The organism is Tenacibaculum sp. ZH5_bin.1, from assembly GCF_042865525.1.
Classification (GTDB): domain Bacteria; phylum Bacteroidota; class Bacteroidia; order Flavobacteriales; family Flavobacteriaceae; genus Polaribacter; species Polaribacter mesophilus.
The window spans coordinates 230,213-270,699 of record NZ_JBEGIO010000003.1 but is presented as its reverse complement, the minus strand read 5'-3'; the positions used below and the strand labels follow the sequence as shown (position 1 = coordinate 270,699).

35 protein-coding genes and 2 tRNA genes (1 of these 37 cut by a window edge) are annotated in these 40,487 nt (G+C 30.5%); 31 read left to right on the top strand and 6 right to left on the bottom strand.

The window, feature by feature from the left end:
• The first annotated feature begins 97 nt into the window (after positions 1–97).
• From pta to ABHQ57_RS11525, 3 genes are read left to right on the top strand one after another with little or no spacing between them, the layout of a single operon-like run.
• Entirely contained in the window at positions 98–2,191 is a 2,094-nt protein-coding gene (gene pta, locus ABHQ57_RS11535; protein WP_167714276.1) for a phosphate acetyltransferase, read from the top strand.
• A 22-nt stretch (positions 2,192–2,213) separates the two neighbouring features.
• A complete protein-coding gene (locus tag ABHQ57_RS11530) occupies positions 2,214–3,395 on the top strand; it encodes an acetate/propionate family kinase (RefSeq protein ID WP_167714275.1) in 1,182 nt (393 codons plus the stop codon).
• A 1-nt stretch (position 3,396) separates the two neighbouring features.
• Complete coding sequence (locus tag ABHQ57_RS11525) at positions 3,397–4,185, top strand: tRNA pseudouridine(38-40) synthase TruA (protein ID WP_073184746.1); 789 nt, start codon at positions 3,397–3,399, stop codon at positions 4,183–4,185.
• Positions 4,186–4,234: 49 nt separating this feature from the next.
• Here ABHQ57_RS11525 and ABHQ57_RS11520 read toward each other — a convergent pair whose 3' ends face one another.
• Complete coding sequence (locus tag ABHQ57_RS11520) at positions 4,235–5,377, bottom strand: acyl-CoA dehydrogenase (RefSeq protein ID WP_047790258.1); 1,143 nt, start codon at positions 5,375–5,377, stop codon at positions 4,235–4,237.
• Between the two features lie 92 nt (positions 5,378–5,469).
• Between ABHQ57_RS11520 and ABHQ57_RS11515 the strand changes: the two genes are divergently transcribed.
• From ABHQ57_RS11515 to rfbB, 28 genes are all read left to right on the top strand, one after another.
• Complete coding sequence (locus ABHQ57_RS11515) at positions 5,470–6,534, top strand: anhydro-N-acetylmuramic acid kinase (protein ID WP_167714274.1); 1,065 nt, start codon at positions 5,470–5,472, stop codon at positions 6,532–6,534.
• 180 nt (positions 6,535–6,714) lie between these two features.
• Positions 6,715–7,941 carry a Glu/Leu/Phe/Val dehydrogenase dimerization domain-containing protein gene (locus ABHQ57_RS11510; protein WP_159616332.1) on the top strand — a complete coding sequence of 409 codons (1,227 nt, stop codon included), beginning with the start codon at positions 6,715–6,717 and terminating at the stop codon, positions 7,939–7,941.
• A 172-nt stretch (positions 7,942–8,113) separates the two neighbouring features.
• Positions 8,114–8,797: a MotA/TolQ/ExbB proton channel family protein gene (locus ABHQ57_RS11505; protein ID WP_047790255.1), complete on the top strand. Its 684-nt coding sequence runs from the start codon at positions 8,114–8,116 to the stop codon at positions 8,795–8,797.
• Positions 8,797–9,189, top strand: coding sequence for a biopolymer transporter ExbD (locus tag ABHQ57_RS11500; protein ID WP_047790254.1), 393 nt, complete (start codon positions 8,797–8,799; stop codon positions 9,187–9,189). The genes ABHQ57_RS11505 and ABHQ57_RS11500 overlap by 1 nt, the downstream gene beginning before the upstream one ends.
• On the top strand, positions 9,190–9,996 hold the full coding sequence (locus tag ABHQ57_RS11495) for an energy transducer TonB (protein ID WP_167714273.1): 807 nt from the start codon (positions 9,190–9,192) through the stop codon (positions 9,994–9,996).
• A gap of 31 nt (positions 9,997–10,027) precedes the next feature.
• Positions 10,028–11,236 carry a folylpolyglutamate synthase/dihydrofolate synthase family protein gene (locus tag ABHQ57_RS11490; RefSeq protein ID WP_167714272.1) on the top strand — a complete coding sequence of 403 codons (1,209 nt, stop codon included), beginning with the start codon at positions 10,028–10,030 and terminating at the stop codon, positions 11,234–11,236.
• Between the two features lie 70 nt (positions 11,237–11,306).
• Positions 11,307–11,381, top strand: a tRNA-Val gene (locus ABHQ57_RS11485).
• A gap of 28 nt (positions 11,382–11,409) precedes the next feature.
• Positions 11,410–11,484: transfer RNA gene (locus ABHQ57_RS11480), tRNA-Val, on the top strand.
• Between the two features lie 95 nt (positions 11,485–11,579).
• Positions 11,580–12,863, top strand: a complete 1,284-nt coding sequence (locus tag ABHQ57_RS11475) for a nucleotide sugar dehydrogenase (protein WP_159494519.1) — start codon at positions 11,580–11,582, stop codon at positions 12,861–12,863.
• A gap of 79 nt (positions 12,864–12,942) precedes the next feature.
• Entirely contained in the window at positions 12,943–14,268 is a 1,326-nt protein-coding gene (locus ABHQ57_RS11470) for a UDP-glucose/GDP-mannose dehydrogenase family protein (protein ID WP_167714271.1), read from the top strand.
• Positions 14,268–15,284, top strand: coding sequence for an NAD-dependent epimerase (locus ABHQ57_RS11465; RefSeq protein WP_159494521.1), 1,017 nt, complete (start codon positions 14,268–14,270; stop codon positions 15,282–15,284). The genes ABHQ57_RS11470 and ABHQ57_RS11465 overlap by 1 nt, the downstream gene beginning before the upstream one ends.
• Position 15,285: 1 nt before the next feature.
• Positions 15,286–17,736 (top strand): SLBB domain-containing protein, encoded by a 2,451-nt coding sequence (locus ABHQ57_RS11460; RefSeq protein ID WP_253680838.1) that lies wholly within the window; start codon positions 15,286–15,288, stop codon positions 17,734–17,736.
• 5 nt (positions 17,737–17,741) lie between these two features.
• Positions 17,742–18,812: a hypothetical protein gene (locus ABHQ57_RS11455; RefSeq protein ID WP_159494523.1), complete on the top strand. Its 1,071-nt coding sequence runs from the start codon at positions 17,742–17,744 to the stop codon at positions 18,810–18,812.
• A gap of 23 nt (positions 18,813–18,835) precedes the next feature.
• Entirely contained in the window at positions 18,836–19,411 is a 576-nt protein-coding gene (locus ABHQ57_RS11450) for an acyltransferase (protein WP_159494524.1), read from the top strand.
• A gap of 1 nt (position 19,412) precedes the next feature.
• Complete coding sequence (locus ABHQ57_RS11445) at positions 19,413–20,381, top strand: Gfo/Idh/MocA family protein (RefSeq protein WP_159494525.1); 969 nt, start codon at positions 19,413–19,415, stop codon at positions 20,379–20,381.
• Positions 20,382–20,399: 18 nt separating this feature from the next.
• A complete protein-coding gene (locus ABHQ57_RS11440) occupies positions 20,400–21,665 on the top strand; it encodes an oligosaccharide flippase family protein (protein ID WP_167714269.1) in 1,266 nt (421 codons plus the stop codon).
• Positions 21,662–22,777, top strand: coding sequence for a CapA family protein (locus ABHQ57_RS11435; RefSeq protein ID WP_167714268.1), 1,116 nt, complete (start codon positions 21,662–21,664; stop codon positions 22,775–22,777). The genes ABHQ57_RS11440 and ABHQ57_RS11435 overlap by 4 nt, the downstream gene beginning before the upstream one ends.
• Entirely contained in the window at positions 22,774–23,955 is a 1,182-nt protein-coding gene (locus ABHQ57_RS11430) for a hypothetical protein (protein ID WP_167714267.1), read from the top strand. The genes ABHQ57_RS11435 and ABHQ57_RS11430 overlap by 4 nt, the downstream gene beginning before the upstream one ends.
• Positions 23,928–24,416, top strand: a complete 489-nt coding sequence (locus ABHQ57_RS11425; RefSeq protein ID WP_159494529.1) for a DapH/DapD/GlmU-related protein — start codon at positions 23,928–23,930, stop codon at positions 24,414–24,416. Before ABHQ57_RS11430 ends, ABHQ57_RS11425 begins: the two co-directional genes overlap by 28 nt.
• Before the next feature lie 11 nt (positions 24,417–24,427).
• Entirely contained in the window at positions 24,428–25,738 is a 1,311-nt protein-coding gene (locus tag ABHQ57_RS11420) for a DUF7033 domain-containing protein (RefSeq protein ID WP_167714266.1), read from the top strand.
• 779 nt (positions 25,739–26,517) lie between these two features.
• Positions 26,518–26,934, top strand: coding sequence for a hypothetical protein (locus tag ABHQ57_RS11415; protein ID WP_167714265.1), 417 nt, complete (start codon positions 26,518–26,520; stop codon positions 26,932–26,934).
• Positions 26,924–27,811, top strand: a complete 888-nt coding sequence (locus ABHQ57_RS11410) for a glycosyltransferase (protein WP_167714264.1) — start codon at positions 26,924–26,926, stop codon at positions 27,809–27,811. The genes ABHQ57_RS11415 and ABHQ57_RS11410 overlap by 11 nt, the downstream gene beginning before the upstream one ends.
• Positions 27,812–27,853: 42 nt before the next feature.
• Positions 27,854–29,119 carry a hypothetical protein gene (locus ABHQ57_RS11405; RefSeq protein WP_389863732.1) on the top strand — a complete coding sequence of 422 codons (1,266 nt, stop codon included), beginning with the start codon at positions 27,854–27,856 and terminating at the stop codon, positions 29,117–29,119.
• A 19-nt stretch (positions 29,120–29,138) separates the two neighbouring features.
• Positions 29,139–29,969: a glycosyltransferase gene (locus tag ABHQ57_RS11400; protein WP_167714262.1), complete on the top strand. Its 831-nt coding sequence runs from the start codon at positions 29,139–29,141 to the stop codon at positions 29,967–29,969.
• A gap of 620 nt (positions 29,970–30,589) precedes the next feature.
• A complete protein-coding gene (locus ABHQ57_RS11395) occupies positions 30,590–31,666 on the top strand; it encodes a glycosyltransferase family 4 protein (protein ID WP_047790239.1) in 1,077 nt (358 codons plus the stop codon).
• Positions 31,667–32,244: 578 nt separating this feature from the next.
• On the top strand, positions 32,245–33,123 hold the full coding sequence (rfbA, locus tag ABHQ57_RS11390) for a glucose-1-phosphate thymidylyltransferase RfbA (protein ID WP_159494535.1): 879 nt from the start codon (positions 32,245–32,247) through the stop codon (positions 33,121–33,123).
• Positions 33,123–33,677 (top strand): dTDP-4-dehydrorhamnose 3,5-epimerase, encoded by a 555-nt coding sequence (rfbC, locus tag ABHQ57_RS11385; RefSeq protein WP_047790237.1) that lies wholly within the window; start codon positions 33,123–33,125, stop codon positions 33,675–33,677. Before rfbA ends, rfbC begins: the two co-directional genes overlap by 1 nt.
• 28 nt (positions 33,678–33,705) lie before the next feature.
• Positions 33,706–34,752 carry a dTDP-glucose 4,6-dehydratase gene (gene rfbB, locus ABHQ57_RS11380; protein WP_167714261.1) on the top strand — a complete coding sequence of 349 codons (1,047 nt, stop codon included), beginning with the start codon at positions 33,706–33,708 and terminating at the stop codon, positions 34,750–34,752.
• 57 nt (positions 34,753–34,809) lie between these two features.
• Here rfbB and ABHQ57_RS11375 read toward each other — a convergent pair whose 3' ends face one another.
• From ABHQ57_RS11375 to porV, 5 genes are all read right to left on the bottom strand, one after another.
• A complete protein-coding gene (locus tag ABHQ57_RS11375) occupies positions 34,810–36,639 on the bottom strand; it encodes a LysM peptidoglycan-binding domain-containing protein (protein WP_167714260.1) in 1,830 nt (609 codons plus the stop codon).
• 30 nt (positions 36,640–36,669) lie between these two features.
• On the bottom strand, positions 36,670–38,205 hold the full coding sequence (guaA, locus tag ABHQ57_RS11370; RefSeq protein WP_167714259.1) for a glutamine-hydrolyzing GMP synthase: 1,536 nt from the start codon (positions 38,203–38,205) through the stop codon (positions 36,670–36,672).
• Between the two features lie 71 nt (positions 38,206–38,276).
• Positions 38,277–39,341: a 3-oxoacyl-ACP synthase III family protein gene (locus tag ABHQ57_RS11365; RefSeq protein ID WP_047790234.1), complete on the bottom strand. Its 1,065-nt coding sequence runs from the start codon at positions 39,339–39,341 to the stop codon at positions 38,277–38,279.
• 176 nt (positions 39,342–39,517) lie between these two features.
• Entirely contained in the window at positions 39,518–40,000 is a 483-nt protein-coding gene (gene cdd, locus ABHQ57_RS11360; RefSeq protein ID WP_047790233.1) for a cytidine deaminase, read from the bottom strand.
• A gap of 81 nt (positions 40,001–40,081) precedes the next feature.
• On the bottom strand, positions 40,082–40,487 hold the final stretch of the coding sequence (porV, locus tag ABHQ57_RS11355; protein WP_047790232.1) for a type IX secretion system outer membrane channel protein PorV. Its footprint extends 689 nt past the window's final position; 406 of the gene's 1,095 nt are visible here — the last part of the coding sequence; its start codon lies off the right edge, out of view; its stop codon occupies positions 40,082–40,084.

The window sequence follows — 40,487 nt, the reverse complement described above, 5'->3', positions numbered from 1 at the left end:
ATCTTATTTTTAGGATTGCTGTATCTCGTAGTTTTTAATCCTTTGCCCGTTATTTTTATAATTATAAAAGAAGTAATTTTGCTTTAAAAGCAAGAATATGAATAAAGCAATTTATATCGCAGCGAGTGATGCAAACTCTGGAAAATCTATGCTAAGTTTGGGTTTGATGCAGCTGTTACTTCGTAAAAAACCTAAAGTAGGATACTTTAGACCTATAATTGATAATCCGATAGGTAATAAGAGAGATAATCACATAAACACAGTTCTTAATTATTTCAATTTAAAAAGTGAGTATGAAGATTGTTATGCTTTTACACGCTCAGAGCTTATTAGAAAATTGAATGATGACAGAGAGGATGAAATAATTAATATAATCATTGAAAAGTATAAGAAACTAGAAGAAGAAAATGATTTTGTAATTATTGAAGGAACTGATTTTTCTGATCATGGAGCTGTAATAGAAATGGATTTAAATGTACTTATTGCCAAAAATATTGGAGCGCCTGTAATTATAGTTTCAGGAGGAGTGAATAAATCACTTGAGGACTTTATTCAGAGCTTACGATTAACTTATGATTCTTTTGTAAACAAAGATGTACAAGTTATTGCGGTTGTGGCAAACAAAGTACAAGAAAAGAATATTCCAACGATAGTACAAGAAGTAGGTGTAAATTTACCAAAGTCAGTTTCAATAAATGCCATTCCGATAGATCAAAAATTAAATAACCCAACAATTAAGGAGTTCTTAATGGAAATTGAAGGAAAAGTTCTATTTGGAGAAGGATTGCTAAATAATACTACAGGTGATATTAAAGTTGGAGCTATGCAACTATCTCATTTTTTGCATCATTTGACAGATGATAGCGTTGTGGTAACACCAGCAGATAGATCTGATATATTATTAGGTACCTTACAAGCCAATATTTCTAGTAATTATCCATCTATAGCTGGGATTATTCTTACAGGAGGAATAGAGTTAAATTCTTCAATCATTAAACTTATTGAAGGTCTAGAAAAAGTGGTGCCTATTCTTTGGGTTAAAGATGGAACATTTAGTATTGCTTCTAGATTAGGAGCTGTTCGTTCTCATATTTATGCCGAGAATATTGATAAAATAAAAATGTCTATCAATATGTTTGAAAAATATGTTGATGTTGCAAGCTTGAATGAAAAGTTAGTTAGTTATAAAGGATCAGAAGTGTTAACTCCAAGAATGTTTCAATATAACTTATTAAAAAAAGCTAAAGAAGTGCGTAAACACATTGTATTACCTGAAGGAAACGATGATAGGATTTTGATAGCCGCTTCTCAACTACAAAAAACAGATGTTGTTAAGTTAACAATATTAGGTAAAAAAGTAAATATAGAAGCTTCAGTTAAACGATTAAATATTCCTTTTGATTTCGATAAAACTGTAATTATTAATCCAATAGAATCTGAATACTTTTCAGATTTTTCCAATACGTTATATGAATTAAGGAAACACAAAGGATTAAGTCCTGCTATGGCAGAAGATTTGATGGCTGATGTTTCTTATTTCGGAACTATGATGGTATATAAAGGGTTAGCTGACGGAATGGTTTCTGGAGCAGCACATACTACTCAACATACTATAAAACCAGCTTTACAGTTTGTAAAAACGAAACCAGGATTTTCAGTAGTTTCATCAATTTTCTTTATGTGTTTGGAGGATAGAGTTTCAGTGTTTGGCGATTGTGCTATTAACCCTAATCCAACAGCAGAAGAATTAGCAGAAATAGCAATTTCTTCAGCAGATTCAAGTATTGCTTTTGGTATAGACCCTAAAATAGCGATGTTATCATATTCATCAGGTGCTTCAGGTAAAGGTGAAGATGTAGATACTGTAAGAAGAGCTACAGAAATTGTGAAGGAAAAACGTCCAGACTTAAAAGTAGAAGGACCAATTCAGTATGACGCAGCAGTTGATCCTTCCGTAGGAAAAAAGAAATTACCAAATTCGGAAGTAGCGGGGCAAGCCAATGTGTTAATCTTTCCTGATTTGAATACAGGAAATAATACTTATAAGGCAGTACAGCGAGAAACAGGAGCTTTAGCTATTGGACCAATGTTGCAAGGGCTAAATAAGCCTGTAAATGATTTAAGTAGAGGTTGTACCGTTGATGATATTTTTAATACCGTAATTTTAACTGCAATTCAAGCACAGGGATAGCTTGTTTATTAATAAAAAATAGATGAAAGTTTTAGTCATAAATTCAGGAAGTTCCTCAATAAAATATCAATTATTTCAAATGCCTCAGCAAGAAGTGCTTTGTTCAGGGTTGATAGAAAGAATTGGTTTAGAACTTGGAAAAGTTCACTATAAATCTAACAATATTAAAGTAGAAAAAGAAGTAATTATCGCAAACCATAAATCTGGTTTAGAAAAGGTTGTTGATTTATTATTGGATAAAAAAGTAGGAGTAATTTCTTCTACAGATGAAATTAAAGTTGTTGGGCACAGAGTAGTGCATGGTGGAAGTACTTTTACAAAAACGGCTATAGTAACTGAAGAGGTTAAAAAGAAAATAGAATCGTTATTTTCATTAGCACCTTTACACAATCCTGCAAACTTGGAAGGGATTAAGGTTTCTGAGTCTATTTTTAAAGATGCACAACAAGTAGCGGTTTTTGATACAGCATTTCACCAAACCATACCGGTTGAGGCGTATAAATACGCAATACCTACTAAATTATTAGAAGAGCATGGAATACGTTTGTATGGTTTTCATGGAACAAGTCATAAATATGTGTCAGAAAAAGCAAATGAGTATCTTCAAAAAAAACAGTCAAAAATTATTACGATTCATTTAGGAAACGGATGTAGTATTACTGCGGTTGAAAATGGAAAAAGTATTGACCATAGTTTAGGTTTTAGTCCTGTAACAGGTTTAATTATGGGAACAAGATCTGGTGATATTGACCATTCTTTAATTTTTTATCTAACAAATAATTTGGGATATGATATTAATGATGTTAATAACATGTTGCAAAAAGAAAGTGGAATGTTGGGTTTAACAGGGTTTAGTGATTTACGAGATATTGAAGCTGCTGCTGCCAAGGGTAATAAAAACTGTCAATTAGCCTTGGAAATTAATGCTTATAGAATTAAAAAATATATAGGTTCGTATGTTGCGGTAATGAACGGTTTAGATGCAGTTGTTTTCACAGCAGGTATTGGAGAAAATTCTTATGTAATTAGAAAGTTAGCCTGTACTAATATGGAATATTTCGGAATTGAATTAGATGATGAAAAAAATGTTATTAGATCTAAACAAATAAGAGAGATAAATAAAGAAGCTTCAAAAGTAAAAGTGCTAGTAATTCCAACTAATGAAGAGTTAGAAATAGCAAAGCAAGCGTACGAATTATTATAATATGAATTATAACTACTCTTATTTAGTACGGTTTCAATATTTAGGGTTTCGTTTACACGGTTGGCAAAAACAACCTAATTTAAAAACAGTTCATTTTTTTGTTGACAAGACATTAAAGTTTGTGTGTAAAGGAATTCGTTGCAAGTCAGTAGGAGTTGGGAGAACGGATGCAAAAGTTTCATCGACTGACTATTGTTTTCAGTTGTTTATTGATGAAAAATTAGACGAATCTTTTTTTATTGAAGATTTTAATCGCAATTCACCTTCTGATATTCGAGTGTTAGCTGTAGAGCAACTTCACGATGAAGAGTTTAATATCATTCAGCATCCTAAAGTAAAAGAGTATCGTTATTATTTTTCCTTTGGAGAGAAAAATCATCCCTACTGCGCTCCTTTTTTAACGGGGTATTTAGATGAATTAGATGTTGAATTGATGAAAGAAGGTGCACAGTTGTTTGAAGGTTTTCATAATTTTAAACATTATTGCACCAAACCATCAGCAGAAACCAAAGTAGCGCGTAGTATTGATGTATGTAAAATAGAAGAAAATACGGAATTATCCGCTTCTTTTTTTCCGGAGAAAAGTTTTGTGTTGGTTATTAGAGGGAGTGGGTTTTTACGGAATCAAATTCGTTTGATTATGGGAGCTTTAGCTGAATTAGGAAAAGGAAATTATGATTTAGAGTTCATCAAAAAAAGTTTGAGTCCTGAAAATAGTGATATAGACTTTATGAAAACCATCGCACCAGCTTCTGGACTACATTTACATAAAGTAGAATTTAAAAAATAAAGCTTGTCAATTGACAAGCTTTATTTTTACAAAATATGTTTAATTAGAGTTAATCTCTAATTAAACTTCTTGAGATTACAATTTTCTGAATTTCTGAAGTTCCTTCATAAATTTGAGTAATTTTAGCATCACGCATTAAACGCTCTACATGGTATTCTTTTACGAAACCATTACCTCCATGAATTTGAACAGCTTCAACAGTTTGTTCCATTGCTACTTTAGAAGCATATAATTTTGCCATAGCACCTTCACGATCATAGTTTTCACCAGCATCTTTTTTGCATGCAGCAGCCATTACTAAGTGACGAGCCGCAGCAATTTCTGTATACATATCAGCTAATTTGAATGCAATAGCTTGGTGGTTACAAATTTCAGTACCAAAAGCTTTACGTTCTTTAGAGTATTTTAACGCTAATTCGTAAGCTCCTGACGCAATACCTAATGCTTGAGCAGCAATACCAATACGTCCACCAGATAACGTTTTCATGGCAAATTTGAATCCGAATCCGTCTTCGCCAATACGATTTTCTTTAGGAACTTTTACATCGTTAAATTGTAACGTGTGTGTGTCAGAACCACGAATACCTAATTTATCTTCTTTAGGACCAATGTGGAAACCTTCCATACCTTTTTCAATAATAAAAGCATTGATTCCTCTATGGCCTTTAGCTCTATCTGTTTGAGCGATTACTAAATAAGTATCAGCACGTCCACCATTAGTAATCCAGTTTTTAGTACCATTTAATAAATAGTAATCTCCTTTGTCTTCAGCAGTAGTTGCTTGCGAAGTAGCATCAGAACCAGCTTCTGGCTCACTTAAACAAAACGCACCAATTTGCTCACCAGTAGCTAATTTTGTTAAATATTTTTGTTTTTGTTCTTCAGTACCATAAGCTTCTAAACCATAACATACTAATGAATTGTTTACAGAAACCATTACTGAAGCTGAAGCATCAATTTTTGATAATTCTTCCATAATTAATACGTAAGAAACAGCATCCATTCCACTTCCTCCATATTTAGGATCTACCATTACTCCCATAAATCCTAACTCACCCATTTTGCGAACTAGTTCATTAGGAAACTCTTGTTTTTCATCTCTTTCTATAACTCCTGGCAATAATTCGGTTTGAGCAAAATCACGTGCAGCATCACGAATCATTAAATGCTCTTCTGTAAGGTTAAAATCCATTATCTATTTTATATTTTGTTAAATTCGTAAAAAATGTGTTCAAAGATACTTTTTTAATAGCAATTTTTCAATAGACTTGTTATTTTTACTTTATGCAAGACAACTATATTTATTGTATTGGATTAATGTCAGGAACTTCTTTAGATGGAATAGATTTGGCATATATGAAAATGCATGAAAATTTATACGAAGATTTTAGAATTATACAGGCAGAGACAGTATCATATTCTAATGAATGGAAGAAAAAACTGCAAGAAGCTATAAATTACGATGAGAAAGATTTACAAATTTTAGATGTTAATTATGGTGAATTTTTGGGGAGTATATTGAATAACTTTATAAGAGAACACCGTATTTCTAAATTAGATTTTATAGCATCTCACGGGCATACAGTTTTGCATCAACCAGAAAAAGGAATTACCCTACAAATAGGAAATGGGCAAGTCATAGCAAATGTTACTCAGCAAAAAGTAGTATGTGATTTTAGAACTCAAGATGTAGCGTTAGGTGGACAAGGAGCTCCTTTAGTGCCTATTGGAGATAGACTATTATTTACTGATTATGATTACTGTTTAAACTTAGGAGGTTTTGCTAATATCTCTTATGAAGAAAATAAACAAAGAATAGCTTTTGATATTTGTCCTGTGAATATTGTACTGAACCATTACACACGTAAAATAGACTTAGAGTATGATAATGAAGGGGAAATAGCCTCAGAAGGGAAAATTAATATGGGATTATTAAGACGATTGAACGAGCTTTCCTTTTATCAAGAGCTTCCTCCAAAATCTCTAGGATTAGAATGGGTACAGTCAACTATTTTTCCTTTAATAGATAAAGAGGAAGCAGATATATCAACTATTCTAAGAACTTTTGTAGAACATGTAGCGATGCAAATAGGTAATGTTGTTAAAAATGATGCTACTATTTTAGTAACAGGAGGAGGAGCGTTCAATACGTTTTTAATGAAGAGAATAGAGTTTTTTGCACAGACAAAAATAAAACAAGTAAGTAAAGAACTCATTGATTACAAAGAAGCTTTGATTTTTGCGTTGTTAGGAGTGCTAAAGACCCAAAACAAAGTAAACTGTTTACAGTCAGTTACTGGGGCAAAGAAGGATCATTCTTCAGGTAATATTTTTTATCCGCAGAAATAATTTAAAGTATTTGAGTAATGTTGTTTTTTATGATAAATTTGTTCGGTAACAACTACACACTAAAACCTATAGTATAATGAATCAACTTTAGCTTCCCCACAGGGGAATAATTACAACGAATTTTTTGAACATGAAAAAGAAACAAGTAAAGTTGAAAATTATCTATTATAACATTAAACAATGAAAGAATTATTAAAGCAATACGAAGAAAAGCAACCAGAAATAGTATTTAATTGGAAAGACCCTGAAACAGAAGCAGAAGGTTGGACAGTTATTAATTCATTAAGAGGAGGTGCTGCTGGTGGTGGTACACGTATGCGTAAAGGATTAGATAAATACGAAGTAATGTCACTTGCTAAAACTATGGAAGTGAAATTTACGGTATCGGGTCCAGCAATTGGAGGAGCAAAATCAGGGATTAATTTCGATCCGCACGATCCTCGTAAAAAAGGAGTTTTAGAGCGTTGGTATAAAGCTGTTGCTCCATTATTAAAAAACTATTATGGAACAGGAGGAGACTTAAATGTTGATGAAATTCATGAAGTAATTCCGATTACAGAAGATAGTGGAGTTTGGCACCCGCAAGAGGGAGTTTTTAATGGACATTTCAAGCCTACCGAAGCAGATAAAATTAACCGTATTGGTCAGTTACGCCATGGAGTTATTAAAGTGTTAGAAGATGAAAGTTTATCACCAAGCGTAGCCAGAAAATATACCGTAGCTGATATGATTACTGGATACGGAGTTGCTGAAGCAGTTCGTCATTACTACGATATTTATGGAGGAACAGTAGAAGGAAAGCGTGCTGTAGTACAAGGTTTTGGTAATGTAGGTTCAGCCGCAGCGTATTATTTAGCACAAATGGGAGCTAAAGTAGTAGGAATTATTGATCGTGTTGGAGGAGTTATTAAAGAAGAAGGATTCTCTTTTGAAGAAATTCAAGAAATGTTTTTAAATAAAGATGGGAATACGTTAGTATCTGAAAACATGATTCCTTTTGAAGAGATGAATGAGCGTGTTTGGAATCTTCCTTGTGAAGTTTTCGCACCGTGTGCAGCTTCAAGGTTAGTTACTCAAGAGCAAATTAACCAGATGATAAATTCAGGATTAGAAGTTATTTCTTGTGGAGCAAATGTTCCATTTGCAGATAAAGAAATTTTCTTTGGATCTATTATGGAAGATACTGATAAAAAAGTGAGTTTGATTCCAGACTTTATTTCAAATTGTGGTATGGCAAGAGTATTTGCTTACTTTATGGAACGTAGAGTAGAAATGACAGATCAAGCTATTTTTGAAGATACTTCAAATACTATTAAAAAAGCGTTACAAAGAACACATGCTAAGAGTGCTGCAAAAACACAAATAAGTGAAACAGCTTTTGAAATTGCATTAAAAGAACTAGTATAAAGTTCTTTTTTATGACTTCAGAAATACTGTTATTAAGTAATTAAGCATAATAAAAGTAAAAGTCTTCCTTCATTGTTAAAAGTAAGGAAGACTTTTTACATCAAACAATTTTAAATAAAAGAAATCGTTAGTTAAATAGCGAAAACATAATATAAATTCTAATTTAGTATTCATGCTATTATTTCAAGAAACTCAGGAGTTGGTAGAGGAAGTACCTCAAGAAAAAACGTTATCAATCTATAATTTAATTATGGACGGAGGTGTAGGCGGTCAAATTATTATCGCTTTGTTATTCGTGTTGTTAGCCGTGGCTCTTTACATTTATTTTGAACGTTTTTTTGCTATTAAAGAAGCATCAAAAGTAGATGTTAATTTCATGGACCAAATTAGAGATCATGTAACGAACGGAAGAATAGATAGTGCTAAATCACTTTGTGATAATACAGTTACGCCAACAGCTAGATTAATAGGAAAAGGAATTTCTAGAATAGGAAAACCTCTTGAAGATATTAATACAGCAATAGAAAATGCAGGAAAACTAGAGGTTTATAAGCTAGAAAGAAATGTGTCAGTATTAGCAACAATAGCAGGAGCTGCTCCAATGATAGGTTTTTTAGGAACTGTAATTGGAATGATTGTTGCGATTCATGAAATAGCAAATTCAGGAGGACAAATAGATATTAAAATGTTATCGGATGGCTTGTATACAGCAATGACAACGACAGTTGCTGGGTTAATTGTAGGGATTATAGCATATATAGCTTATAACCATTTAGTAGTTCGTACCGATAAGGTTGTTTATCAAATGGAAGCAAAATCTGTTGAGTTTTTAGATTTATTAAACGAACCGGTATAATGAATTTACGAGGAAGAAATAAAGTCAATCCAAACTTCAATATGTCATCAATGACTGATATTGTTTTTTTGTTGTTGATATTTTTTATGTTAACATCAACATTGGTTACAGTAAGTGCCATTGATGTCTTGTTGCCTAAAGCTGGAGGTAAAACAGAGAATAATACATCAGTAGCGGTAACTATAACTAATGATGCGTTGTTTTACATAGATAAAACAAAAGTTAGTAACGTAAATTTAGAAAGAGAGTTGTTAACTAAGGTAGGCGTAGATAAAAAGAAAACAGTGGTTATTCGTGGTGATCAAAATGTGCAGTATAAAAATGTAATGCAGGTGATTGATATTGCGAATAGAAACAAGTTAAAAATGATTTTAGCTGTTAAAGGTAAATAAATGACAGTTTTAGATACTCAACATAAACGTAAATCAGCTATTATTACAGCAATTATTCTGATATTATTTGTTATTGGAATACTCAATTACGGAATGAAATATCTCGATCCACCTATTGAATATGGTCTAGCGATTAATTTTGGTACCTCTGAAGTAGGAAGTGGAGAGCCTGTTGAAAAAACTAAAGCACAAGCAACATCACAACAAGAAGAGGTTGTTGAAGAGCAAGTAGAAGAAACCCCAGAGGAAACAATAAAAGAAGAAATTATTACAAATGATACTGCTGAAGAAGTTCCAGTGGTTGAAAAAAAAGAAGCTGTAAAAGAAACTTCCAAAGAAGAAAAGCCTAAAGAAAAAAAGAAGCCTAAGCCATCAAAAGAAACAACTGATGCTTTAAATAGTTTGTTAAACGGAACGTCAAAAGATGGAGCTAATTCTGGCGAAGGAGATGATAAAAAATCTGGTGTAAAAGGAAATGAAAATGGAGACCCAAATTCAGATAAATATTACGGCAATTCCGGAAGTGGCTCAGGAGGTAATTATAACCTAGCAGGAAGAAAAGCTTTGTCAAAACCTATTCAAAAACCAGACTGTCAAGAAGAAGGTACGGTAGTGGTAAGTATTGAGGTTGATCAAAATGGAAAAGTAATTAAAGCAACTCCAGGAGCTAAAGGGACTACAAATTCAGCATCATGTTTATACGATGCAGCAAAAAAAGCAGCATTAAAAACAAAATGGAATGCAGATGGAAATGCACCATCAAAACAACGAGGAACAATTATCTATAAGTTTTCTCTTTCAAAATAAATACATCTATTTTTTACACTAAAATATTAAGATGACTTATCAACAAGTATTAGATTGGATGTTTGCTCAGTTACCAATGTATCAACGTAAGGGACAAACAGCATTAAAAAAAGATTTAACTAATATCATAGCATTGTGTGATGAGTTAGATAATCCACAAAAAAAGTTTAAAACCATTCATGTAGGAGGAACGAATGGCAAGGGATCTACTAGTCACATGGTAGCTTCTATATTACAAGAAGCAGGTTATAAAGTAGGATTGTATACTTCACCTCATTTAAAAAACTTTACTGAACGAATTCGAATCAATGGAAAAGAAATTTCAAGAGATTCTGTGGTTAAGTTTATAGAAAAGAATAAGATCTTTTTAGAAAAACAAGGGTTATCTTTTTTTGAAATGACGGTAGGAATGGCATTTGAAGAATTTGCGAATCAGAAAGTAGATGTTGCTGTTATAGAAGTAGGTTTGGGAGGAAGGTTAGATTCTACTAATATTATTATACCAGAAGTTTCGGTAATAACCAATATAGGACTGGATCATACTCAGTTTTTAGGAGAAACATTACCAGAAATAGCGTTTGAAAAAGCAGGGATTATAAAAGAAAATGTTCCAGTAGTTATTGGTGAGCGTCAAAAAGAAACGGAAAATGTTTTTAACACTAAAGCGGAAGAATGCGAAGCACCAATATTTTTTGCTTCAGATAAAAAGCAAAATTATACGACTGATTTACTAGGTGAATACCAAAAACATAATGTAACAACGGCGGTAATAGCTACTCAGCAATTGAAAGAATTTAGAATTACAGAAGAAAATATTAAAAAAGGATTGTTAAATGTGGTAAAAAACACCAATTTAAAAGGACGTTGGCAGGTGTTGCAAGAAAAACCAAAAGTGATTTGTGATACAGCACATAATAAAGAAGGATTGTTTTATACATTGGAGCAATTAAAAAAAGAAAATTATAAGCAATTACATATTGTTTTAGGTGTTGTTTCAGACAAGGATTTGAGTGAAATTTTACCAATGTTTCCTGAAAAAGCAAAATATTATTTCTGTAAACCGAATATTCCTCGCGGGTTGCCAGTAGATAAATTAAAAGAGCAAGCAAGTGAGTTTGGATTGATGGGGGAGGTGTTTTGTTCTGTAAGTCAGTCACTTGCAAAAGCAAAAGTAAATGCATCTAAAGAAGATATGATTTACGTTGGAGGGAGCACATTTGTGGTAGCAGAAATTTTATAGAAAAAAATGTAAAAAAGTTATTGTTAATCTCTAAAACTGTTATATATTTGCACCCGCAATTGACAAGTAAGGGCGCGTAGCTCAGTTGGTTCAGAGCACTTGGTTTACACCCAAGGGGTCAGGGGTTCGAATCCCTTCGCGCCCACAACTCTTACAAAGATTTAATTGCAAACGGGCGCGTAGCTCAGTTGGTTCAGAGCACTTGGTTTACACCCAAGGGGTCAGGGGTTCGAATCCCTTCGCGCCCACTGTAAGGTCTCATCATTCTTGATGAGACTTTTTTGTTTTATATCTTCTCATTCATGCATTTTTTTGTAGTTTTGCATATTTAGGAAATAGAGATATGAATGATAAAAAAATTGCCGTAATAGGGTTAGGTTATGTTGGACTGCCGTTAGCAAGGTTGTTTGCAACAAAATATCCTGTAATAGGTTTCGATATCAATAAAGATAGAGTTGAAGAGTTAATGTCTGGAGTAGATTCTACTTTAGAGGTGGAGAATAGGGTATTGCAGTCAGTATTAGTAAAAAATCCTTCAGGTATGAATGGGCTTTTTTGTTCAGCATCATTGGAAGATATTAAAGAATGTAACTATTATATAATAACAGTACCAACACCTGTAGACAAGAATAATCACCCTGTGCTTACTCCATTAATTAAAGCAAGTGAAACAGTAGGAAAGGTGTTAAAAAAAGGGGATATTGTTATTTATGAATCGACAGTGTATCCAGGAGTTACAGAGGAAGAATGTATTCCGGTATTAGAACAAGTTTCTGGCTTGAAGTTCAATGACGATTTTTATGGAGGATATTCTCCAGAACGTATCAATCCAGGAGATAAAGAACACACAGTTGAAAAGATTTTAAAAGTGACTTCTGGTTCTACACCTGAAATAGGGAGAAAAGTAGATGATTTATATAAATCAGTAATTACAGCGGGAACACATTTAGCGCCAACTATTAAAGTAGCAGAAGCATCAAAAGTAATTGAAAACTCTCAACGAGATATCAATATTGCTTTTATAAATGAATTAGCAAAGATTTTTGGGTTAATGAATATCGATACAAACGATGTATTGGAAGCAGCTGGGACAAAATGGAATTTTCTACGATTCAAGCCAGGTTTGGTTGGAGGGCATTGTATAGGGGTAGATCCGTATTATTTAGCACAAAAAGCACAGGAGTTTGGATACCATCCAGGTATCATTTTAGCTGGAAGAAGGATGAATGACGGAATGGGAGAGTATGTGGCTTCTCAGGTTATAAAACTAATGATTGATAAAGATATCAAGATAAAAAAGGCGGAAGTATTACTTTTAGGAATTACATTTAAAGAAAATTGTCCAGATGTGCGTAATACAAAGGTTGTAGATGTGGTAAAGGGGTTAAAAGAGTATAATACGGATGTAACAATCTATGATCCTTGGGCTGATGTAGAAGAAGTTCAAAAAGAATACAATTTGTATTCAGTAAAAGAATTACCGAAGGGTAAATATGATGCGGTAGTATTAGCAGTGGCTCATGATGAATATAAAGACTTAGATTTAAAGTCAATTTTGAAAGATGGAGGAGTGGTGTATGATGTTAAAGGAGTGTTGCCTAAAGGTATAGCAGATAAGACTTTGTAAGGTGGAGATGTTTTTTTTACTATATAGTTAAGAGACAGAAGAGTTATCATCAACTCTTTTAATTTAAAAAAAGGAAAAGATGAATATAACTGTTATTGGAACAGGATATGTGGGGTTAGTATCGGGAACATGTTTTTCAGAGATGGGAAATAATGTGATTTGTGTTGATATTGATCAAGGAAAAATAAATAAGCTTCATCAAGGGATTATTCCCATTTATGAACCAGGCTTAGAAAAAATGGTGTTGAAAAATGTAGAAAAGAAGAATTTATTCTTTACTATCGAATTAGAAGAAGCGATTAATGAATCTGAAATTGTTTTTATAGCAGTTGGAACTCCAATGGGAGAAGATGGATCGGCGGACTTACAATATGTATTAGCTGTTGCTAAAGAGATAGGTCAGAAGATGAATAACAGATTGATTGTTGTTGATAAATCTACTGTGCCAATAGGAACAGCAGATAAAGTAAAAGCTACGATTCAAGCAGAATTAGATAAAAGAAACGAAACGCTTGAATTCGATGTAGTGTCTAATCCTGAGTTTTTAAAAGAGGGGGATGCTATCAATGATTTTATGAAACCTGATAGAGTGGTAATAGGAGCAGAGTCTGATTATGCTTTTGATAAAATGCGTCAACTGTATACACCTTTTACTATGTCGCATGAACGTTTTATTACTATGGATGTTCGCTCAGCAGAAATGACCAAGTATGCAGCAAATGCAATGCTGGCAACAAAGATATCCTTCATGAACGAAATGGCAAATATCTGCGAGCGAGTTGGAGCTGACGTAAATAATGTTCGAGTAGGAATTGGTTCAGACTCAAGAATTGGATATAGTTTTATTTACCCAGGCGCAGGGTATGGAGGTTCTTGCTTTCCAAAAGATGTAAAGGCCTTAAAAAAGATAGCTGAAGAGAATGGATATGAAGCAAAATTGATTACGTCTGTTGAGGAAGTAAATAATCGTCAGAAATTTGTGATAGCTGATAAAATCATCAATAAATTTGGAGAAGATTTATCAGGAAAAACTTTTGGTCTCTGGGGGTTGGCATTTAAGCCAGGAACGGATGATATGCGTGAAGCGCCTGCAATTTATGTGGTAAAAGAACTAGTAAAGAGAGGAGCTAAAGTACAAGCATATGATCCTAAGGCTATGGAAGAAGCACAACACTTTTATTTAAAAGATGTAGAGAATGTTGACTATAAAAATGCAAAGTACGAGGTGCTAGATAATGCAGATGCGTTGATTTTATTGACAGAATGGAAAGAGTTCCGTTCACCAGATTTCTCTGAGATTGAAAAACAACTGAAAGCTCCAGTTATTTTTGATGGAAGAAATCAATATACTACCTATGGATTGGAAGAAAAAGGATTTGAATACTATCAAATAGGAAAAAACTAATGAAAATTTTAGTTACAGGAGCAGCAGGCTTTATTGGATTTCATCTAAGTCAAAAACTATTAGAGTTAGGGCACACAGTTGTAGGAATAGATAATATCAATGATTATTATGATGTCAATTTAAAGTATGCTCGATTAAAAGAGTTAGGAGTTGAAAGAAAAAGTGCTGAGGTATACTACAAAGAAATAACTAGCAGTACTAGTGAAAAATTTAAGTTTATCAGACTAAACTTAGAAGATAAAAAAGAATTATTTCAGTTATTCACTACAGAAAGCTTTGATGTTGTATGTAATTTAGCAGCACAAGCAGGTGTTCGTTATAGTATTGAAAATCCTAATGCTTATATTCAAAGTAACATTGTTGGTTTCCTAAATATTTTAGAATCTTGTAGGCATCATGAGATTAAACATTTAGTGTATGCAAGTAGTTCAAGTGTTTATGGAATGAATAAAAAGGTGCCTTTTTCAGAAGAAGATATAGTTGATAATCCTGTGAGTTTGTATGCTGCAACAAAAAAAAGTAACGAATTGATGGCACATACCTACAGTCATTTATATAAAATACCAACAACAGGATTACGTTTTTTTACTGTATACGGGCCTTGGGGAAGACCTGATATGGCACCGATACTATTTGCCGATGCCATTTCAAATGATCGTCCAATCAAAGTGTTCAACAATGGTGATATGGAGCGAGATTTTACTTATATAGATGATATAGTAGAAGGAGTGAAAAGAGTAATAGAGAAGCCTGTTGAAGAAAGAGACTTGTATAAAGTTTATAACATAGGAAATAATGATTCTGTAAAATTGTTAGAATTTATTACTCAGATTGAAACGAGTATAGGAAAAGAAGCTACTAAAGAAATGTTACCTATGCAAATGGGGGATGTGAAAAAAACTTGGGCAAATGTTGATGGATTAATTAAAGATTATAATTACAGTCCTAATACAAGTTTAAGTAAAGGAATAAAAGAGTTTATTAATTGGTTTAAAGTTTTTTACATTGGAAGTTAAAATGTTATTTAAGAGAATTCTGTTACAAATATTTCTAGCTACTTTTTTGGTGTTAGCTAGTGCTGAGGGACAAGCCCAAAATATTCAGAATCAAATGAGTCAAATAGAAGTTGATGATTTATCTGATGAACAAGTAGCTAAGTACTGGGAAAAAATAAAAGAAGAAGGATATACTCTAGATCAGGCTTTAGCAATAGCAAAAACAAGAGGAATGTCCGAATTACAAGCTCAAAAGCTTAGAGCAAGAATAGAGACGCTTAAAAGTAAACCACTAAATAAAAAAGAGGAAAATGAAGAAGAACTACAAGAAGAAGTAGATAGTACTCAACTTCTTTTTGGGTTAACAGGAGAAGAAGAAAAAAAGGAAGAAAAAAAAGAAGAACTCTTCGGATATGACTTTTTTAATAATCCAAATATTTCGTTTACACCAAATTTAAATATAGCTACACCAGAGAATTATATAATAGGAGCGGGAGATGTAGTTTCAATTGATCTTTGGGGTGCTGCAGAGGTAAATTATGAGAAAAAAGTAAACAAACAAGGAGCAATAAATGTAGAAGGTGTTGGTTATATTCAATTAATAGGATTACCAGTTAGTGCTGCAAAATCTAAAATAAAAAATTACCTAAAAAGAATCTATGCAGGAATAGGAGCTTCTTCTAGTAGTTATAATAAAGTAAATATAGCTGTTTCTATAAAAGAAGTAAGAAATGTTCAAGTGAATATCGTAGGAGAAGTGAAGGTCCCAGGGTCATATTCAATTAGTGCTTTATCCACAGTATTAAATGCTTTATATGCAGCAGGAGGGCCAACAAAGAATGGTACTTTCAGAAGGATCCAGCTTTTTAGGAGAGGAGTGAAGGAAGCTGATTTTGATTTTTATCAGTTTTTAGTAAATGGTTCAGAAGAAGGAAACATAACGGTTCAAGATCAAGATGTTATAATAGTAAAACCTTATGAAAGTAAAATTACTATTGAAGGAGCCGTTAAAAGACCAGGTATTTTTGAGATGAAAACTGAAGAAAGTGTAAAAGACTTATTAAATTATTGTAGTGGTTTTACCTCAAATGCATATAGACAAAAAGTTGTTATAGAGAGAATTAAAGGGGTTCAAAAAGAGATTGTAGAGGTTTCAAAAGATAATTTTGATTTAGTTAAAATAAAAGACGGAGATTATATCAAAGTAAATGAAATAGTAGACGAGTTTTTGAATAGAGTTAGTATTGGTGGGGCTGTTTTTCAGCCTGGTAACTACGAATATAAAGAAGGAATGACTGCTTCTAACTTGTTACTAAAAGCTGAAGGGGTAACCAAAGAAGCCTTTTTAGATAGAGGTATTATTGTAAGAACACATGATAAGAGTGATAAGGAAACGCTATCTTTCTCTCCAAGAAAGGCAATGGAAAATAAAGAACATATACTCTTAAAAGAAAGTGATAGTATTTACATTTTCACGAAAGAAGAATTGAAAGAAAAAGAGTTCATCACAATTAATGGAGCAGTGAATAAAGAAGGGGAATTTGATTACATGAAAGGAATGCGTGTTGAGGATTTAATAGTATTAGCGGGAGGATTGAAAGATGGAGCGGATGCAAGCATGATTGATGTATCTAGAAGACTGAAAGATGGAAGTTTTGAAACGGTTAGTGAAAATTTTGATTTAAGTGCAAGTAAAAATCTAGGTACTGATCATTTAGATAATTTTGTACTAAAACCGTTTGATATTGTTTCTGTAAGATATTTAAAAGGATATACTGAACAAAAAAGAGTAACTATCACAGGAGAAGTTAATTTTGAAGGGGAATATTCAATTGGTCAAAAAAATCAAAGAATTTCTGATTTAATAGAACAAGCTGGAGGTTTAACAAAATACGCTTATGTAGAAGGTGCTTTTTTAACAAGAAAGAACAATGAAGAGGAAGATGAAAAGCAATCAGACTTTATAGCTGACTTTGCCCAAAGAGATTCATTATCTAGTAATGTTGAACAGCGTATAAAAAAGAAGAAAGATTTTAAGATTGGAATAGAGTTACAAAAAATATTAGCCTCAGGAGGAAAAAAGTCAAAATATGATATAATTTTAGAAGAAGGAGATGAGTTATTTATTCCTTCTGAAAGACAAACCGTAAAGGTTGAAGGAGAGGTATTGTCACCATCATTGGTGAGATATGAAAAAGGGAAATCATTTAAACATTATATAGAAAACTCTGGAGGTTTTTCTGAAAATGCGAAAAAGAGTAGAGCATATATAGTGTATGCAAATGGAGATATTAGAACAACAAAGAGGTTTTTATTCTTTAAATCATATCCAGATGTAAAACCAGGAGCAGTTATTTTAGTACCTAAAAAGCCTGAGGTAACAAATAAAGTTACAACCCAACAAGTAATAGCTATAACTACAGGGTTAGCAACATTAGGAGTATTGGTAAAAACGTTAACGGAGAAAAAATAGAATAGATGAATAAAGAATTGATAGATTTCTTTTTTAAAGTTAATAAACATAAAAAGAAGCTTTTAAAGAATACGTTCATGCTTTTTATAGTTGTTGTGGTCTACACATTTTTTATTTATACAAAGAATTATCAGTCTAAAATTGTTTTTGTACCACAAGTTACACAGTCTAGTAATTTAGCTTCAAAGCTAGGAAGTCTAGCTTCATTCGCTGGTTTAGGTGCTGCTAATAAATCTGGAGGAGAAGAAATTACTCCTATTTTATATTCTGAAATAATAAAAAGCAAACCTTTTCTTAATGAATTATCTAAACAGTCGATTACTTTAGAGGTAGAAGGAAAGGTTAAAAAAATAATATATAGAGATTATTTTTTAAAATATAAATCAAAATCAATTACTAATAAAGTTAAATCGTTTTTAGTCTCATTGTTTAAGAAGGAAGAAAGAGAAGAACATAATTATACTGATGAGCTTGGAATTGTACAATATTCAAAAAATGAGATGGTAATGTTTAAAAGTTTATTAAAATCAATTTATTTGAAGTATAATGAAGATGAAAACATTATTACTTTAGGAGCAACTTCTGAAGTTCCTGAAACAGCATCAGAGCTAGTTTATTACTCTACACAAATACTGAAAAAGGAAATAATAAAGCTAAAAATAGCTAAAGCAAAAAAAGAACTAGAATTCATAGAAGAGAGATATAAAGAAAAAGAAAAAGAGTTTAAAAAAGATCAACTCCAGTTAGCTAGTTTTGAAGATAGAAACTCCTTCTTAGGGACATCTAAATCTAAAATAAAGTTGCTTGATTTACGCTCAAAGTATAATCTTTCATTTGAAATTTATTCTCAATTAGAAAAAGAATTAGAGTCCGCTAAACTAGAGATTAACCAACAAACACCTACCTTTATTGTAATAGAACCTATCTTTACACCTACTTTTAAAACAGGTATGAGTAGATTGATAATCTTAATCATAGGATTTGTTTTATGTACTATATTTTCTGTAGGTTATTTTTTTGTGAAAATAGAGTATAAAAAAATTAAAGAGAGCCTAATAAGTAGTCAATTAGTGTAATTTTAAATTAGTACTGTAAAATTATGGAACATTTTTTTGCTCACCAAACAGCTGTGATAAGTAGTTTAAGTGAAATAGGGGTAGATACAAAAATTTGGCATTTTTCTCATATCATGGATTATTGCGAAATAGGAAATCATTGTAATATTGGTCAAAATGTAGTAGTGTCACCAAAAGTTATTTTAGGAAATAATGTTAAAGTACAAAACAATGTTTCTATTTATACAGGAGTTATTTGCGAGGATGATGTTTTTTTAGGACCATCAATGGTGTTTACTAACGTTATTAACCCGAGAAGTGCTATAAATAGAAGATCACAGTATATGAGAACTACGGTAAAAAAAGGAGCAAGTATTGGAGCAAATGCAACCATAGTATGTGGTAATGATATTGGAGAATATGCTTTTATAGGTGCAGGATCTGTAGTTACTAAGGAAGTACCAGATTTTGCATTAGTTGTTGGAAATCCTTCTAGACAAATTGGTTGGGTTAGTGAATACGGCCACCGATTAATTTTTAATGAAAAAGGTATAGCTACTTGTAAAGAAAGCTTACAAGAATACAAATTAATAAATAGTACAGTAACAAGAATTAAATAAAATGAAGAACTTTTCACTAATTGGGGCGTCTGGATATATCGCACCAAGACATTTAAAAGCTATTAAAGATACTAATAACAACCTTTTGGCAGCACTTGATAAATTTGATAGTGTAGGTATAATGGATAGCTATTTTCCAGATGCGGCGTTTTTTGTTGAGACAGAACGGTTTGATCGACATTTAGAAAAGTTAAAATATGATGAAGGAATTAACTTAGATTATGTAAGTATTTGTACACCAAACTACCTTCACGATTCTCATATTAGAATGGCTCTCCGAAGAGGAGCAGATGCTATTTGTGAAAAACCTTTAGTGTTAAATCCATGGAATTTAGATGCGCTCCAGAAAATGGAACAAGAAACAGGTCAAAGAGTATATAATATATTACAATTAAGGGTACATCAAAGCATTATAGATTTAAAGAAAAAAATAGAAGCAGCTCCTAAAGACAAAATTTTTGATGTAGATTTAACCTACCTTACTTCAAGAGGAAATTGGTACTATACTTCATGGAAGGGAGATATTACAAAATCAGGAGGGATAGCAACCAATATTGGAGTACATTTTTACGACATGCTTTCGTATATATTTGGTGAAGTTAAAACTAATGTAGTTAACATTCATACTCATGATAGAGCGGCAGGTTATTTAGAATTTGAAAGAGCAAGAGTTCGTTGGTTTTTATCAATAAATTATGATGTTCTACCAGAAGAAATAAAAGCAAAAGGACAAAGAACATATAGATCAATTACAATTGAAGGAGAAGAACTAGAGTTTTCTGGAGGGTTTACTGATTTACATACAAGAGTTTATGAAGGAATATTAAACGGAAATGGATATGGACTAGAAGATGCAAGGCAAGCAATTGAGATAGTACATAAAATTAGAAATTCAGAACCTATTGGATTAAAAGGAGAATACCATCCTTTTGCACAAAAGAACTTGGCGAAGCATCCTTTTAAGCTTTAGGTTTAATATCAAAAAAAATTGAAAAACATTTTACCAAAATCAGAGTTTGCAAAAAATGTACTAACCTTGATGACGGGAACTACTATTGCACAAGCAATTCCTGTAGCAATTAGTCCAATACTTACAAGAATTTACACCCCTGAAGATTTTGGCGTATTAACCTTATTTTTAGCAATAACGACTATTTTTGGTTCTATTGCCAACGGAAGATATGAGTTGGCAGTTATGTTACCTGAAGATGATGAAGAAGCTATTAATATTTTTGCGCTAGGTGTACTTATTGTAACTTTTTTATCCGTTGCTTTATTTGGAGTCGTAATTTTTTTTAAAGACTATTTTGTTAGTTTATTAGATAATAAAGAAATAGGTTTTTGGCTTTATTTTGTTCCGTTAACAGTCTTTTTTATAGGGCTTTTTAATATGCTAAATTACTATAATAATAGAATAAAAAAATATAAAGATTTAGCGAAAGCTAAAGTTATAAAATCGGTTATTCTATCAGTATTACAAGTTTGTCTTGGACTGGTGAAGAAAGGAGCTCTTGGGCTAATTACTGGGCAAATAGCATCACAATTATTTGCCAATATAAAATTGATTAGTAATATTTCAGATAATAAAAAATTATTAGCAAGCATACATAAAGACAAAATTAAGCGAGTAGCTAAGCGTTATGAAAGGTTCCCTAAGTTTTCAATGTGGGCAGTTTTATGTAATACATTGTCTTTCAAATTAACAGAAATACTCATTTCAACCCTTTATTCTATCACCACTTTAGGGTTTTACTCATTAGTAGGTAGGGTACTTGCGATGCCCTCTACACTTATTGGGGGTGCTATAGGACAAGTGTTTTTTCAAGAAGCGACCAAAGAAAAACACACTACAGGAAAAGCTGAAAAGGTGTTTAAAAGAACATTAAAAAAGTTATTACTGATTGGTACTCCTTTCTTTTTAATATTATTTTTTATTGTAGAAGAATTATTTGCATTTGTTTTTGGTGAAGAGTGGCGTATTGCAGGATACTATGCAAAGATATTAATACCAATGTTTTATATTAGGTTTATAGTAGGAACTTTAAGTAACATAGTAAATGTTTTTGAACAGCAAATATTTTCATTATTATGGCAATTTGTTTTATTAGTTATATTTATATCTATACTATCTCTTTCCAGTTACTTGAATTTTTCATTTGAAAAATCTTTAATTTGGATAGCATTTATAACTTTTTTACATTATCTATTATTACTTTATTGTGTCAGAAGAATATCAATAAAAGGGAAATTATGAAAATAAGTTTTACTGGTGACGTTTTTTTGGGGGGAGATTTACAAAAAAAATCTGCAAAAAAAATTATTAAGGTATCATCATTTAATAATGCAGATTTTAGGGTTGTGAATTTAGAACACCCTATTAGTGATAACGATATTGAATTAGATAAGTGTACACTGTTCACAAATTCAAGTGCAACTATGAAACTTAGAGAAATGGGAGTTAATATGGTTAATTTATCAAATAACCATATTCAAGATAAGGGAAACGAAGGCATTGTTGATACATTAGAAAATTTAAAGAAATTTAATATTAAATATTTTGGTGCTGGTTTAAATATTAATGAAGCAAAACTAAATCAAAAACTAGATAAAGATTATTGTATTTTAGGATATTGTGATTATGGAAAAAAATACCTTAATCAAATACAAATAGCAGATAAAAATACTCCAGGGATTAATCCTCTAAATTATCAAAACATTATTGATGACTTATCAAATTTGGAGGAAGGAAAGAAAGCAATACTTTTTTTTCATTGGGGAAGAGAGCATGTTTCATTACCAAAGTATGAAGACATTCTATTAGCTAAAGATTTGTTAAGGAATGAAAAAGTAGCAATGATAATAGGGATGCATTCTCACAGGTTCCAAGGAGTAGTTGAATTTAATGGAAAAAAAGCATATATGTCTTTAGGTAATTTTATTTTTCCTAACTTTCATATAAAGCCACCGACAAAAATATATTATCCACATAAAGATTTTAAGTGTGATTATCAAACAAGACAATATCACAGTGTTTTTAAACCTACTTATAAAAAATGGAAGAATGTTAATAGAAAATCCATCATAGTGTCTTTTGATACAGAGGTTAAAGAACTTAGTCATGTTTTTGTATATCAAGAAGATAATGAAGTGTGTATTAAAGAGCAAAAAGGAGTCCCTCAATTATTGAGTAAGTTTAAATTTAAATTTTTAACTTTTTTGTATAAATTACCTAAAGGAATTTATATTTTTTTAGAAAAGAATAACACTTTATTAAGTATTATTTTATGGCGCACTCAAATTATGTTTTTTTATTTAAGGCAATTAGGAATTAAGGCTTTTTTGAAAAAGGTTAAAAAAAGATTATGACAAGTAAAAAAACATACAATTTAATATTAGGAGGTTATGTAAATGGCTATTCTATAGTGTCTGAGTTATATGAAAAAAAGGTAGAAAATATAGCCTTATTTTCTTATTCTAATTCATTAGCAACTAAAAGTAAAAAATTAGAGTGTTTTAAAATAATTAGCAAGGAAGCTAATAGCCTTAAAGAAGCTATTTTTGAGTTAAAAGAACAATGTGATTATATTGTTATTTATCCTACCGATGATATTCAAATAGAAAATTTACACGAAATTTATGAAGATATAAAAAGCTTTTGCTTTATACCTTTTAATAAAGAAAATATAATTTCATGCTTAGACAAAAATTATCAATATAAATTTTGTAAAGATTATAATATACCCTATCCTAAAAGTATAGTTGTAAATAAAAAAGAAAATTTAAAAGAACTACAATATATAATGTTCCCATTATTGGTGAAACCTGCTAAGAGATATTCGGATACAAAAAAAATATTTAGAAACTTATATTTAGCAAGCAAGCAAGATTTTGATAATAGTTTAGAGTTAATTACCAGCTTATTGAACGACAATGTTAGTTTGATTTTTTCTGAATTTATACCAGGTGATGATACTAATATATATGCGTATACAGCTTATAGAAGTAAAGAAGGAAAAATATTAAATGAATGGGTTGGTAAAAAACTAACACAATACCCAGATGAATTTGGTGTTTTTTCTAGTGCTGTAAATTCAGCTCCAGAAATTGTAAGAAAACAAGGTCGTGAATTGTTAAAAGTTTTAAATCTATATGGTATAGCACAACCTGAGTTTAAATATGATGAAAGAGACGGTCAATATAAATTAATGGAAATTAATCTTCGATCAATGATGTGGCATAGGTTAGGTAACCTTACAGGTGTGTATTTGCAATATACACAATACCTAGATGCAACTAATAATAAGGTAGAAAGCTATACTCAAAATTTAAATGGAAGCATTCATTTCATTTATTTGAAACATGAAATAACCAACTTACTTTTTAGAAAAAAATATTTCAAGCATTTTAAGAATAATGTGTTTAAAGGAAAGGTAAACTCTTTGGCTCTTTATGACGTTAAAGATTTAAGCCCCTTTATATTTGACCAATTTGCAACCGTAAAATTTATTTTGTCAAGATGCCTAAAAGCTTTAAAAATAAAATAGCACTCCTAGTTAAAAGAATTCTTTTAAGAAGAAAAAAAGTAATCATACATAATAATACAGTGTTTTATTCAGTGGTTTTTAAGGGAAAAGCGACGATAGAACCGTATTGTAGATTAAATGGTACACCTAAGATTACCATAGGAGATAATTTTTACTGTAATGCCTTTTGTCATTTTTTAGGAGATATTACCATAGGAGATGATGTAATGATTGGTCCTAAAACTATAATTTGGGGAAGAGACCATGGAATGGATAGAGGAGAAAAAATGAACGCACAAAAGCACACTTCTAAGCCAGTTATTATAGGTAATGATGTTTGGATTGGAGCAAGAGCAACGATTCTAAAAGGAGTAACTATTGGTAATGGAGCAGTAATAGGAGCAGGAAGTGTAGTAACTAAAGATGTAGCTGAAAATGCTGTAGTAGTAGGTAATCCTGCAAGAGTAGTAAAGAATAGATAAACCATAGTAATATGAAAGTTTTTGTTCCTAATAATAATTTAGAAGAAAGAATGTATATCATTGATGTTTTTTTTACTACTTTTTTAGGTGTCGATTATACGGTAGAGAAGCATCAAAATAATGATTGGTTGCTTCAAGTTGAAGATAAATTAATAGTTATTAAAGATACTTTTTTTAGTAACTTTCATCAAGAGTTATCTTATTTAGACAAAAATAATATTCCTATAACTATACAATTTGCTACTAATGAATATACCCCAGAAGATAATTTACCAGTTATTTATGGAGGAACAACCATAGCTAAGAATTCTAACTCGATAACTTGTGATATTGATATTTTTGCGAGTGCTTTTTTTATGCTTACAAGATGGGAAGAATATGTAGTTGAGGAGCTAGATAATCACGGGCGTTTTCCTGGGAGTTCATCATTAGCATACAAACAGAACTTTTTAGATAGGCCAATAGTAAATGAGTATGTAGAGCTCTTATGGAATATGTTGACTAGTATAGGCTATAATAAGGAACGTAAAAAAAGAAACTACAATCTAATAGTAACACATGATTTAGATTACCCCTTTGCTTGGACAACTCCTAAAAAAGCTATTAGAAAACTTGGTGGTAGAATACTAAAACTGGATTTTGTCAATTTTTTTAAATTATTGCTGAATTTCATTAAAACAAAGATTAATTATAAAAATGATAATTTCTATACGTTTGATTTTTTATTTAATTTTTACGACCAAAAAAAATTGAGCACCTATTTTTTTTTAATGACAGGATCTAATAAAAAACTAGACGGATGCTACAACCTATCTAACAAAAAGATAAAAAAAATAATAGCTGCTATCCTTAATAAAGGGCATAAAATTGGTTTTCATCCTGGGTATGATTCGCATATCAATGAAAAAATATGGCAGCAAGAGTTACATACTTTGCAAGAGAATGTAATGGTTCCTATTAATGTAGGGAGGCAGCATTACTTAAGGTATCAAGTGCCTAAAACAGCTGCTCTTTGGGATAAGAACGATATGAAGTGGGACTCTAGCTTGTATTACTCTAAAGAAGGAGGTTTCAGAACAGGATGTTGTTATGAATATCCACTATTTGATTTTTTAACTCGAAGAAAGTTAAAAGTTAAAGAAAAAACATTGTGTTTTATGGACACAACCATTATTGATAATAATATAAATATTGATTTAAAAAAGATATCTGAAACTGTAAAAAAATATTCGGGTGATTTTGTGTTCTTATGGCACAATTCGAATTTATATAATAAAAAATTAATGCAATTATTTAAAAAATCAATAGAGCAGGTGATATAATGTTTTTAGATAAAATAATAAACAAATTACTTATACTCTTTTTAGTGTATACCTTTTTTATACTCCCAACCTTAAAGTATTTTGAATACGTACATGGAGGTGTTAGGGTTAATGGGGCATTAATTTCTTTTGCTTTAGGAGTATTGATAGCATTCTTAATGTTTTTTACATTAAAAAAAATTAACACCTTAAAACAGGATATATCATTATATTTTTTAATAGCTTTATTTATTTATATAACCTTCTATCAGTTAGTATTATACTTTCATGTAAAAAATTACTCTGATCAGGGAAACATTATCTTTCTCAAAACAATATCAAATACTATTATAAAGCCTTTGGCTTTGTTTTTTATAGGAGTAAAACTTCAAAACCTTTATAAAACTAAAATATTTAACTTAAGTATTAAGTTCTCTTGGTTTTTGTCTACATTTATTTTGTCATTTTATACAATAACAAATCCTCGAGGATTTTATTTGTTTTTAGATAATGCAAAAATTTATTTACAAATAGCAGATGCTTATGCCATTTTAGCATTTATGTTTTTAAGCCTGATAAAAAAAGAAAACATAAGGTTTATAGCTTTTCTTTTTAGCTCAGTTATGTTATTTGCGTTATTATCTAGAACAAGCTTTTATCTATTTGTTTTTTCTTATATGTGCTATATGTTTTTGCTTAGAAGAAAAAGCTTTTTTTTACTCGTAGCATCATTGTTTTTTTTAACAAGCTTGTATATCATAAAAAATGATATCGATCTAGAAGAGTTAAAAAATAATAGAATGATAGGGTTTATTATTACAGGTTCAGATAAGTCATTATCATCTAGAGATGAAATGTTGGATAATGGAATGATTGCATTGTCTGAAAACTGGTTTTTTGGAGATTTTCTAGGAGAAGTGAGAGATAATTATGGAAATACAGGAGCTTATATGCACAACATGTTGTCTTTTTGGCGTCAATTTGGTTTTATTCCTTTTATTACACTTGTTGTTTTATTACTAAAAACATTATTAAAAATATATAAAGAATCGATAAAGGGACCTAACCAATATTTAATATTACTTTTGACAGGTTTTATATTTATTTTTGGTGAAATGATTTCAGCGAGAGGATATACATTTACATCATATTGGCTATTCATTAGTGCAATTTTAAGTTATAATAAGCAAAAAGATATTAGTGAAAATGAACAATAAAAAAGCAGTTGTATTAATGGCTGTATACAATGAACAAGAATATATTGATGAAGCCATTCAGAGTTTTTTATTACAAAAAAACGTAAATGCTACACTGGTTGTAATAGATGATTTGTCAGAAGATAACACTTTCCAAATAGCTAAAAAATATGAATCGGAAAAAGTAGTTGTACTTAAAAATACAAAGAAAGGAAAAAACAATGCCTATAATTTAGGATTTGAAATGGTTAAGGGTGATTATTACTGTTTTTTTGGAGGGGATGATATATTAACAGAAAACTCTATAAATAGTAGGGTAGCTGCAATTAGTCAATCAAAAAATAAGAAAGTAGCTTTAAAATCTAGAATTGTTACTTTTTCAAAAAACAAAAAATTTGATGGAGTTATTATTCCTAAAAACAATAGAAAAGGGAATAATAGCGGAGGAGCAGTGATGATTTCAAATGAATTAGCCAATGGAGTTTTTCCAATACCGATTTCGTTACCAAACGAAGATGCGTGGACAGGGCTTCATATAGATAATTTTGCTAAAGAAATTATTGTAATAGATGATATAGTACTAAAATATCGAATTCATGCTGGTAATTCTGTAGGGATAAGTTCAAATTTTGAAACAAGAACAAAAAAAATAAATAGTAGAAGGAAAGTTTTTCGTCTTTTTTTAGACAGTTATAGTGATGTGCTTAATACCTCAGAGATACAAAGGTTATCCAGTATTATTAAGCTTGAGAACTATAGGTTTCATGGAGATTTTTTTTCAGTTTTGTTTAAAAATAAAGCTAGCATGAAAGATAAAATAGCTGCTATTTTTCACATGAATGCTACACTATATAAAATAAAAAACTTAATGTACAAGATTATTACTGGATTACGATAACAAAACTTATTACCTGAAGAAAATAAATATAAAAATTAAATAATGATTACAGAGCATAAAATTGTATCCACTTTTGCAAAGTATATGATATGCCCTGATTCCTTTTATAATTTAAAAGAAGGAGTCAGTATTAAGGATGAAGGTAAAACTGAATTTCAAAAATATAAATATAATTTATCAAATTATGAAGGAAGTACTAATTATAATGTCGATTTTTTTTTAGATAAGATATCAAAATCAATTAATAAAGTTATTGATAATTCTAAAGAGCCAATCATATTATTAAGTGATGGTAAAGATTCTTTATCTTTAGCATTAGGCTTTTCTAATTTAGGAATAAAATGTAAAACATTAACGCTACTACGAAAAGAAGATGTAGCTTTGAAACATTACTTAGAGTTAGTATGTGAAAAGTTAGGACATGAGCCTTATTTTGTTAATGTAGATGAAATAATAACTAATTTTAATGCTGAGTTTTTTAAGGAGTCATTTAGCACAATGGAAACTCCTGTGATGGATCAAGGGTATCTTTTTTTTCTATTTGCTATAAAAATATTTTTTGATAAGACAGGGTTGAGTCCTGAAAACTGTCAGTTTATTGATGGTTTAGGAAATGATGAATATTTCGGCTACTTTTTTTCAGATCACCAGTACTTATCATATAAATTATCGATGTTAGGGATATGGAAATTTTTGCCAGAAAAGATGTATAAGTTGAAATGGTATTTTAGGTCACCAGCAGAATCTAATGGTGACTTATCATCATTGGCAACATTTTTTAAAATTCCTGAAGCACATAACATTAATATTTTTTTTAAAAAAATAAAAAAAGGTGTAGAAGAGAATAACTACCTTAACTTTAGGGCATTTTCAAGAGGGAAATTTCATGATCATCAATGTATGATGGGAAAAACTAATAATGCCACTAGATTTCAAAAATCTATTTGCTTGTTTCCTTGGTTAGAAGAAGACCTAGCAAATTATTGTTTTAACCTACCCGTTAATAAAAAATATAATTTTAAAAAAAGATTAAATAAAATAGCACTTAGAGAGTTATTGGAGGAAAAATTAAAGTGGGGGCAATCTAAGAGAGGAGTAGATTTATATTTTGACTTAGATATAGTAAAGTTTAAAAGAGATATTGTTGGTAAAATTGTTCCAGATAGATTGATCATGAGTGTTTTAGATAATAATTGTGTTAAGGATTATGTAAAGGTAAGAGGATTACTTGAGTTAATGAATTTTTACCAATTTTGTATTTCTAAAGGTTTGTCTGATAGTGAAATAAATAAAATTTTAAACGGTTAATTTAAATATTAATAATTTAATGAAGAAAAGCACAATAGCATTTATTATAACTGTTTATAAAAAAGATAAACTTAAATATTTTAAAGAAGCAATAGAAACTATAGTAAATCAAGATTATGGATTTCAAAATATAAATATATACCTAGGAGTTGATGGTGAATTATCAAACGAAGTCGATGATTATATAAACGAAAATATTAAATTTTTTTATAAGATTATAAAAAACAAAGAAAATAAAGGACTAGCATTTACTTTAAACAGATTAATAGAAACTCTAGAAAATGAATATTATATTTTTAGAATGGATAGTGATGATGTTTGTTATTTAGATAGGGCAACTAAGCAAGTAAATTTTATGGAGAAGAACCCTGATATTTTAATTAGCGGTGGTGCTATAGAAGAGTTCTCTGAAGAACACGGTATGCAAATGATTAGAACATACCCTAAAAATTCAGTTAAAGCGAAAAAGTATATATATAAAGCATCAATATTTGCGCATCCAGCAGTATGTTTCAAAAAAGATTTTTTTAATAAGGGGTTTAGGTACGATGCAAACCATAAATTTAGCCAAGATGTAGATTTGTGGTTTAGGGCATTAAATAAAAATATTGAAATTGCTAATATTAAAGATGTAGTATTAAAGCTGAGAGTTCAAGATAATTTTTATAAAAGAAGAAGTTATAAAAAAGCTATTGGAGAATTTAAAATATATTACAAAGGAATTATAACTAACTATGGCTTTAGTTTTAAGTTGATATATCCTTTGTTTAGATTATTGTTTAGATTGTTACCAGTATTTTTGGTTGAAAAAATTTATAATAGCAAGCTTAGAAAAAAATTAAATAATTAAAAAAAAGAATCATACTAGTAGAGGGATAATGAACAATGTTATGCCGGTTTAACTTGACGAGTGGTATCATGACAGTTATTTACTGTATATGTTAAATCGATGACATATCATCGGTTATTTATGTCGATGCAAGTAGTGATAAAAAGTATTAATTATTTTCACTCCTAAATGGTTTGCCAAATATTCAAAATGTTGTTAGGTAATGGAAGAGAGTTATGTATTCAATTAAGTTATGTTGAACAGCTTTCGGTTTGTCGGTTATGATATTTAATTGTTTCTAATAATCATGAATCATATCAATTTCCAGACATATTAATACCGCTTGTTTATTAATAATTTTGTAATAATAAGTCTTTTCCTATTTAAGGAAAAGGAAATATTATAAGAGATGGTTAATTACATTTGTTAAAGATAGAGTTGGTCTCGATTATTGTTACTGACTCATCGAAGTTAAAAGGTGAATTAGGAAGGTATTGAAAAAAAAGTAAAAAGATATTTAGAAAATGAAAAACTAGATTAAAAGAGTAACATATGGAGCGTATCAAAGTTAAATAAAAACTATAATAAATTTTTTAATGCCAGTAACTTTCTTAATTTTGCGTTAAAAATTCCATGCTATTATGTTGTTAGGCTTATTGGGTATGTTTTTGTTAGGGTCTTTTTTAGTAACCTATTGTATTATACCTAAAATAATTAAAGTAGTATTTCATAAGAAATTGCTAGATGAACCTAATATAAGGAGTTCTCACAAAAGAGTAACACCAACACTTGGAGGAGTCGCTTTTTTTATAACTATAATATTGTCTTTTTTCTTTTTAAAAAAATGGGATGAAGATATAATAAGTTTAAACTTAATGGTGAGCTTGACTGTTTTGTTTATAATTGGTTTGAAAGACGACTTAGTAGCATTGTCAGCTACTACAAAATCGATAGCCCAAATATTAGCCATAACTTTTTTAGTATGTGATAATAATTTGTTGATAGAGTCTCTAGGAGGTTTTTTAGGAATAACTGAATTAAATTATTGGTTTTACTTATTCTTTATTTATTTTTCAATTTTCTTTATAATAAATTCATTTAACCTAATTGATGGTATTGATGGTTTAGCTTCTTCAGTTGGAATAACAATATTTACATTTTTTGCTGTTATTTTTTACTTTTTAGAACAGAATTATTATTTCTTTCTATGTATGGTTATCGTAGGGACACTACTAGCTTTTTTGACTTATAACTTATCTGAAAAGAAAAAGATATTTATGGGGGATACCGGTTCTATGATTATAGGCTTTCTAATAGCTGTATTGGCATTAAAAATACTATCATATCAAAAAGAAATTGGGTCTATAGGAGTTTTACCTGAAAATTTACCTATAATTATAACTTCAATAATATCAATCCCTATTCTTGATACTATAAGGGTTTTTATTATTAGAACTGTAAATAAAAAAAGCTTTTTTATAGCAGATAGAAATCATGTACACCATATTTTTATAGATAGAGGTTTTACTCATAAAAAAACAACATTTTTTATAGTTATAATAAACATGATTATTACATTGATAATATATTTGTTGTCAATGAGATTTAATAGTTTTATTTTATTATTGTTTTTTGTTTTATTATCAATGGTTTTTTATTTAGCTATTTTTTATTTGTTAAAAAAAAATGAGTCTAATGACTTAAAAAAAAAACGCTAATTTTCTAAATAGAGTAGCAGACTCCATTTTAAGTGTGTTTTTATAGAAAAAGAAGCTTCTTTTACAACAATAGAGATGCTTTTTACACTAAACTTAATTACTCTTGAAATATTATACTTTAAAAGACACATTAAAAATTTCTTATAAACGCAAAAAATACTCGTAACAAATAATTTAGGATTTATAGGATTTAATGTAGTTATAGAACTACAAAACGAAAGTTTTGAAGTTATAATTATTGATGAGTAATCAAACAGTAAAATTGAAGTATTAGGTCAAATAACTGAGATTTCTAATGTTAAACCAAACTTTTATTAAATATACTTAAGAGATAAAAAAGTAGTACATAGCTTTTTTAATGAGAGTGTAATTGATCGAGTAATACATTGTTACATATGTATATGCAGATACAACTAAAGCGAATGAAGTTTTAGGATGGAAGCCTCAAGAAACATTAGAAGAGGCTTTACTATCCGCCTGGAAATGGTAGCAAAAACAGTAATAATTTAGAATTCAAAGCTCAGGTTTTCCTGAGCTTTATTTTTTCTATAAATTAGCGTACTTTAAACGTTTAATAAATGAAGGGTATTATATTAGCAGGAGGTTCGGGAACACGATTATATCCAATTACTAAAGGAGTATCAAAGCAGTTACTTCCGGTATATGATAAACCGATGATTTATTATCCATTATCAGTATTGATGTTAGCTGGTATTCGAGAAATATTAATTATCTCTACACCAGATGATCTTCCAAGTTTTCAAAAATTATTAGGAGATGGTAATGATTTAGGAATACACTTAAGTTATGCAGTACAACCTTCACCTGACGGATTAGCACAAGCATTTATCATTGGTGAAGAATTTATAGCGAAGGATGATGTTTGTCTTATTTTAGGAGATAATATTTTTTATGGCCATGGATTACCTGAAATGTTGCAATCTGCAATTGATAATATAAAAGAAAAAAATAAAGCCACTGTTTTTGGCTACAATGTAAAAGACCCAGAACGCTATGGAGTGGTAGATTTTGATGTTAATGGAAATGCTATTTCTATTATAGAAAAACCTGAGATTCCTAAATCTAATTATGCGGTAGTTGGTTTGTATTTCTATCCAAATGATGTAATTCAAGTAGCCAAAAATGTAAAACCATCAGAAAGAGGAGAATTGGAAATTACCTCTGTAAACCAGTATTATTTAGAAAACGAACAACTAAAAGTTGAATTGATGGGACGTGGTTTTGCTTGGTTAGATACCGGGACGCATGATTCTTTATTAGAAGCAAGTCAATTTATTGAAACCATTGAAAAACGTCAAGGTTTAAAAGTAGCATGTATAGAAGAAATAGCGCTCTATATGGGGTATATTAATAAGGAACAAGTCAGAAATTTAGCAGGACCTTTGAAAAAAAACAGCTACGGACAATATTTATTAAACTTAGCAAAAGAGAAATAATGATTTTTACGAAGACTAAAATTCCTGAAGTTGTTGTTATTGAACCAAAAATTTTTGGAGATCAAAGAGGGTATTTTTTTGAATCTTTCAATCAAAAAGAATTTAAAGAAAATATAGGAAATGTAAATTTTGTTCAAGATAATGAGTCGAAATCGACTTATGGAGTTCTACGCGGATTACATTTTCAAAAGCCACCTTTTGCTCAAGCGAAGCTAGTGCGATGTATTCAAGGAAAAGTATTAGATGTAGTTGTAGATGTTCGAAAAGATTCACCTACCTATAGTAAGCACATCACCTTAGAATTATCTGAAGAAAATAAAAAACAACTATTTATACCGAGAGGGTTTGCACACGGATTTGTAACCTTATCCAAAGAAGCTGTTTTTGCATACAAAGTAGATAATTGGTATGCCCCTGAATATGACTCAGGAATTATTTGGAATGATACTACATTGAATATTGATTGGAGAATTGATACTGAAGATATAATACTTTCTTCAAAAGACCAACAACTTTCTACTTTTACAGAGTTAAAAACTCCGTTTATTTATTAGTAACTTTGAGTTTATATACTAAACTTTCATGAGGAATATATTAATTACAGGAGGAGCTGGCTTTATAGGCTCTCATGTGGTAAGATTGTTTGTAAATAAATACCCAAACAAACACATAGTAAATTTAGATGCGTTAACATACGCAGGAAATCTAGAAAATTTAAAAGACATTGAGCATCAACCGAACTACACCTTTGTAAAAGGAGATATTTGCGATGAAGATTTATTGAAAAAATTGTTTTCTAGCTATTCAATTGATGGAATTATTCATTTAGCAGCTGAATCGCATGTAGATCGCTCTATTACAGATCCTTTGTCGTTTGTTAAAACAAATGTTTATGGAACCTTAAATTTATTAGAAGTAGCAAAAAATAGTTGGAAAGACAATTTTAAAGGAAAATTGTTTTATCATATTTCTACGGATGAGGTTTATGGAAGTTTAGGAAATGATGGTTTTTTTACTGAAAAAACTTCGTATAATCCCCAATCACCATATTCAGCATCCAAAGCTTCATCAGATCATTTTGTAAGGGCATACAAAAACACCTATGGTTTGCCAATCGTAATTTCTAACTGTTCAAATAATTACGGATCATATCAGTTTCCTGAGAAATTAATTCCGTTATTCATTAATAATATTTGTAGTAACAAACCTTTACCAGTGTACGGTAAAGGAGAAAATGTAAGAGATTGGTTATATGTGGAAGATCATGCGAAAGCAATAGATGTTATTTTTCATAAAGGGATAATTGGAGATACGTATAATATTGGAGGGCTTAATGAATGGAAAAATATTGATTTAATTAAAGTTCTAATAAAAGTAGTAGATAAGTTTCTTGGAAGAGATGAAGGAGCGTCAGAAAAACTTATCACTCACGTTAAAGATAGAGCAGGTCATGATTTTCGTTATGCAATAGACGCATCAAAGCTTAAGAATGAGTTAGGGTGGGAACCTTCTTTACAGTTTGAAGAAGGAATAGAAAAAACAGTTAAATGGTATTTGGAAAATAAAGATTGGGTTAAGAATGTCACAAGTGGAGAGTACCAAAAATATTACAAAGAAATGTATGGGTAATACAAAAGCCAAAACTTTTTAGTTTTGGCTTTTGTATTATAAAATTTAGATTAGATTTTATCTAAGTCTACTTAAACTTAAATCTTCATTGTATTTAACAATAAATAAACCTTGATTTCCACTGCTCCCAAACATCTTTTTATGGTAGTCAAATTTATTTTCAACACGTAAAGAAACACCTTTTTTAAAGGTGTCTGTAAGTTCATTTCCTGAAGCCAAACGCATTAAAACATCATATGTTATATCAAAACCTTTAATAGCATAGTCTGAAGGAATAGTGTTGTTTTTTTGTAAATATTTATTGTTAAAATCTTTAGTTTCTAAGGCATTTTCGTCTGAATAAGTATTAGAAACATAAGTGAAATTTATACTAGCAAGTTTATTATTATCAATCTTATCGTAAGCATTGCCTTTACTAATAGCAAATACCTGAACTTTAGTTTCGTCAGGTAAGCTAATCATACTATTTAGAGCATCAGCAACTACTACATTGTCGTCAGAAGCAATTATAACCCAGTTATGTCTTTTAGAAGACATCTTACTTGTAAAACGCGTTCTCTTTATATAGCCTTTTTCAGGCTTTAAGACATGTATATTATTAATACTATCATGTTTTTTTAGTTCAGATATAATTATAGAAACTTTTGAATTTGTGTCTTTCTTTTCGTCACTGACAATAAATATTTCTTGATCTTTATAACTATCTTTTAAATAAGATGCTAAGTATATCTGATAGCTGTTTTTTTCAGGAGCTGTCTTAATTAACTTAGGTGAAGAAAATTTATCTTGTTTATTAGAGTAGTGTGGAAAAACGACTTTAGAGTTTACATTACGAGCAATAACTTCTGCTTTATCAGAATAAAAAGGACCAATAATTACATCTGTATTTTCTAATTTTTTATTTTCAAGAATTGTGGTTACATTCTTTCCTCTATTTCCTGTATCAAAAACGTTAACATTTACTTTAACTCCTTGTCTTTTTATAGAATCAATAGCAATTTCTGCTCCCATATAGAAGTCAGTTACCATATTAGTTAAAGGGTTGTCATCAAAAATATCTTTATTTGATTTTTCACTATATTCATCAGCCTTGAAAGGAAGTAAAATAGCAAGATTAATAGATGTGTTAACTTGAATAGAATCTTTGTAAAAAGAATAGTTTTCTCTTTTACTAACCTCTTCAATAGGTTTTATTTTTAATAATTGACCTACTGATAATTTATTGTCAGCCAAATCTGGATATTCTGGGTTCAAGCGTAGTAAGTCCTCTTTAGATACATTGTAAAAACGAGTTAAACTATACATAGTTTCTTTACTCTTAACAGTATGCGTTAAGAATTTTTCTAAAACTTCATTTTTATTAATAGTAACTGTTTTTTCTAAAGCCTTAACCTTTAATATCTGACCAATACTTAAATTATTACTTTGAATATTGGTGTACTCAGGGTTAAATTTAATTAAATCCTCTTTTGTTATACCATATTGTTTTGTAATACGATACACAGTTTCTCCCTTTTGAACTTCGTGAGTTTCATACTCAACAACTGTTTGTTGAAAAACAGTATCATCTTCTTCAGTTTCAATAGCCGTACCTTTGTTATTATTAGTATCGGTAGTATTTACCTCTTCTTCTGCTGAGGTAGTAGACGAAGAAGTACTCTTTTTAATTTTAGGGTTTGGTATTACAATTACTGTGTTAGCTTCAGGACGTCTTCCGACATCAGGGTTTAAACGTAATAAATCTTTCGTTTTTATGTCTAAACGATCCGCAATGTCTCGCATCGTTTCACCTTCTTGAATTTTGTAGGATACATAACGTTTTTGCTGGCCACAAGAAACGGCAAAAGTTAAAACACAAACTAATAGTAAAAACTGTAATTTCTTCATCTACTCTTTTTTTATATTAATGGTGGATTTTTATTCCCACTCAATTGTTGCTGGTGGTTTAGAGCTAATGTCATATACAACTCTGTTTACACCTTTTACATTATTAATTATTTTATTTGATGTTTTTTGTAAAAACTCATAAGGTAAATTTACCCAGTCAGCAGTCATACCATCAGTGCTTTCTACAGCTCGTAAAGCTACCACTTTTTCGTAGGTTCTTTCATCTCCCATAACCCCAACAGAATTTACGGGTAATAAAATAGCACCAGCTTGCCATACTTTATTATACAACCCACTTTCTTTTAATCCGTTGATGAATACAGCATCTACTTCTTGTAAAATACGAACCTTTTCAGCTGTAATATCTCCTAAGATTCTAATAGCTAAACCAGGCCCAGGAAAAGGGTGACGACCTAATAATTCTTTATCAATTCCCATAGAAGCACCAACCCTACGTACTTCATCTTTAAAAATCATACGTAAAGGCTCAACAACTTTCAATTTCATGAAATCAGGTAAACCACCTACATTATGATGACTTTTAATAGTAGCTGAAGGACCTCCATTAACTGAAACTGACTCAATTACATCGGGATAAATTGTTCCCTGTGCTAACCATTTGGCATCTTCTATTTGGTGTGCTTCATCATCAAAAACATCAATAAAAACCTTACCAATAGCTTTACGTTTTGCTTCTGGGTCACTTAATCCAGCTAGTTCGTCCAAAAAACGTGCCGAAGCATCGACCCCTTTAACGTTTAATCCCATACCTTCGTATTGTTTTAATACGTCGGTGAACTCATTTTTACGTAACAATCCGTTGTTTACGAAAATACAGTGCAAATTACTTCCAATTGCTTTGTGTAATAAAACTGCAGCTACGGTAGAATCTACTCCTCCAGATAAACCTAAAACAACTTTGTCATTACCAATCTTAGCTTTTAATTCAGCTACAGTTTCGTCAACAAAAGAATCTGGTGTCCATGTTTGAGCTACCCCAGCTATATTAACTAAAAAGTTTTGTAATAATTGTTTACCATCTGTAGAATGATATACTTCTGGATGAAATTGGATAGCATAAGTAGTCTCTCCATCAATTTTGTATGCTGCATTTTGTACATCATGAGTACTTGCTAATAATGTTCCTCCAGTAGGTAACTCTTTAATTGTGTCTGAATGACTCATCCAAACTTGACTTCCTTCAGAAATATCTTTAAAGAATTCTTCTCCTTCTTTAATAAAAGATAAGTTAGCTCTACCATACTCACGAGTATTAGAAGGAGCTACTAAACCACCAGAAAAATGAGCTAAATATTGTGCGCCATAGCACACTGCTAATAATGGTTTCTTACCTCTGATTTCAGACAAATCTGGATGAGGAGCCTCTTCTGAACGAACTGAAGATGGGCTTCCTGAAAGGATTACAGCTTTAAAATCGTTTAAATTTTGTGGTATTTTGTTGTAAGGGTGAATTTCACAATAAATATTTAATTCTCTTACACGGCGCGCAATTAACTGTGTGTATTGCGATCCGAAATCTAATATAAGTACGTTGTGTTGTTGCATGCGCAAAAATAGTACTTAGATTTTATATTTGCGAGAATATTTAGTAAGAAATTAAAGAGTTTTTTAAACTATTAAATCTTGTAAACTATAGCATTAATATTCATACCAGCACCTACTGATGCTAAAATAATAACATCTCCTTTTTTTACTTCTTGGTTTTCAATATTTCCTTTTAAAACTAAATCAAGTAGGGTAGGTACGGTTGCTACTGAACTATTTCCTAATTTATGAATGCTCATTGGCATCACACCTTCAGGAATTGGTTTTTTGTACAAACGATAAAAACGTTTAATAATAGCTTCATCCATTTTTTCATTGGCCTGATGGATGAATATTTTTTTTACATCATCAATAGCTACACCACTTTTATCTAAAGCAGTTTGCATAGCTTTTGGAACATTGGTTAAGGCAAATTCATAAATTTTTCGTCCATGCATCTTAATGTAGCGTACGTCTTTGTCTTTGTTTTTATCGTTTGAATTTCCAAAAAATAAAAAGTAGGCTTCATCTTTAGTAAAGGTTTGTGAAGCATGGCTTAAAATTCCACTATCATTTTTATCAGTAGCTTCTATGATACAGGCACCAGCACCATCACTATAAATCATAGAGTCACGGTCATTCATGTCAACAACCCTTGATAAAGTCTCACCACCAATAACTAAACATTTTGTAGCAATTCCTGCTTTTATAAACGCTTGTGCTTGAATGACACCTTCAACCCAACCAGGACAACCAAATAAAATATCGTAGGCAACACAGTTAGGGTTTTTTATTTGTAACAAATGTTTTACACGAGTAGCTAAACTTGGAAGAATGTCACTTTGAATGGCATTCTTTTTAACATCACCAAAATTATGAGCAAAAATAATATAATCTAATTCTTCTTGATTAATTTTAGCATCTTTAATAGCTTTTTGCGCAGCAAAAAAACCTAAATCTGAAGCTTTATATTCATCTTTAGCGTAACGACGTTCTTCAATGCCAGTAATGGATTTGAATTTTTCAATAATTATAGGGTTAGGGTTGTCAAAAGATGTTCCATCGGCATTTAAAAATGAATGATTATTAAAGTTAGCATTTTCCTTTTTGATAGATGGGATAAATGAACCTGTTCCTGTAATTACTGATTTCTTCATTGAAATAAATGATTTTTTTAGGGTTGGTAATTACAAATAAAATATTTTTATTGATGATAACCGTTTTATTTACATTCAATTTCAAATATTTGTTATGTTTTTAAAAAAAATAAGTTAAATTGTTTTTTTTAAAAATTAGAGGTGCTTTTTTTTGTGATTTTGATACTCGATGGTTGTTACAAATATGAGCTATCAAATGAAAAAGGTAATAATGAAAGTAACGATTCCGTTTTTACTATTTGTCCAACTTCTCCTGTAAATAGTATTTCAATTGGTTGTTTTTGGTTGATTTCATATTCTGATAATGTTTGACGACAAGCTCCACAAGGACCAACAGGTTTATCTACCGTAGAGTTTTCAGAAGCAGCAGTAATGGCTATTTTTAGTACTTTCATGTTAGGGTATTCAGAGCCCGCTTTCCAAATAGCTACTCGCTCTGCGCACATACCTGAAGGATAAGCAGCGCTTTCTTGATTGTTTCCTAAAACAACTTGACCATTGTCTAGTAATACAGCAGCTCCAACATTAAATTTAGAGTAAGGAGCGTAAGCTTTTTGTCTTGCCTCAATAGCTTTTTGAATTAAAAAAGCATCTTCAGTTGATAATTGTGATATATTATCAAATACAGTTGCTTTAGTAGTTACGTCAATTTTCTTCATCGTAAATAAATTAGTCAAAAAAAGCAGTCGGTAAGACTGCTTTTGTATTCTGATACGAATTTATAAAAAAAATACCACTTTTTAATATACTTCATATAGTTCTCCTAAATCAAAAGATAAAGAAAAACGTAATGTATTTTCTAACGGGTTGTTAACAGCTGCAGTATTTATTAAATAAGATAAATCTAAAGTAAAAGCTCTAGCAGTAAATCCTGTACCTAAGGTAAAGTATTGACGTTGTCCTTTTTCTTCACTCTCATGAAAATAACCAGCTCTAAGAGCAAAGGCATTGTTATACAGATATTCTGCGCCTAAAGCCCATGTAGTTTCTTGCAATTCTTCACTAAAACTTCTATCTCCTAAAGATGTAAACATTCCTTCAAACCAACCTCTCTCTGAGTTAGGACTTGAAGGAACAAGTAATTTTGTAAGTTCCAAGTTAAGTCCCAAAATGTTTTTGTCATCAAAAATGAAATCAAAACCACCA

Coding starts and splice junctions, on each gene's coding strand:
- ABHQ57_RS11395 (WP_047790239.1), top strand. CDS start 30,590: ATGTTGTTAGGCTTATTGGGTATGTTTTTGTTAGGGTCTTTTTTAGTA.
- rfbC (WP_047790237.1), top strand. CDS start 33,123: ATGATTTTTACGAAGACTAAAATTCCTGAAGTTGTTGTTATTGAACCA.
- ABHQ57_RS11510 (WP_159616332.1), top strand. CDS start 6,715: ATGAAAGAATTATTAAAGCAATACGAAGAAAAGCAACCAGAAATAGTA.
- ABHQ57_RS11530 (WP_167714275.1), top strand. CDS start 2,214: ATGAAAGTTTTAGTCATAAATTCAGGAAGTTCCTCAATAAAATATCAA.
- ABHQ57_RS11435 (WP_167714268.1), top strand. CDS start 21,662: ATGAAAATAAGTTTTACTGGTGACGTTTTTTTGGGGGGAGATTTACAA.
- ABHQ57_RS11490 (WP_167714272.1), top strand. CDS start 10,028: ATGACTTATCAACAAGTATTAGATTGGATGTTTGCTCAGTTACCAATG.
- ABHQ57_RS11445 (WP_159494525.1), top strand. CDS start 19,413: ATGAAGAACTTTTCACTAATTGGGGCGTCTGGATATATCGCACCAAGA.
- ABHQ57_RS11425 (WP_159494529.1), top strand. CDS start 23,928: ATGCCTAAAAGCTTTAAAAATAAAATAGCACTCCTAGTTAAAAGAATT.
- ABHQ57_RS11520 (WP_047790258.1), bottom strand. CDS start 5,377: ATGGATTTTAACCTTACAGAAGAGCATTTAATGATTCGTGATGCTGCA.
- ABHQ57_RS11495 (WP_167714273.1), top strand. CDS start 9,190: ATGACAGTTTTAGATACTCAACATAAACGTAAATCAGCTATTATTACA.
- ABHQ57_RS11460 (WP_253680838.1), top strand. CDS start 15,286: ATGTTATTTAAGAGAATTCTGTTACAAATATTTCTAGCTACTTTTTTG.
- ABHQ57_RS11420 (WP_167714266.1), top strand. CDS start 24,428: ATGAAAGTTTTTGTTCCTAATAATAATTTAGAAGAAAGAATGTATATC.
- ABHQ57_RS11515 (WP_167714274.1), top strand. CDS start 5,470: ATGCAAGACAACTATATTTATTGTATTGGATTAATGTCAGGAACTTCT.
- ABHQ57_RS11455 (WP_159494523.1), top strand. CDS start 17,742: ATGAATAAAGAATTGATAGATTTCTTTTTTAAAGTTAATAAACATAAA.
- ABHQ57_RS11500 (WP_047790254.1), top strand. CDS start 8,797: ATGAATTTACGAGGAAGAAATAAAGTCAATCCAAACTTCAATATGTCA.
- ABHQ57_RS11465 (WP_159494521.1), top strand. CDS start 14,268: ATGAAAATTTTAGTTACAGGAGCAGCAGGCTTTATTGGATTTCATCTA.
- pta (WP_167714276.1), top strand. CDS start 98: ATGAATAAAGCAATTTATATCGCAGCGAGTGATGCAAACTCTGGAAAA.
- ABHQ57_RS11410 (WP_167714264.1), top strand. CDS start 26,924: ATGAACAATAAAAAAGCAGTTGTATTAATGGCTGTATACAATGAACAA.
- rfbA (WP_159494535.1), top strand. CDS start 32,245: ATGAAGGGTATTATATTAGCAGGAGGTTCGGGAACACGATTATATCCA.
- ABHQ57_RS11450 (WP_159494524.1), top strand. CDS start 18,836: ATGGAACATTTTTTTGCTCACCAAACAGCTGTGATAAGTAGTTTAAGT.
- ABHQ57_RS11470 (WP_167714271.1), top strand. CDS start 12,943: ATGAATATAACTGTTATTGGAACAGGATATGTGGGGTTAGTATCGGGA.
- cdd (WP_047790233.1), bottom strand. CDS start 40,000: ATGAAGAAAATTGACGTAACTACTAAAGCAACTGTATTTGATAATATA.
- ABHQ57_RS11365 (WP_047790234.1), bottom strand. CDS start 39,341: ATGAAGAAATCAGTAATTACAGGAACAGGTTCATTTATCCCATCTATC.
- rfbB (WP_167714261.1), top strand. CDS start 33,706: ATGAGGAATATATTAATTACAGGAGGAGCTGGCTTTATAGGCTCTCAT.
- ABHQ57_RS11475 (WP_159494519.1), top strand. CDS start 11,580: ATGAATGATAAAAAAATTGCCGTAATAGGGTTAGGTTATGTTGGACTG.
- ABHQ57_RS11430 (WP_167714267.1), top strand. CDS start 22,774: ATGACAAGTAAAAAAACATACAATTTAATATTAGGAGGTTATGTAAAT.
- ABHQ57_RS11400 (WP_167714262.1), top strand. CDS start 29,139: ATGAAGAAAAGCACAATAGCATTTATTATAACTGTTTATAAAAAAGAT.
- ABHQ57_RS11525 (WP_073184746.1), top strand. CDS start 3,397: ATGAATTATAACTACTCTTATTTAGTACGGTTTCAATATTTAGGGTTT.
- guaA (WP_167714259.1), bottom strand. CDS start 38,205: ATGCAACAACACAACGTACTTATATTAGATTTCGGATCGCAATACACA.
- ABHQ57_RS11415 (WP_167714265.1), top strand. CDS start 26,518: ATGATAGGGTTTATTATTACAGGTTCAGATAAGTCATTATCATCTAGA.
- ABHQ57_RS11505 (WP_047790255.1), top strand. CDS start 8,114: ATGCTATTATTTCAAGAAACTCAGGAGTTGGTAGAGGAAGTACCTCAA.
- ABHQ57_RS11375 (WP_167714260.1), bottom strand. CDS start 36,639: ATGAAGAAATTACAGTTTTTACTATTAGTTTGTGTTTTAACTTTTGCC.
- ABHQ57_RS11405 (WP_389863732.1), top strand. CDS start 27,854: ATGATTACAGAGCATAAAATTGTATCCACTTTTGCAAAGTATATGATA.